The sequence below is a fragment of the Bacillus sp. C-3-6 genome, assembly GCF_054509685.1.
The window spans coordinates 5,160,934-5,218,604 of sequence record NZ_CM137247.1 but is presented as its reverse complement, the minus strand read 5'-3'; the positions used below and the strand labels follow the sequence as shown (position 1 = coordinate 5,218,604).

General features: G+C 34.9%; 50 protein-coding genes and 4 tRNA genes (1 of these 54 running past the window's edge). 44 read left to right on the top strand and 10 right to left on the bottom strand.

Annotated elements, in window-relative coordinates; genetic code table 11:
* The 3 genes from noc to spo0J all read left to right on the top strand — a co-directional run.
* A protein-coding gene (gene noc, locus ACW0JX_RS26805; protein ID WP_000799016.1) for a nucleoid occlusion protein crosses the window boundary here: on the top strand, window positions 1-810 show its 3' portion. It extends 63 nt beyond the left edge of the window; the window shows 810 of its 873 coding nt (coding positions 64-873); the start codon falls outside the window, past its left edge; the stop codon is at window positions 808-810.
* A gap of 190 nt (window positions 811-1,000) precedes the next feature.
* On the top strand, window positions 1,001-1,762 hold the full coding sequence (soj, locus tag ACW0JX_RS26800; RefSeq protein ID WP_000516114.1) for a sporulation initiation inhibitor protein Soj: 762 nt from the start codon (window positions 1,001-1,003) through the stop codon (window positions 1,760-1,762).
* Window positions 1,755-2,606: a stage 0 sporulation protein Spo0J gene (gene spo0J, locus ACW0JX_RS26795; protein WP_001051832.1), complete on the top strand. Its 852-nt coding sequence runs from the start codon at window positions 1,755-1,757 to the stop codon at window positions 2,604-2,606. Before soj ends, spo0J begins: the two co-directional genes overlap by 8 nt.
* Window positions 2,607-2,626: 20 nt before the next feature.
* Here spo0J and yyaC read toward each other — a convergent pair whose 3' ends face one another.
* Window positions 2,627-3,223 (bottom strand): spore protease YyaC, encoded by a 597-nt coding sequence (gene yyaC / locus ACW0JX_RS26790; protein ID WP_053563259.1) that lies wholly within the window; start codon window positions 3,221-3,223, stop codon window positions 2,627-2,629.
* A gap of 259 nt (window positions 3,224-3,482) precedes the next feature.
* Here yyaC and ACW0JX_RS26785 point away from each other — a divergent pair, with 259 nt between their 5' ends.
* From ACW0JX_RS26785 to ACW0JX_RS26665, 25 genes are all read left to right on the top strand, one after another.
* Window positions 3,483-4,364, top strand: a complete 882-nt coding sequence (locus tag ACW0JX_RS26785) for a mechanosensitive ion channel family protein (RefSeq protein WP_000365111.1) — start codon at window positions 3,483-3,485, stop codon at window positions 4,362-4,364.
* 20 nt (window positions 4,365-4,384) lie between these two features.
* Complete coding sequence (locus ACW0JX_RS26780) at window positions 4,385-4,582, top strand: DUF951 domain-containing protein (RefSeq protein ID WP_000435486.1); 198 nt, start codon at window positions 4,385-4,387, stop codon at window positions 4,580-4,582.
* A 115-nt stretch (window positions 4,583-4,697) separates the two neighbouring features.
* The gene (gene ychF, locus ACW0JX_RS26775; RefSeq protein WP_000524670.1) at window positions 4,698-5,798 is read left to right on the top strand and encodes a redox-regulated ATPase YchF; all 1,101 of its coding nucleotides are present in this window, start codon (window positions 4,698-4,700) and stop codon (window positions 5,796-5,798) included.
* A 191-nt stretch (window positions 5,799-5,989) separates the two neighbouring features.
* Window positions 5,990-6,280, top strand: a complete 291-nt coding sequence (gene rpsF / locus ACW0JX_RS26770) for a 30S ribosomal protein S6 (protein WP_001233781.1) — start codon at window positions 5,990-5,992, stop codon at window positions 6,278-6,280.
* A 26-nt stretch (window positions 6,281-6,306) separates the two neighbouring features.
* A complete protein-coding gene (gene ssb, locus ACW0JX_RS26765) occupies window positions 6,307-6,828 on the top strand; it encodes a single-stranded DNA-binding protein (protein WP_002094213.1) in 522 nt (173 codons plus the stop codon).
* A gap of 45 nt (window positions 6,829-6,873) precedes the next feature.
* Complete coding sequence (gene rpsR, locus ACW0JX_RS26760; RefSeq protein ID WP_000918873.1) at window positions 6,874-7,107, top strand: 30S ribosomal protein S18; 234 nt, start codon at window positions 6,874-6,876, stop codon at window positions 7,105-7,107.
* Window positions 7,108-7,187: 80 nt separating this feature from the next.
* Window positions 7,188-8,123 carry a YybS family protein gene (locus ACW0JX_RS26755; RefSeq protein ID WP_459245247.1) on the top strand — a complete coding sequence of 312 codons (936 nt, stop codon included), beginning with the start codon at window positions 7,188-7,190 and terminating at the stop codon, window positions 8,121-8,123.
* 78 nt (window positions 8,124-8,201) lie between these two features.
* Window positions 8,202-10,175, top strand: a complete 1,974-nt coding sequence (locus tag ACW0JX_RS26750; protein WP_001113779.1) for a DHH family phosphoesterase — start codon at window positions 8,202-8,204, stop codon at window positions 10,173-10,175.
* On the top strand, window positions 10,172-10,618 hold the full coding sequence (rplI, locus tag ACW0JX_RS26745; RefSeq protein ID WP_000864223.1) for a 50S ribosomal protein L9: 447 nt from the start codon (window positions 10,172-10,174) through the stop codon (window positions 10,616-10,618). Before ACW0JX_RS26750 ends, rplI begins: the two co-directional genes overlap by 4 nt.
* Before the next feature lie 27 nt (window positions 10,619-10,645).
* A complete protein-coding gene (dnaB, locus tag ACW0JX_RS26740) occupies window positions 10,646-11,995 on the top strand; it encodes a replicative DNA helicase (RefSeq protein ID WP_001286147.1) in 1,350 nt (449 codons plus the stop codon).
* A 216-nt stretch (window positions 11,996-12,211) separates the two neighbouring features.
* Window positions 12,212-13,501: an adenylosuccinate synthase gene (locus ACW0JX_RS26735; RefSeq protein WP_000100230.1), complete on the top strand. Its 1,290-nt coding sequence runs from the start codon at window positions 12,212-12,214 to the stop codon at window positions 13,499-13,501.
* 140 nt (window positions 13,502-13,641) lie between these two features.
* Window positions 13,642-13,717 (top strand) — tRNA-Lys (locus tag ACW0JX_RS26730).
* A 13-nt stretch (window positions 13,718-13,730) separates the two neighbouring features.
* Window positions 13,731-13,802 (top strand) — tRNA-Glu (locus tag ACW0JX_RS26725).
* Between the two features lie 23 nt (window positions 13,803-13,825).
* Window positions 13,826-13,901 (top strand) — tRNA-Asp (locus ACW0JX_RS26720).
* Between the two features lie 41 nt (window positions 13,902-13,942).
* Window positions 13,943-14,015 (top strand) — tRNA-Phe (locus tag ACW0JX_RS26715).
* 281 nt (window positions 14,016-14,296) lie between these two features.
* Window positions 14,297-15,004: a cell wall metabolism DNA-binding response regulator WalR gene (gene walR, locus ACW0JX_RS26710; protein ID WP_000971865.1), complete on the top strand. Its 708-nt coding sequence runs from the start codon at window positions 14,297-14,299 to the stop codon at window positions 15,002-15,004.
* Window positions 15,005-15,007: 3 nt separating this feature from the next.
* On the top strand, window positions 15,008-16,849 hold the full coding sequence (gene walK, locus ACW0JX_RS26705; protein ID WP_000755367.1) for a cell wall metabolism sensor histidine kinase WalK: 1,842 nt from the start codon (window positions 15,008-15,010) through the stop codon (window positions 16,847-16,849).
* Entirely contained in the window at window positions 16,846-18,162 is a 1,317-nt protein-coding gene (locus tag ACW0JX_RS26700) for a YycH family regulatory protein (protein ID WP_000061569.1), read from the top strand. The genes walK and ACW0JX_RS26700 overlap by 4 nt, the downstream gene beginning before the upstream one ends.
* The gene (locus ACW0JX_RS26695) at window positions 18,143-18,985 is read left to right on the top strand and encodes a two-component system regulatory protein YycI (protein ID WP_000383720.1); all 843 of its coding nucleotides are present in this window, start codon (window positions 18,143-18,145) and stop codon (window positions 18,983-18,985) included. The genes ACW0JX_RS26700 and ACW0JX_RS26695 overlap by 20 nt, the downstream gene beginning before the upstream one ends.
* Window positions 18,969-19,763, top strand: coding sequence for an MBL fold metallo-hydrolase (locus ACW0JX_RS26690; protein ID WP_000522837.1), 795 nt, complete (start codon window positions 18,969-18,971; stop codon window positions 19,761-19,763). The genes ACW0JX_RS26695 and ACW0JX_RS26690 overlap by 17 nt, the downstream gene beginning before the upstream one ends.
* Window positions 19,764-19,826: 63 nt before the next feature.
* Window positions 19,827-21,002 carry a S1C family serine protease gene (locus ACW0JX_RS26685; RefSeq protein ID WP_000008031.1) on the top strand — a complete coding sequence of 392 codons (1,176 nt, stop codon included), beginning with the start codon at window positions 19,827-19,829 and terminating at the stop codon, window positions 21,000-21,002.
* A gap of 53 nt (window positions 21,003-21,055) precedes the next feature.
* A complete protein-coding gene (locus tag ACW0JX_RS26680) occupies window positions 21,056-21,241 on the top strand; it encodes a CxxH/CxxC protein (RefSeq protein ID WP_001052833.1) in 186 nt (61 codons plus the stop codon).
* 59 nt (window positions 21,242-21,300) lie between these two features.
* Window positions 21,301-21,780 (top strand): 23S rRNA (pseudouridine(1915)-N(3))-methyltransferase RlmH, encoded by a 480-nt coding sequence (rlmH, locus tag ACW0JX_RS26675; RefSeq protein ID WP_089172074.1) that lies wholly within the window; start codon window positions 21,301-21,303, stop codon window positions 21,778-21,780.
* Window positions 21,781-21,859: 79 nt separating this feature from the next.
* Window positions 21,860-23,878: a GAF domain-containing sensor histidine kinase gene (locus ACW0JX_RS26670; RefSeq protein ID WP_089172073.1), complete on the top strand. Its 2,019-nt coding sequence runs from the start codon at window positions 21,860-21,862 to the stop codon at window positions 23,876-23,878.
* 220 nt (window positions 23,879-24,098) lie between these two features.
* The gene (locus tag ACW0JX_RS26665; protein ID WP_000713633.1) at window positions 24,099-24,977 is read left to right on the top strand and encodes a radical SAM/SPASM domain-containing protein; all 879 of its coding nucleotides are present in this window, start codon (window positions 24,099-24,101) and stop codon (window positions 24,975-24,977) included.
* Window positions 24,978-25,014: 37 nt separating this feature from the next.
* Here the strand turns inward: ACW0JX_RS26665 and pepF are convergent, their stop codons facing one another.
* The gene (gene pepF / locus ACW0JX_RS26660) at window positions 25,015-26,832 is read right to left on the bottom strand and encodes an oligoendopeptidase F (RefSeq protein WP_256424700.1); all 1,818 of its coding nucleotides are present in this window, start codon (window positions 26,830-26,832) and stop codon (window positions 25,015-25,017) included.
* A 137-nt stretch (window positions 26,833-26,969) separates the two neighbouring features.
* Window positions 26,970-27,953 (bottom strand): GMP reductase, encoded by a 984-nt coding sequence (gene guaC, locus ACW0JX_RS26655; RefSeq protein WP_000432447.1) that lies wholly within the window; start codon window positions 27,951-27,953, stop codon window positions 26,970-26,972.
* A gap of 475 nt (window positions 27,954-28,428) precedes the next feature.
* Between guaC and ACW0JX_RS26650 the strand changes: the two genes are divergently transcribed.
* Window positions 28,429-29,874 carry a DEAD/DEAH box helicase gene (locus ACW0JX_RS26650; protein ID WP_089172071.1) on the top strand — a complete coding sequence of 482 codons (1,446 nt, stop codon included), beginning with the start codon at window positions 28,429-28,431 and terminating at the stop codon, window positions 29,872-29,874.
* 40 nt (window positions 29,875-29,914) lie between these two features.
* Here the strand turns inward: ACW0JX_RS26650 and ACW0JX_RS26645 are convergent, their stop codons facing one another.
* Window positions 29,915-30,475 carry a DUF1836 domain-containing protein gene (locus tag ACW0JX_RS26645; protein ID WP_029443708.1) on the bottom strand — a complete coding sequence of 187 codons (561 nt, stop codon included), beginning with the start codon at window positions 30,473-30,475 and terminating at the stop codon, window positions 29,915-29,917.
* Window positions 30,476-30,639: 164 nt separating this feature from the next.
* Here ACW0JX_RS26645 and trhA point away from each other — a divergent pair, with 164 nt between their 5' ends.
* The 4 genes from trhA to ACW0JX_RS26625 all read left to right on the top strand — a co-directional run bounded on the left by trhA (window position 30,640) and on the right by ACW0JX_RS26625 (window position 34,512).
* Complete coding sequence (trhA, locus tag ACW0JX_RS26640; RefSeq protein WP_001099728.1) at window positions 30,640-31,287, top strand: PAQR family membrane homeostasis protein TrhA; 648 nt, start codon at window positions 30,640-30,642, stop codon at window positions 31,285-31,287.
* A 184-nt stretch (window positions 31,288-31,471) separates the two neighbouring features.
* On the top strand, window positions 31,472-32,488 hold the full coding sequence (gene galE, locus ACW0JX_RS26635) for a UDP-glucose 4-epimerase GalE (protein WP_016084366.1): 1,017 nt from the start codon (window positions 31,472-31,474) through the stop codon (window positions 32,486-32,488).
* 443 nt (window positions 32,489-32,931) lie between these two features.
* Window positions 32,932-33,522: an AmiS/UreI family transporter gene (locus ACW0JX_RS26630; protein WP_075719591.1), complete on the top strand. Its 591-nt coding sequence runs from the start codon at window positions 32,932-32,934 to the stop codon at window positions 33,520-33,522.
* A 96-nt stretch (window positions 33,523-33,618) separates the two neighbouring features.
* Window positions 33,619-34,512 (top strand): NAD-dependent epimerase/dehydratase family protein, encoded by an 894-nt coding sequence (locus ACW0JX_RS26625; protein WP_157676176.1) that lies wholly within the window; start codon window positions 33,619-33,621, stop codon window positions 34,510-34,512.
* Window positions 34,513-34,600: 88 nt separating this feature from the next.
* On the opposite strand, the gene sodA is transcribed toward ACW0JX_RS26625, so the two are convergent.
* Entirely contained in the window at window positions 34,601-35,227 is a 627-nt protein-coding gene (sodA, locus tag ACW0JX_RS26620) for a superoxide dismutase [Mn] (RefSeq protein ID WP_000094037.1), read from the bottom strand.
* Window positions 35,228-35,445: 218 nt separating this feature from the next.
* Here sodA and ACW0JX_RS26615 point away from each other — a divergent pair, with 218 nt between their 5' ends.
* Both ACW0JX_RS26615 and ACW0JX_RS26610 read left to right on the top strand, forming a co-directional pair.
* On the top strand, window positions 35,446-36,516 hold the full coding sequence (locus ACW0JX_RS26615) for a nitric oxide synthase oxygenase (protein ID WP_089172069.1): 1,071 nt from the start codon (window positions 35,446-35,448) through the stop codon (window positions 36,514-36,516).
* Window positions 36,517-36,876: 360 nt separating this feature from the next.
* Window positions 36,877-38,442 carry a BCCT family transporter gene (locus tag ACW0JX_RS26610; RefSeq protein WP_459245246.1) on the top strand — a complete coding sequence of 522 codons (1,566 nt, stop codon included), beginning with the start codon at window positions 36,877-36,879 and terminating at the stop codon, window positions 38,440-38,442.
* 52 nt (window positions 38,443-38,494) lie between these two features.
* Here the strand turns inward: ACW0JX_RS26610 and ACW0JX_RS26605 are convergent, their stop codons facing one another.
* On the bottom strand, window positions 38,495-39,793 hold the full coding sequence (locus ACW0JX_RS26605) for an MFS transporter (protein ID WP_459245245.1): 1,299 nt from the start codon (window positions 39,791-39,793) through the stop codon (window positions 38,495-38,497).
* 325 nt (window positions 39,794-40,118) lie between these two features.
* Between ACW0JX_RS26605 and lytS the strand changes: the two genes are divergently transcribed.
* The 6 genes from lytS to msrB all read left to right on the top strand — a co-directional run bounded on the left by lytS (window position 40,119) and on the right by msrB (window position 46,327).
* Window positions 40,119-41,888 carry a two-component system sensor histidine kinase LytS gene (gene lytS / locus ACW0JX_RS26600; RefSeq protein ID WP_459245244.1) on the top strand — a complete coding sequence of 590 codons (1,770 nt, stop codon included), beginning with the start codon at window positions 40,119-40,121 and terminating at the stop codon, window positions 41,886-41,888.
* The gene (locus tag ACW0JX_RS26595) at window positions 41,866-42,606 is read left to right on the top strand and encodes a LytR/AlgR family response regulator transcription factor (RefSeq protein WP_089172066.1); all 741 of its coding nucleotides are present in this window, start codon (window positions 41,866-41,868) and stop codon (window positions 42,604-42,606) included. Before lytS ends, ACW0JX_RS26595 begins: the two co-directional genes overlap by 23 nt.
* A gap of 132 nt (window positions 42,607-42,738) precedes the next feature.
* Complete coding sequence (lrgA, locus tag ACW0JX_RS26590; RefSeq protein WP_213746315.1) at window positions 42,739-43,170, top strand: antiholin-like murein hydrolase modulator LrgA; 432 nt, start codon at window positions 42,739-42,741, stop codon at window positions 43,168-43,170.
* A gap of 35 nt (window positions 43,171-43,205) precedes the next feature.
* Window positions 43,206-43,898 carry an antiholin-like protein LrgB gene (lrgB, locus tag ACW0JX_RS26585; protein WP_000168869.1) on the top strand — a complete coding sequence of 231 codons (693 nt, stop codon included), beginning with the start codon at window positions 43,206-43,208 and terminating at the stop codon, window positions 43,896-43,898.
* 324 nt (window positions 43,899-44,222) lie between these two features.
* On the top strand, window positions 44,223-45,257 hold the full coding sequence (locus tag ACW0JX_RS26580) for an AI-2E family transporter (RefSeq protein WP_001166013.1): 1,035 nt from the start codon (window positions 44,223-44,225) through the stop codon (window positions 45,255-45,257).
* A 104-nt stretch (window positions 45,258-45,361) separates the two neighbouring features.
* Window positions 45,362-46,327, top strand: a complete 966-nt coding sequence (gene msrB, locus ACW0JX_RS26575) for a peptide-methionine (R)-S-oxide reductase MsrB (RefSeq protein ID WP_000290178.1) — start codon at window positions 45,362-45,364, stop codon at window positions 46,325-46,327.
* A gap of 28 nt (window positions 46,328-46,355) precedes the next feature.
* Here the strand turns inward: msrB and ACW0JX_RS26570 are convergent, their stop codons facing one another.
* Window positions 46,356-49,472, bottom strand: a complete 3,117-nt coding sequence (locus tag ACW0JX_RS26570) for an efflux RND transporter permease subunit (RefSeq protein ID WP_001033497.1) — start codon at window positions 49,470-49,472, stop codon at window positions 46,356-46,358.
* A 140-nt stretch (window positions 49,473-49,612) separates the two neighbouring features.
* Here ACW0JX_RS26570 and ACW0JX_RS26565 point away from each other — a divergent pair, with 140 nt between their 5' ends.
* On the top strand, window positions 49,613-50,488 hold the full coding sequence (locus ACW0JX_RS26565; RefSeq protein ID WP_459245243.1) for a TetR/AcrR family transcriptional regulator: 876 nt from the start codon (window positions 49,613-49,615) through the stop codon (window positions 50,486-50,488).
* A gap of 51 nt (window positions 50,489-50,539) precedes the next feature.
* On the opposite strand, the gene ACW0JX_RS26560 is transcribed toward ACW0JX_RS26565, so the two are convergent.
* A complete protein-coding gene (locus ACW0JX_RS26560; RefSeq protein WP_002083531.1) occupies window positions 50,540-52,093 on the bottom strand; it encodes an ABC-F family ATP-binding cassette domain-containing protein in 1,554 nt (517 codons plus the stop codon).
* 169 nt (window positions 52,094-52,262) lie between these two features.
* Here ACW0JX_RS26560 and ACW0JX_RS26555 point away from each other — a divergent pair, with 169 nt between their 5' ends.
* Window positions 52,263-52,835: a TetR/AcrR family transcriptional regulator gene (locus ACW0JX_RS26555; protein WP_000074955.1), complete on the top strand. Its 573-nt coding sequence runs from the start codon at window positions 52,263-52,265 to the stop codon at window positions 52,833-52,835.
* Window positions 52,836-52,894: 59 nt separating this feature from the next.
* Complete coding sequence (locus ACW0JX_RS26550; RefSeq protein ID WP_000709948.1) at window positions 52,895-53,833, top strand: NAD(P)H-binding protein; 939 nt, start codon at window positions 52,895-52,897, stop codon at window positions 53,831-53,833.
* 49 nt (window positions 53,834-53,882) lie between these two features.
* On the opposite strand, the gene ACW0JX_RS26545 is transcribed toward ACW0JX_RS26550, so the two are convergent.
* Window positions 53,883-54,821 carry a glycosyltransferase family 2 protein gene (locus ACW0JX_RS26545; protein WP_043935117.1) on the bottom strand — a complete coding sequence of 313 codons (939 nt, stop codon included), beginning with the start codon at window positions 54,819-54,821 and terminating at the stop codon, window positions 53,883-53,885.
* A gap of 83 nt (window positions 54,822-54,904) precedes the next feature.
* Window positions 54,905-57,583, bottom strand: a complete 2,679-nt coding sequence (locus ACW0JX_RS26540) for a YfhO family protein (RefSeq protein WP_459245242.1) — start codon at window positions 57,581-57,583, stop codon at window positions 54,905-54,907.
* Between the last annotated feature and the right edge of the window lie 88 nt (window positions 57,584-57,671).

Here is a 57,671-nt window from a genome sequence, read left to right as displayed (position 1 = left end):
GACGAAAGCCATGAAGAGATAGATAAAAAGGTATATGAGGAAATACAAGAAATTCCGATAGTAAATATTACCCCTAACCGTTATCAACCAAGAACAGTTTTTGATGATGCGCGTATTGATGAGCTAGCATTAACGATTCGTACACATGGACTTATTCAGCCGATTGTTGTAAGGCAATATGAGGACGATAAGTACGAGATTATTGCTGGAGAAAGACGTTTTCGCGCGGCAACAAAGTTAGGTTGGGAAAAGGTTCCTGCAATTATAAAGAACTTAAATGATACAGAGACAGCTTCTGTAGCTTTAATTGAAAACTTGCAACGTGAGGAACTAACGGCAATCGAGGAAGCTGTGGCATATCAAAAGCTGATTGAGTTACATAATTTAACACAAGAAGCATTGGCACAACGACTTGGAAAAGGACAATCTACAATCGCAAATAAGTTGCGATTGTTAAAGTTGCCTGAAGAAATAAAAAGTGCATTATTAGAAAAAAGCATTACAGAACGTCATGCCCGCGCTCTCATTCCTTTAAAAAATGAGGAATTACAACTGAAGGTTTTACAGGAAATTGTGGAGAAACAACTGAATGTAAAGCAAACAGAAGAACGAATTGCGAAGTTACTAGAGGAAGCAAAACCGAAGCGTAAGGCAAAGCAAAAAGCAGTAAGTCGAGATACGAGGATTGCTATGAATACAATTAGACAATCTTTACAAATGGTTACTGAAAGTGGTTTAAATGTTAATTCTGAGGAAGAAGAATTTGATGAGTACTATCAAATTACAATTAAAATTCCAAAGAAAAAATAATAATGACGTGTTAGAGACCTTATCCTATTGGAGAGGTCTCTTTTACTATATTTTCTTGTTAAATGAAGAAGGAGTTTAGAAATAAATTTTGAAGTTTAATAAAGGACGTAAAAGAAAAAGTTTTATTTCATGTTACAATAAACGTAATTGTTACTAGAATAAGATAGAAAGGTTGAAAGTAGGTGACATCATGGGAAAAATCATTGCTATTGCTAATCAAAAAGGCGGTGTTGGAAAAACCACAACATCTGTTAATTTAGGGGCTGGATTGGCGCAAGTAGGTAAAAAAGTCCTTCTTGTAGATATTGATGCTCAAGGAAATGCAACGACTGGTGTGGGAATTGAAAAATCTGAATTAGATCAATGTATTTACAACGTTCTTGTGGAAGATGCAGATGTTCAAGGGGTTATACAGAAAACCGCAACTGAAAACTTAGATGTTCTACCCGCTACAATTCAATTGGCTGGTGCTGAAATTGAATTGGTACCGACTATTTCCCGGGAAGTACGTTTGCAAAGAGCATTACAGCCAGTTCGTGATGAATATGATTATATTATTATCGACTGTCCCCCGTCTTTAGGGTTATTAACGATTAATGCATTAACAGCAGCAGATTCTGTTATTATTCCTGTACAGTGTGAATATTATGCACTAGAAGGATTAAGTCAGCTATTAAATACAGTTCGACTTGTACAAAAACATTTAAATAAAAATTTAGCAATTCAAGGCGTATTGTTAACAATGTTGGATGCTCGTACAAATTTAGGGATCCAAGTTATAGATGAAGTGAAAAAGTATTTTAGGGATAAAGTATATCGCTCGATTATTCCGCGTAATGTACGCTTGAGCGAGGCTCCAAGTCATGGGAAACCTATTATGCAGTATGACGCTAAATCAAGAGGAGCAGAAGTATATATAGATTTAGCAGAGGAAGTGATTGCAGGTGGCTAAAGGATTAGGAAGAGGAATTAATGTGTTTTTTCCTGATTTAGATGTGAAAGAAGAGGAAACAATTCAGGAGATTCTTGTAACTGAATTAAGGCCAAATCCATATCAACCGCGTAAACACTTTAATAAAGAGGCTATTCAGGAATTAGCAATTTCGATTAAGGAACACGGTATTCTACAACCATTAATTGCTAGAAAGAGTATTAAAGGATATGAAATCGTTGCAGGTGAAAGACGATTTCGTGCTGCAAAAGAGGCTGGTTTAGAAAAGGTACCTGCGGTTGTAAGACAATTAACTGAACAGCAAATGATGGAATTTGCTTTGTTAGAAAACTTACAACGAGAAGATTTAAATCCTATGGAAGAGGCAATGGCATACCAGATGTTAATGAATGAGCTAAATGTAACGCAAGAACAATTAGCGAAACGTCTTGGCAAAAGCAGACCTTACATTGCAAATTATACTCGGTTATTAAGCCTCCCTTCGTTCGTCCAAGATATGATTGCAAATGGTCAACTTTCAATGGCTCATGGGAGAACTTTACTTACGATAAAAGACGAAGAACAATTGAAGTCCTTATTGAAACGCATTGAAAAAGAAGGATTAAATGTTCGTCAATTAGAGAAAATCGTCCAAGAGATTAATCAACACGTTTCACGTGAAACAAAAAAAGTGAAAAAAGAGCGAAATATATTTTTCGTAGAACGTGAAACGTTCTTAAGAGAAAAGTTTGGCACAGATGTGAAAATTAAAGAGACGAAAAAAGAAAAAGGTAAAATCGAAATTGAATTTTTTAATAAAGAAGATTTAAATCGTATTTTAGAACTATTAGCACAGAAAAATTAAAAAGCAAACCATCTTATTATTTATAGATGGTTTGCTTTTTTTAATGCGGATAATTTTTGATCCGTCTCTTTTATACTTTGTGCGATTACATCAGCCATTTTCATGACTAAACTTAATCTTGTATTTTGAAGAACGAAAAACTCCATAAACCCATTTAGATTGACGATACCGTGTATATGCAGATCACCAACTGCAGGTAATTTCTTATTCATAGCAGCACCAGGTTTACTAGGTCCCTTTCCAGTAGTGATTGACCCAATATTTTGGGACTTTCCTAAACATGCATCAACAGCAATTATAAATGCAGTAGGATGTTCTTTCTGTATATTCTGAATTTTTTCTTCTAAATTTAGTGCATGTACTGGCTCATCCAGTGTACCGAATATTTGGAGGTTTTTGATGTCTATTTGTTCAAGTTTTGTACCAACTAACGGGCCGAGTGCGTCACCGGTAGAACGATCTGTTCCGATACAAACGAGAATGAGTGGTATATTAGTTTTAATAGGAATATGGGTAAGTAAGAAATTACTGATTATCTCAGAGGCTTCTAGATCTTGGTGCATAACGTTTTGAGTTTCTTTCTCAAAAAATGGTAAGCGAAAACTTCCAATGTTCATGAAGCACCCATCCTTTTAATAAATTTTCAATATATGTTATATGGTGAGAAAAATGGAAAGCTATAAGTGCGTAATTTTTGCAAAATGTGAATGAAAACGGAAATAATAGTACTAGTATATATATATTCGTTCCATTTTATACCTGAATGGCGGGGATAAAATAGGATTAAAATCATAAATTTTTTTCAGCAATTAGAGGACTTCTGATACAATAATAAGGATAACTAAAAAGAAATTTTAGCTAGAGAGGTAGAGGTACATGGATTTATTAACGAAGTGGTTTAATTCTACGAAACAGTATTTATTAGATGCTGATCGTTGGGCTCATATTGGAGTTGCGACATTAAAAATATGTATTATTTTAATAATTGGTGCAGTTGTTGTGCGAATTGCAAGAGCGGTTGTACGAAATGCGTTTCGTATGGGGAGTCGTTCTCCAATTCAAATTTCAGAACGTCGTACAGTTACAGTGGCGAAATTACTTGAAAATATTGTAGCGTATGTTGTTATGTTCATTATGCTAATTGCGATTTTAGGTGTGTTTGATATTAATGCATCAGGTTTATTAGCGGGTGCTGGGGTAATTGGTTTAGCAGTCGGATTTGGTGCTCAAAGTTTAGTGAAAGACGTTATTACAGGTTTATTTATTTTGCTAGAAGATCAGTTTTCAGTTGGCGATTATGTTAAAATCGGTCAATTTGAAGGAGTCGTTTTAGAAATTGGACTTCGTACAACGAAAGTAAAGAGTTGGACAGGTGAAATTCATACTTTACCAAATGGAAGTATTATTCAAGTTACTAACTATTCAGTTAGTAATAGTGTAGCGTTTGTTGATGTATCTATTTCATATGAGGCTGATATTGCGAAAGCAGAACAGGTTATTGAAGATTTATTAGTAGAGTTACCTTCAAAGTATGAAAAAATGGTAACAACACCTCAATTATTAGGTGTGCAAACGTTAGCTGCATCAGAAGTTATATTACGCGTTATCGCTGAAGTAGAGCCGATGCAACATGCAGTTATTGCAAGGGCACTTCGTAAAGAGATTAAAAATCGTCTTGATTTACATGGAATTGAAATTCCATATCCACGTATGGTTTTATACAATCGTGAAGAATTGGTTAGTGGAAAAGCAATTTAGTATGGAGAGGAGTTTGAAGAGTGGAGCAAAAGGAATATAACTTGTACGATGTTGTGGAAATGAAGAAAGCACATCCATGTGGCGAGAATCGTTGGAAAATTATTCGTATGGGAATGGATATCCGTATTAAGTGCGAGGGATGTGACCATTCAGTAATGATTACTCGAAGAGAGTTTGATCGTAAGGTGAAAAAAATACTTGTGAAGCACGAAGAATAGAGGGAGAGTAACAGTTACAGTAGGTAACTGTTACTTTTTTTCGTTTGGCGGAAACTTGTCATTTTTTTCGTTACTATCTATAATGATGAAAGATTGAGACATAGGAGTGAAAAATATGGGATTAACGGCTGGGATTGTTGGATTACCTAACGTAGGTAAGTCCACTTTATTTAATGCAATTACACAAGCAGGAGCAGAATCTGCAAACTATCCATTCTGTACAATTGATCCAAACGTAGGGATTGTAGAAGTACCAGATGAGCGTTTAAATAAATTAACGGAATTAGTAGAACCGAAAAAGACTGTTCCGACTGTATTTGAGTTTACTGATATTGCAGGTATCGTAAAAGGTGCTAGTAAAGGTGAAGGTTTAGGAAATAAATTCTTATCTCACATTCGTCAAGTAGATGCAATTTGCCAAGTTGTTCGTTGTTTTGAAGACGAAAATATTACGCACGTTTCAGGGAAAGTAGATCCAATTGATGATATCGAAACAATCAACTTAGAGCTAATTTTAGCGGACTTAGAGTCTGTTGATAAGCGTATCGAGCGTGTTGCGAAATTAGCAAGACAAAAAGATAAAGAAGCTGTATATGAGCATGAAATTTTAGTTCGTTTAAAAGAGGCTTTTGAAGAGGGGAAACCAGCTCGTACTGTTGAATTTACAGAAGAGCAGATGAAGATTGTTAAAGGCCTTCATTTACTTACAACAAAAGAAATGTTATACGTAGCGAACGTAAGTGAAGACGATGTTATCGATCCTTCGGAAAATAAATACGTACAAATGGTAAAAGAATTTGCAGAAAATGAAAATTCTCAAGTAATCGTTGTATGTGCAAAAATCGAATCAGAAATCGCTGAATTAGACGAGGAAGAGAAAAAAGTATTCCTTGAAGAACTAGGTATTGAAGAGTCTGGTTTAGATCAATTAATTCGTGCAGCATATGACCTATTAGGACTTGCTACTTACTTTACAGCTGGCGTTCAAGAAGTACGTGCTTGGACATTTAAACAAGGTATGAAGGCGCCACAATGTGCTGGTGTTATTCATACAGACTTTGAGCGTGGATTTATTCGTGCAGAAACAGTTTCTTACGATGACTTAATGACAAACGGTTCTATGACAGCTGCAAAAGAAGCTGGAAAAGTACGTTTAGAAGGAAAAGAGTATATCGTAAAAGACGGAGATGTTATGCACTTCCGTTTTAACGTTTAATCTAATATTTCCTAGGAAAAATAAAGATATGAGCTTGGCGAATATATTATATGTTTGCCAAGTTTTTTATGTATTGGTGAGTTGATTCATATAACTTACTATGATATAATCTAAACTCGTGAGTAATTACTATAAATTAATTGCTCCTTGCCCATTATGGGCCGTTTAGACCAAAAGGAGGTGAAAGTGTAATGAGAAAGTACGAAATTATGTACATCATTCGTCCTGGCGTTGAAGAAGAAGCTCAAAAAGCTTTAGTTGAACGTTTTGCAGGTGTTTTAACAAACAATGGTGCAGAAATCATTAACACGAAAGAGTGGGGTAAGCGTCGTTTAGCTTACGAAATCAACGACTTACGTGAAGGTTTCTACATGATCTTAAACGTGAACTCTAACGCAGAAGCGATTAACGAATTCGACCGTTTAGCTAAGATCAACGAAGACATCCTTCGTCATATCGTTGTTAAAGAAGAAGAAAAATAATTGATATATAAGGGAGAGTGGTTCGATTGATGAATCGTGTTATCCTCGTTGGTCGTTTAACTAAGGACCCTGACTTACGTTACACGCCCAATGGTGTTGCAGTAGCTACTTTTACGTTAGCTGTGAATCGCGCATTTGCGAATCAACAAGGTGAGCGTGAAGCTGACTTTATTAATTGTGTAATATGGCGTAAACAAGCAGAAAACGTAGCGAATTATTTGAAAAAAGGAAGCTTAGCAGGCGTAGATGGACGTCTTCAAACTCGTAATTACGATGGACAAGACGGTAAACGTGTATATGTAACAGAAGTTCTTGCGGAAAGCGTACAATTTTTAGAGCCGCGTAATGGCGGTGGGGAGCAACGTGGTTCATTCAATCAGCAACCATCAGGAGCTGGTTTCGGTAACCAAGGCTCTAACCCATTTGGTCAATCTAGTAATTCAGGTAACCAAGGTAATCAAGGGAACTCTGGATTTACGAAGAATGACGATCCATTTTCAAATGTAGGTCAACCGATCGACATTTCCGACGACGATTTACCGTTCTAATACAGTAAATTTGTTAGTTTTAACAAAGAATGGAGGGAAATAGACATGGCAGGACGCAAAGGTGGACGTGCGAAACGTCGTAAGGTGTGTTTCTTCACAGCTAACGGCATCACTCGCATTGACTATAAAGATGTTGATTTATTAAAACGTTTCGTTTCTGAGCGTGGTAAAATTTTACCTCGTCGTGTAACAGGGACAAGCGCAAAATACCAACGCAAACTTACAGTTGCAATTAAACGTGCTCGTCAAATGGCACTTTTACCATATGTTGGTGAATAATAGCGTATGAAATGCACAGTAGAGTCGGACTCTACTGTGCATTTTGCTATGCTTTTCTTTTTTGAAAGAGAGGTCAAAATGTGAAACAAACAAAGTTTATTACAGAAGGCGCAGCGTTATTAGCTATATATGCAATTTTATTGCTTATATCTATGTATGTTCCAATTTTAGGTACTGTTGTAACTTTTGCGTTGCCGTTACCATTTATACTATTAACGATAAGACATAAACTATCTAATGTGCTTGTGATTTTTGTAGCAGCACTTTTTGTTACTATTATTGTGAGTCAACCTATGAATTTAGTGAAGACAACTATGTTTGGATTGATAGGGATTGTTTTAGGGTATATGTATAAAACAAGAAAAAAGCCAGTGGAAATCTTAATAGCGGGGACGCTTGCATACTTAATTGGTTTTGTACTTATTTATGTTGCGAGTATAAAGTTTTTCAACATAGATATAATGAAGCAAATGCAAAGTGTGTTTAGTGAAAGTATGGTGCAAAGTGAAAAGATAGTAAGTGCTATAGGTATGCCGATTAGTAAGGAACAAAAAGAGTTACTTACACAAATGAATGATATATTACAATCGTTATTTCCAAGTATACTTGTTCTAGTTTCAGTATGTTTTTCTTGGATTACAGTGATAATATCAGGTAGTGTTTTGAAAAAGTTAAAACATGACATTATACCTTGGCCTAAATTTAAAGATATACAATTACCAAAGAGTATTGTTTGGTATTACGTTATATTTATTTTGTTAGCAACTTTTATAAAAGTAGAACCAACATCATATTTATATATGATATTTTCTAACATATATGTAATATTTGCACTATTGCTTGTACTGCAAGGGCTGACATTCATTTCCTTTTTAGCGTATAGAACAGGTTTTACTAAAGGGGTTCCTATTATTAGTTTTATTGTATGCATGTTTATTCCGATGCTGTTTCCTCTTGTGACAATCTTAGGTATAATTGACTTAGGGATTTCGTTGCGTTCTAAAATAGGGGAATAAAATAATATTCCTTATACTATTTTAATCTGTTTAACTAACTGGAAGGTGAGTTAGTTTTACTTTATAGGAGTTGTATACATGCCTGAATTTGATAAGAAACAGTGGTTTTTATATCCTGTTTATGTATTGGCATTTTTTGTATTTGTTCTCATTTCAATTCTCTGTTATTTTCATTTAATTATGGGGATAGCTGCTTTTATCATTTTTTGTATCGTATTCTTTATCGTTATACGATTTGAACTTAATTTTCAAAGGAATTTCGAAAAGCATACGACAGATATGATTACGAGGGTAAAGAAAGTCAGTAATGAAGCATTTAACCAAATGCCGATTGGTATTTTGTTATACAATAAGGATTACGGGATTGATTGGGCAAATCCTTATTTATCTTCATGCCTGGGACAGCATGCGTTAGCTGGATGGCACCTTTACGATGTATCAGAAACATTACTTCTTTTCATTAAAGGAGAAACTTCTGATGATATAGTCTCTTTAAATAATCGAAAGTTTCGTGTTTTTGTAAGGAAAGAAGAAAAGTTAATTTATTTCTTTGATGTAACGGAACAAACGGAAATCGAAAAGATGTATGAGGATCAACGAACTGTTTTAGCTGTCATTTATTTGGATAATTATGATGAAGTTACACAAGGATTAGATGATCAATTACGTACGAATATAACAAGTCTTGTGACATCGCGACTAAATGAATGGGCACTTAAGTATGGTGCGTATTTAAAACGTGCATCTTCAGAAAGATTCTTCGTTGTGCTAAATGAAAGTATTCTGACGCAGATGGAGAAAGGGAAATTTAGTATTTTAGATCAGGTGCGTGAAGAAACGTCTAAAAGGAATATACCACTTACATTAAGTGTAGGTGTCGGATCAGGTGATTTACCTTTGTCAGAGCTTGGGGCAATGGCTCAATCTGGTTTAGACCTTGCGCTTGGGCGCGGGGGAGACCAAGTAGCTATTAAACAAGCGACAGGTAAAGTTAAGTTCTATGGAGGTAAGACAAATCCGGTTGAAAAGCGTACCCGTGTACGTGCTAGGGTCATTTCGCATGCGTTAAAGGATTTAGTATTAGAAAGTAGTAATGTCATTATCATGGGGCATAGGGCTCCTGATATGGACGCGATTGGTGCTGCGATTGGTATTTTAAAAGTGGCTCAATTAAACGAGCGTAAAGGATATATTGTATTAGATGAAAATGATTCTGATAAGGGAATTAAACGCTTGATGGACAAAGTGAAACAAAATGAGGAGTTATGGTCTCATTTTATTACTCCAGAGCAAGCGATGGAATTTGCAAATGATGAGTCGTTACTTGTTGTTGTTGATACGCATAAACCTTCTATGGTGATGGAGCAAAAACTGTTACATAAAATTGAAAATGTAGTAGTTATTGATCATCATCGTCGTGGGGAAGATTTTATTGAAGACCCATTGCTAGTTTATATGGAACCATATGCTTCTTCAACGGCAGAATTGGTTACAGAATTACTTGAGTATCAACCTAAAAATTTAAAGATGACAATGCTAGAAGCGACGGCATTGTTAGCAGGTATTATTGTCGACACGAAAAGTTTCACATTCCGGACAGGGGCTCGTACATTTGATGCTGCTTCTTATTTACGCTCACATGGTGCAGATACTGTACTTGTACAAGAACTTTTAAAGGAAGATATGGATCAGTATTTACGGGTTGCAAAAGCTATAAAAAATGCGTACATTTATAAAAATGGAATTGCGATTGCTAAAGTTGATAGTGATGATTACTACGATCAAGTGCTTATTGCGCAATCGGCAGACACGTTATTAACGATGACAGGGATTATTGCATCATTTGTTGTTGCGAAACGTGGTGAGAATCTCATTGGAATTAGCAGCAGGTCTTTAGGTGAAGTGAATGTGCAGCTAATTATGGAAAACTTAGGCGGTGGCGGGCATTTGACTAATGCAGCCACACAAATGAAAAATGTTACAGTAGATGAAGCTGAGGAGAAGCTTCGATTTGTTATTGATGACTATTTACAGGGAGGCACACAATCATGAAAGTAATTTTTCTAAAAGACGTAAAAGGTAAAGGTAAAAAAGGAGAAATAAAAAACGTACCGGATGGCTATGCAAATAACTTCTTACTAAAACAAGGATTAGCTGCTGAAGCAACAAATAGCAGTATGAAAACTTTAGAAGCTCAAAAGCGTAAAGAAGAAAAAGATGCAGCAGCAGAGCTTGAAAATGCAAAAGAGTTAAAAGAGACTTTAGAGAAATTAACTGTAGAATTAAAGGCGAAATCTGGAGAAGGTGGCCGTTTATTCGGTTCTATTACGAGCAAACAAATCGTAGATGCGATGCAAAAATCACATAAAATTAAACTTGATAAACGTAAATTTGAAATGGATGATGCAATTCGTGCATTAGGCTACACAAATGTAACAGTGAAATTGCATCCGCAAGTAACAGCGACAGTAAAAGTTCATGTTAGTGAACAATAAAAATAAATTAAGCAAGGAGGATTGCGTATGAGTGATGTACTTGCTGATCGTACCCCTCCGCATAATATAGAGGCCGAGCAGGCGGTTTTAGGTGCCATATTAATTGATCAAGATGCGTTAACGTCAGCATCGGAGTTATTGGTACCTGATTCATTCTATCGAACGAAACATCAAAAGATTTTTGAGGTCATGCTTGGATTATCTGATAAAGGAGAACCGATCGACTTAGTAATAATGACATCAGCGATGGCTGATCAAGGATTACTAGAAGAAGTTGGTGGAGTGTCTTATCTAGCAGAGTTAGCAGAAGTTGTTCCAACAGCTGCTAACGTTGAATATTATGCACGTATCATTGCTGAAAAGGCACTTTTACGCCGTTTAATTCGAACAGCGACTCATATAGTGTCGGATGGATACGAGAGAGAAGATGACGTGGACGGCCTTTTAAATGAGGCCGAGAAAAAAATATTAGAAGTATCCCATCAAACGAATGCAAAAGCATTTCAAAATATTAAAGATGTTCTTGTGGATGCTTATGATAAAATTGAACTTTTGCATAATCAAAAAGGTGAAGTTACTGGGATACCAACTGGATTTACTGAATTAGATAAGATGACGGCAGGTTTCCAGCGAAATGATTTAATCATCGTAGCAGCACGTCCGTCAGTAGGGAAAACTGCATTTTCATTAAACATCGCACAAAACGTAGCGACGAAAACGGATGAAAATGTAGCGATTTTTAGTTTGGAGATGGGCTCCGATCAGCTTGTTATGCGTATGCTTTGTGCAGAAGGAAATATCGATGCGCAAAGACTTCGTACCGGGTCACTAACTTCTGATGATTGGGCGAAATTAACAATGGCGATGGGGAGTCTTTCAAATGCCGGTATATATATTGATGATACACCGGGAATTAAGGTAAATGAGATTCGAGCAAAATGTCGTAGACTAAAGCAAGAACAAGGTCTTGGAATGGTTTTAATTGACTACTTACAGCTTATTCAAGGAAGTGGGAAATCAGGTGAGAACCGTCAGCAGGAAGTATCTGAGATTTCTCGTACTTTAAAAGGGATTGCACGTGAATTGCAAGTGCCTGTTATTGCCTTATCACAGTTATCTCGTGGTGTAGAATCTCGTCAGGATAAACGCCCGATGATGTCTGATATTCGTGAATCTGGAAGTATTGAGCAGGATGCTGATATTGTAGCTTTCCTATATCGTGAAGATTACTATGACCGTGAAACGGAAAATAAAAATACGATTGAAATTATCATTGCAAAGCAACGTAACGGTCCAGTAGGTTCAGTGGAACTTGCATTCGTCAAAGAGTTCAATAAGTTCGTTAACTTAGAACGACGCTTTGAGGATGGGGCATAAAGGCAGTATAAAAAAGAAACACATTTCTTATAATAAGATGTGTTTCTTTTTTTTATGGGGTAAAGATAAGGCTTTCATAAGGTGAAAACATAATTCTTACGAACGAAAATGATTTTTAATAAAAAAATGTTCGCTTTTTGGTTGACTTCTTTTTCGGTTTTGGTACAATTATATTGTTTGAATAGATCGTTTGAAAATTGCGGAGGTGCTTTAATAATGTCTTCAGTAGTAGTTGTAGGAACACAATGGGGCGACGAAGGAAAAGGTAAAATCACTGATTTTCTTTCTGAGCATGCGGAAGTAGTTGCAAGATATCAAGGTGGAAATAACGCGGGACATACAATTGTTTTCGGCGGAGTTAAATATAAGTTACACTTAATTCCATCTGGTATTTTCTATAAAGAGAAAATTTGTGTAATCGGAAATGGCTTAGTAGTAGATCCGAAAGCATTACTTGAAGAGTTAAAATACTTACACGACCGTGGTGTAAGTACTGATAATTTACGTGTAAGTAACCGTGCACACGTTATTTTACCTTATCACTTAAAACAAGATGAGTTAGAAGAGGCTAGTAAAGGTGATAACAAAATCGGTACAACGAAAAAAGGTATCGGTCCTGCATATATGGATAAAGCTGCTCGTATTGGTATCCGTATGGCTGATCTTTTAGATCGTGAAGCATTTAAAGAGAAGCTTGAGCGCAATTTAGTAGAGAAAAATCGTTTGTTTGAAAAAATGTACGATACAGAAGGTTTCAGTGTAGAAGAAATCTTTGAAGAGTACTTCGAATATGGACAACAAATCGCACAATATGTATGCGACACATCTGTTGTATTAAATGATGCACTAGATAACAATCACCGTGTATTATTTGAAGGTGCACAAGGTGTTATGCTTGATATTGACCACGGTACGTACCCATTCGTTACATCTTCTAACCCGATTGCGGGTGGTGTAACAGTTGGAACTGGAGTTGGTCCTGCGAAAGTTACTCGCGTTGTAGGTGTATGTAAAGCATATACAAGCCGTGTTGGTGACGGTCCATTCCCTACTGAACTTAATGATGAAATTGGTCATCAAATTCGTGAAGTTGGTCGTGAGTACGGAACAACAACTGGTCGTCCGCGCCGCGTAGGTTGGTTCGATAGCGTTGTTGTAAGACATGCGCGTCGTGTTAGTGGTTTAACGGATCTATCATTAAATTCTATCGACGTTTTAACAGATATTCCAACTCTTAAAATTTGTGTTGCTTACAAATACAATGGCGAAGTTATCGATGAAGTTCCAGCAAACTTAAACATTTTAGCGAAATGTGAGCCTGTATATGAAGAGCTTCCAGGTTGGACAGAAGATATTACTGGTGTAAAATCATTAGACGAGCTTCCTGAAAATGCACGAAAATACGTAGAACGTGTTTCTGAGTTAACAGGAATTCAATTATCTATGTTCTCAGTTGGACCAGATCGTAACCAAACGAATATTGTTCGTAATGTATACGAAGCTTAATTGATATTTTAAGAAAAAACTCATGTCCGCATGAGTTTTTTCTTATCTTTTATAAAAAAATGAAAAAAAGTATTGCGAAGAATACAGAATACATGTTATGATACATCTTGTCGTCACGAAAATATGACGTTGGTGAGTATGAGCCATTAGCTCAGTTGGTAGAGCATCTGACTTTTAATCAGAGGGTCGAAGGTTCGAATCCTTCATGGCTCACCATTTTATTTTTCGTGGCCCGTTGGTCAAGTGGTTAAGACACCGCCCTTTCACGGCGGTAACACGGGTTCGAATCCCGTACGGGTCATGTTTTTTTTTATGCTTATTTTTGGTCCCGTGGTGTAGTGGTTAACATGCCTGCCTGTCACGCAGGAGATCGCCGGTTCGACCCCGGTCGGGACCGCCACTTTTGTTTATACCACCATTAGTGGTTTTATATATAGTTTTGGCTCGGTAGCTCAGTCGGTAGAGCAGAGGACTGAAAATCCTCGTGTCGGCGGTTCGATTCCGTCCCGAGCCACTCTCAGGATATTAAGTGGGCCCACTTAATATCCTTTTTATTTATGTAATTTTACAAAACTGAGTAGTTATTTTAAAATAGAACGAGGAGCCTCTAGCAGTTGAAGCTAGAGGTTTTTCTATAGATCGTATAGGATTCCGTGTAAAAGTGGATCATACATGAGTCTATGAGAATAGAGGAGAAAATACTTAAACAAAGGATGCGGTCATATAGGACATACTATGTAAACATCAATATGTTTAGGGATTATTGACCATATTTTTATAAGGAGGAAATAGACGATGATGGGAAAGAAAATTTTAGTAGTTGATGATGAAAAGCCGATTGCAGATATTTTGAAGTTTAACCTAGAAAAAGAAGGTTTTGAAATAGTAATGGCGCATGATGGTGATGAAGCAATTGAAAAAGCTAATGAAGAACAACCAGATATGGTTTTATTAGATATTATGCTACCAGGTAAAGATGGCTTAGAGGTTTGTCGTGAAATACGTAAAAGTTCAGAAATGCCGATTATTATGCTTACAGCAAAGGACTCTGAGATTGATAAAGTATTAGGGCTTGAGCTTGGGGCAGATGATTATGTAACGAAGCCATTTAGCACGAGAGAATTACTTGCTCGTGTGAAGGCGAATTTACGCCGTCACCAACAAGGTGGTGCTGCAGAAAAAGAAGAAAATACAGAAATGGTTATTGGACCAATTGTTATTAATCCAAATGCATATAGTGTAACGAAGCGCGAGGAAAATATCGAGCTTACACATCGTGAATTTGAGTTGCTACATTATTTAGCGAAACACTTAGGACAAGTTATGACACGCGAACATTTATTACAAACAGTTTGGGGTTATGACTATTTTGGAGATGTGCGCACAGTAGACGTAACAGTACGTCGTTTGCGTGAAAAAATTGAAGATAATCCAAGCCATCCTACTTTAATTGTAACTAGACGTGGAGTAGGGTATTACTTGCGTGACCCAGAGCAGGAATAGTATATGAAGAAAGTTGGTTTTTTTCAATCTATTCATTTAAAATTTGTGCTTATATATATGCTATTAATATTAATAGCGATGCAAGTTATTGGGGTATATTTTGTAAGGGAATTAGAGAAGAGCCTAGTACAAGGTTTTAGGGATTCTTTAACGCAGCAAACAAACTTATTATCATATAACTTGAAACAAGAATTTAAAAAAAGTTATACAAAAGCAGAAACAGAGTCAACAGATGAAACGATTAAAACTTCTATTCGAAAGTTTGCCTCTGATCAAAAAAAAGTTATACAAGAGGTAAGTGTATTTGATTCGCATAGAAAGTTACTGGCTATTTCAGATGAATCAAAGCAGAATAAGGTGAATAGAACATCAACTGATATAGCTGTTCAGCGAGTGTTGGTGCAAAAAAAGCCAGAAGTGAAAATTGAGAAGGATGGTAGTACAGGCCATCGTGTTCAAGTTATGCTTACTCCGATTCTCGATGATAATGGCAAGGATGCGCTTGGTGTTATATACATCGTTGCATCTATGGAAGATGTATATAAACAAATGAAGGATATAAATCAAATTTTTGCTACGGGAACAGTAATTGCCTTATTAGTAACGGCCGTACTTGGGATTTTATTGGCTCAAACAATTACAAGACCAATTTCAGATATGCGGAGACAAGCAATCGAAATGGCAAAAGGAAATTATTCGAGAAAAGTAAAGGTGCATAGCCATGATGAAATTGGACAACTGGCATTATCCTTCAATAATTTATCAAAAAAATTACAACAAGCTCGTTCTTCTACAGAAAGTGAAAGGCGTAAACTATCATCTGTTTTATCTCATATGACAGATGGAGTAATTGCTACTGACCGAAAAGGGGATATTATTTTACTAAATGACCCTGCGGAAAAGATGTTAAATGTTTCTCGTGAAACAGCGCTTGATCAATCTGTTTTAGAGGTATTAGGGATACAGGAAGAATTTACGCTCGATCATTTATATGAAGAGCCAGATTCTGTTTTATTAGATTTTAGTACGAGAAATGAACCATATATTTTACGTGCTAGTTTCTCTGTTATTCAAAAAGAAACAGGGAAGGCAAATGGTTTAATTGCCGTATTATATGATGTAACAGAGCAGGAGCGTATAGAAAGGGAACGCCGTGAGTTTGTAGCGAATGTCTCTCATGAATTAAGGACGCCATTAACGACGATGCGCAGTTATTTAGAGGCACTTACAGATGGAGCATGGCAGGATCCGAATATTGCGCCACAATTTTTAACGGTTACACAAGAAGAAACAGAAAGAATGATTAGACTTGTAAATGCGTTGTTACAGTTATCTAAACTTGATAGTACAGAGCACCGTTTAATGAAAGAATGGGTCGACTTTACTGATTTCTTTAATAATATTATTGATCGCTTTGAAATGTCTAAAGAACAAAATGTAAGTTTCAAACGATCTTTCTCTAAGAAGTCTAGGTTTATTGATATGGATACTGACAAAATTACTCAAGTGCTGTATAACATTATTTCTAACGCATTAAAGTATTCACCAGAAGGTGGAACAGTAACATATCGCTTACGTGATCGCGGTGATTTATTAGAAATTAGCGTAAGTGACCAAGGAATGGGTATTCCAAAAGAAAACGTTGATAAAATCTTTGAACGTTTTTATCGCGTAGATAAAGCTCGTTCAAGACAAATGGGTGGTACGGGACTTGGATTAGCAATTGCAAAAGAAATGATCGAGGCACATGGTGGCTCTATTTGGGCGAAGAGTGAAGAAGGAAAAGGGACAACTATTTATTTCACGTTACCAATGGCAGCAGATGAAGAGGACGATTGGGAATGAGTATGGAAAACTTTAAAACAATAGTTTTAATTAACCTAGTTGTAATTAGCCTGTTTCTTACTTTTAACCTATGGACGTATGTGCCAGATTCTACATCCATGCAAAATGCAAAATTTGTACAGGGCAATGAAGGAACGAATCAAACTAAAATTTCCGATGTTGTCCGTCCTACTTCTATCATCGTGCATAAAGATAAAAATCATTATGGGAGCAGAAGAGAGGCAGATATAGAATCAATCTATAAGCCTTTGGAAGTAGGGGAACTACATGAGTTTAGAGAGATATCAATCACTAAGGGTGATTTCCTATCCTATGTGCATGGTGAAGGGAAAATTGAACTTGTTTTCCCTACTGATATCCCATTTGATGCAGTTAAATCTATGTTTAACATGAAAGAGAAAAGTACAGATAAGCCTAAACATTTTAATCGTATTCTCCTTGATCCTTCTAGGAGTAAGGATCAAGAAATTAAAATTAACTTTGTTTCTGATGGTGATAACTTTAAAATATATGAGGCAAAATTAAGTGGTGTGTATTTAAAAGATATTGTAAATGCTCAAAATCAATTTATAGTATCAGCAAAGCCCTATTTTGATTATCAAATCAATGATATGAAAAAGTTATTTTTACCAGATGGCACGACAGAGTTAAACAATATAACATATATTTCATCTAATTTAGCAGTTGATACGTTTAAGAATGCTCTGTTTAGTGATCCTCGTTATTTAAGTCCGATTACTGAGATATCGAAAGAAACATTTACAGATGGTATTAGATCCATGGAAATTGAAAACGATCGTCACATGCTAAAGTATAAAAACTCTTCTGTCTTAACTGAGAAAACGATAGATAATTTAATGCTGTTACAAAAAAGCTTTGAATTTGTAAGTGGTCACAGTGGAAGTTTGGATTCATATCGTTTGGACTATATGAATAAAGGAGAGACAGTATTTCGCTTACATGAAGATGGATATTCCGTATTCAATACAGATGGATTAGCTGAATTGAGACAAAAATGGGGATCAGAAGAAGTAATGGAATATGAAAGACCGTTGCTGTCTTTAAATACTAAAGGCATAGAACAGAAAGTTACTCTTCCGTCAGGGCATGTTGTAATAGCATCCCTAGAAAATAATCCAGAGATAAAGAAACAAGTAATTAAGGATATTGGTATTGGATACAAGTTATCACTAGATGGGCAAGTAGTTCGACTACAACCAATTTGGTATGTAAAGCTTGTTGAAGGTGAAACGGGTAAACAGCAAATCTATGAGTGGAGTGAGGGAGGACTAAATGGATTGGGATCGAATTAAAACCATATTTATTGTGACCTTTTTTGTTTTGGACCTCTTTCTCATTTTTCAATTCATTCAAAAGCAAGATAGTAATCAATTGGAGCTTATTGCAGAAACAAAGATAGATCAAGAATTAAAAGCAAATAAAATTACTATAGGGAATATCCCTAAGGAACCGAAGAAAGAGTCATTCATTAGAGCGGAAAATAAAGCCTTTAAAGAAGATGATATACAGTCTTTGAAAAATCAAACGGCGCATATACAAAATATGTACACAATAGAAAGTAAGCTAAAAGAGCCTTTTTTAAATACGAAATCATTATCAAAAGATAAGTATAATGAATTTTTGAAGAACTATGTATTGGATGGACAAAAGTATGAATTTGGAGCGGTGAAAGACTCTAAAATTTATTTCTTCCAAAAATATAAAGATAAGCCTATTTTCTATAATAATCAGGCGATGATTGTTGTGGAATTAAATGAAAAAAATGAACTTGTTTCATATACGCAGACAATGCTAACTGATTTAAAAGAAATGGGCGAAGGTGAAAAAACGAAAGAGCAAGAAATTATTACGGCTCAAACAGCTTTAGAAAATTTGTATTTAAAAAATAAAATTCATGGAAATACACATGTTAAAGAAGCGCAAATTGGTTATGCCACTCTTACCGCATCTACTTCTAATAACCAAGTACTTGCTCCAACGTGGAATTTAAAAACGGAGCAAAAGCAGGACTTCTTTGTGAATGCAATTGAAGGACAAGTTATGGAATTAGGGGAAAAGGAAAATCAAGTGGTTGATGAACATACTGGAGTGAGAAATAATGGGGTTGCATTTTAGCGTACTTGCAAGTGGAAGTACAGGAAATATGCTATACGTAGGAACCGATGAAAAAAAATTACTAGTCGATGCAGGTTTAAGTGGTAAAGCGACAGAGGCTTTATTTAAACAAGCAGAACTGAATATAAATGATGTATCAGGTATTCTTGTAACACATGAGCATAGTGATCATATTAAAGGGTTAGGTGTATTGGCGCGAAAATATGATTTACCCGTTTATGCGAATGAGAAAACATGGAATGCAATGGAACATTTAATAGGAAATATCCCAACTGAGCAAAAATTCATTTTCTCAGTTGGGGATGTGAAAACATTTGGTGATATTGAAGTCGAATCATTTGGAGTTTCTCATGATGCGGCTGAACCGATGTTTTATGCTTTCCATAATAATAATAGGAAATTAGCGCTTATTACAGATACGGGATACGTAAGCGACCGTATGAAGGGCGTTATTAAGGGAGCTAATGCTTTCGTATTTGAAAGTAATCATGATGTGGAAATGCTTCGTATGGGACGTTACCCATGGAGCATTAAACGACGCATTTTAAGCGACGTTGGGCATGTTTGTAATGAGGATGCTGCATTAGCGATGGCAGATGTAATTACAGATGAGACAAAGCATATTTATTTAGCCCATTTAAGCTTAGATAATAACATGAAAGAACTAGCTCGTATGTCAGTATCACAAGTACTAGAGGAAAAAGGATTTGGAGTGGGTGAATCCTTTGAAATTCACGATACAGATCCAAAAATGCCTACAAAAATTCAATACGTATAATTCTTCATTTTAGTAAACAATAAAGGTGAATATAGTTGTTTTCAGGAAGATGGGTGAACAAATATGTCCTTTATTGATGAAGAAAATTATCGTATGAAACGTGCAGGAAAAAAGAAGCATAAAGGTATAGTTCTTTCTAGTATAGCGGGAACAATTGTAGGAGCTTCTTTATTTGCGTTTGGAGCTCCTTTATTTTCAAATTCTGCTGATACGCTTCCGCAAGCGGAAGCAAGCGGAAGTAATATGGCCGAAGCTCAAGGAATTAAACAGATTAGCTTTGTAGATGCTGTTGATCGTGCATCTGAAGCTGTTGTGGGTGTTATTAACATTCAACGAGATAACTTTTCAGAGGCAGATTCAGAGGCTGGTACAGGATCAGGAGTAATTTATAAAAAGACAGATGGTCAAGCTTATATTGTAACGAATAATCATGTTGTAGCTGGAGCGAATCGTATTGAAGTAAGTCTAAGTGACGGTAAGAAGGTTCCTGGAAAAGTATTAGGAACCGATGTAGTCACAGATTTAGCTGTATTAGAAATAGATGCAAAGCATGTGAAAAAAATAATTGAAATTGGCGATTCTAATACTGTTCGCAGAGGAGAGCCAGTTATTGCGATTGGAAATCCACTTGGACTGCAATTCTCTGGAACTGTTACGCAAGGTATTATTTCAGCTAATGAACGTATTGTCCCTGTAGATTTAGATCAAGATGGACATTATGATTGGCAAGTAGAAGTGTTACAAACAGATGCGGCGATTAACCCAGGGAATAGTGGCGGTGCGCTTGTAAATGCAGCAGGACAATTAATTGGTATTAATTCAATGAAAATTGCTGCAAAAGAAGTAGAAGGAATCGGACTGGCTATTCCAGTGACTAGGGCTGTTCCGATTATGAATGAACTTGAGAAGTATGGAAAAGTAAGAAGACCGTATGTTGGGATTGAACTTAGGTCATTAAATGAAATTCCAAACTATTATTGGTCAAAAACATTACATTTACCAGGTACTGTAACAGAAGGAGTTTGTATTTTGGATGTGAAAAGTCCTTCGCCAGGCGCGGATGCTGGTTTAAGAGAACATGATGTTATTGTGGCAGTAGATGGAAAACCGATTCGCGATATTATTGGATTCCGCACGGCCTTATATGATAAGGAAATTAATGATAAAATGACTCTTACGTTTTATCGTGGTACAAAAAGAGTAACAACAACAGTGAAATTAGGCATTCAAAAGTATTAAAAACAGGAGGGCCTACCTCCTGTTTTCTATTGTAGAAAAGTGAGGTGAAGAAAATGAATTTACCTTGTTGTTTAGAACATGTTGAATTAGCGTTAGATATTATTGTGGATGAGTGTGAAGTTGCACCGGTTATCAACAGTGTGGATAACTCAGAAAAAGAGAAAAAAACATGTGAATTTTGTCAAAACGAGGCGACATATGTTGTATCGAACACAGATTCTCACACAATATGTGGGTAGTGTTTGTGGATATGTGGATAAGTTTTGTGGATAACATGTTTGTAAGGTGGAGGATACGTGTGAATATCTCGATTATTTCAATTGGGAAATTAAAAGAAAAATATTTGAAACAAGGTATAGCAGAATACTTAAAACGATTATCAGCATACGCAAAAGTAGAATTAATTGAATTGCCAGATGAAAAGGCACCAGAAAATTTAAGTGAAGCAGAAATGTTAATTGTAAAGGAAAAAGAAGGTATACGTATACTGGATAAAATTTCTGATGACACGCATGTGATTGCATTAGCTATAGAAGGAAAGCAAAAGTCATCAGAAGAATTTGCGGTCAGTCTAGATCGCCTTGCTACATACGGAAAGAGTAAAGTCGCATTTGTAATTGGTGGATCACTCGGACTAAGTTCAGAAGTAATGAAGCGTTCAAACGAATCACTTTCTTTTTCAAAGATGACGTTACCACACCAATTAATGCGATTAGTGTTGCTTGAGCAAGTGTATAGAGCGTTTCGGATTAATCGCGGTGAACCGTATCATAAGTAAAATATTCTATGTAAAACAAAGGTAAGACGCTGATATTATCATATTTATTTTATTATGCCTATAACTGGAGGCTATGTGAATGGTAAGTGATCAGACGAGATATTCTAGGCTCGCGAATATAACAAAAATAATAAATACGAAATTAGAACTACGTGAAGTATTGCAGCGTGTGACAATGGCGATATCAGAGGAGATTGTTAGGTGCGATGCTGTTGGAATTTATTTACCCCAGGAAGATGGAACATTTAGAGGGTTTGCAGGAAAACCAGAGACCATAAATGGCGTAACACTCGATACTCAGGTAGTTGATCCTGAAATAGACTTACTGGCAAAAGAAGTTATTGAAACGAAAAAAACCATCTATATTCCTGATACCTCAAAGGATCATCGACCAGATCCGAGACCAGTTGATGCGTTTAAAATTAAGTCCTTATTAGCTCTGCCTATCTCATTTAGGCAAGAGTTATTTGGTCTGGTTTTTTTATTTGATTATGGGATCCCGATGAACTTAACAGATTCAGAAATTCAAAGTGTTGAAGCTTATGTAAATATGGCCGCGGTCGCAATTCAAAACGCAAATAATTTAACACAAAAGGAAAACCTTATTGTTGAGAAGCAGCTGTTACTAAATGTTACCCGTGATTTATCAATGTGTTCCTCGATACAGGAGAGTTTTGATAAATGCTTTTTTTACTTAGAACAGATTTTAGAGAGTAAAAATATGACTGCCCATCTTCTAGATCCGCTAGACAAAACAACGATTAAAACAACGAAATTAAGTAAGGGCTGTGATTGGACAGAAGCTGATTGGACAGAGAAAAGCTATGAAGCCAAGATCCAAGAAGTTATTCAAACAAAAAATATAGATAGTAAGGATTTATTGATGATCCCATTGATTTCAATGGGAGAAGTATTAGGGGTAATCGTCGTTGGGAAAGAAGGAAAAGCTCACAATTACGATAATTCTCAAATTCAACTAGCAAAATCTATCGTTGATGCCACAGCCCCCACGTTTTCAAATTTGTTATATATGGATAAACTAGAAAGTATAGTGGAAGAGCGAACGGGAGAGCTAGCTGCTGCTAATGAAAAAGTTACAAGTGTGATTGAATGTATTACGGATGGATTCTTTACTTTAAATAATAAATGGGAATTTACGTACGTAAATAAGCACCAATATTTTCCGCAAAGAAAAACAGCAAAAGATGTATTAGGAAAGAATATATGGGATGTTTTCCCGAGTGATATCGACACAGTTATGTATAAGGAATTTCATCGTGCGATGTCAGAACGAACTACAGTTCATTTCGAATTTCTTTCTACTGCAGATGAATATTGGCACGAAGTTATTGCATACCCGTATGATGATGGTATTTGTTGTATTTTTAAAAACATAACGGAAAAAAAGAAATATGAACAGGAATTGAAAAGATTATCTAACATTGATTTAATAGGGCAAATGGCAGCAGGTATCAGCCATGAAATTAGAAATCCAATGACAACGGTACTAGGATTTTTGCAGTTATTAAAAGAAGAGAATACCTATGAGAAACATAATAAGTACTTTCATTTAATGATTGAAGAACTTAACCGTGCCAATTCTATTATTACTGAATTTCTCTCAATGGGTAATACAAGGAAATTGGATTTGCAGATGTTAGATTTAAATTCACTTATCCGCGATATTATTCCTTTAATAAAGATTGATACGTATAATCAAAATAAATATATTCAATTCGATACAAATGACATTCCGAAATTACTTTTAAATCGTAATGAGATACGGCAATTATTAATGAATCTATATCGTAATGGCTTAGAAGCGATGAGTACAGGGAAAGTTCTAACCATTAGCACCTACAAGGAAGGTCAAAATTGTGTGGTGCTTGCAGTGGAGGATCAAGGAAAAGGTATCAGGCCTGAAGTATTAGAGAAACTGGGTACGCCATTTTACACGACCAAACATAATGGAACTGGATTGGGGTTAGGTGTATGTTATGCCATTGCTGCCCGCCATAATGCAAAAATAGAAATTCAAACAGGATCGGAAGGCACTACCTTTTTTGTTAAATTTAATTATGAAAATAATAAAAAATAAGCTTATTTAGAATAGTTATGATGAACCGTATCATAAATAAATTTATTCTTTGCATATAAAAAGGATAAAAAGACCATTGGACAAAAATTACCGATGGTCTTTTAAATATTATTAGATGGTATGTAGATTTCCTAAAATAAGTATGTTTCTATTTCCATAAAAATATGCTGTAATATGAAGAGGAAAAAGTATAAGTAGTTAGAGAAGTGAGGAATTAAAGGTGAAGAAGTTTAAGAAGTTTTACTTGGAGATTACGAGTGTATGTAATCTTGCGTGTAGCTTTTGTCCGCCGACGGAAAGGCAGAAGCAATTCATTTCTGTAGAGGATTTTGCTAAAAGATTAGACCAAATTAAACCTCACACAGACTACATTTATTTGCACGTGAAGGGGGAGCCGTTGCTCCATCCGAAAATAGATCAACTATTAGACTTAAGTCATGAAAAAGGGTTTAAAGTTAATATTACAACGAACGGAACGTTAATTAATAAGAGAAGGCATAGGCTGTTAAATAAGCCCGCATTAAGGCAAATGAATTTTTCACTGCATAGTTTTGATGGACACCCAGGTTCGCAAGATAAAGAGGGCTATGTAAGGAGTATACTTTCCTTCATTAGGGAAGCGACAAGTCAATCAGATTTAATTGTATCGTTAAGGTTATGGAATTTAACTCAGGATAATAAAACAAATGCTGAAATTCAGAAAAATAGGGAGTTATTATCCATAATTGAAAATGAATTTGATCTATCTTATCAGATTGAAGAGAAGCTTACACCAGGAAAAGGTATAAAAATTGCAGAACGTGTCTTTATTAATCAAGACTATGAATTCCAGTGGCCAGCATTACATGAAGAAGAGGATGATGGGAAAGGATTCTGTCATGGACTTCGTAATCAAGCAGGGATTTTAGCGAATGGGACGGTTATTCCTTGTTGTTTAGATGGTGAAGGGATTATTAACCTTGGAAATATTAATAATGATTCATTTTCTAACATTATAGAAGGTGAAAGAGCAACAAACATTGTCGATGGATTTTCAAAAAGAGTTGCGGTTGAAGAGCTTTGTAGGAAATGTGGATATCGTAAAAGGTTTGGGAAGTAAATATGAAATAAGCCCTCATAAAGCGAGGGCTTATTTTTTATTCTTGATAAGAATGCTCTAATTCATCAATTAATGAACCAACGTAAGAAACAGCTTGACGGATTGCATCTGGTTTTGACATATCTACTCCGGCATGTTTCATTAGTTCAAGTGGTTTCATTGTACCACCAGCGCGAAGCACATCTAACCAGCGATCAATAGCAGGTTGTCCTTCATCTTTAATCATTTGAGCTACTGCAGTTGATGCAGTGAGGCCTGCGGAATATGTGTAAGAATATAGACCCATATAATAATGAGGCTGACGCATCCAAGTTAAGCCCGCACCTTCATCGATTTCTACAGAATCTCCCCAGAATGTGGAAAGGACATTTGTTTTAATTTCAGTTAAAGTTGTAGCTGTAAGGGCCTGTCCTTCTTCTGCTAGAGCATATACTCTACGTTGGTATTCACCCTCAAGTAAATGAGTAACAAAGTTGTGATAATATGTGCCGAGTAGTTGTAGAATGACCCATCTGCGCATCCTCTTATCGTCAGTAGTCTCTAGTAAATGCTGAGCTAATAGTAATTCATTCATAGTTGATGGTGCTTCAACAAAGTACATAGATGGGCGTACGTTCATGATACGTTGGTTTTTATTTGCTAAATAGAAATGACCAGCATGTCCAAATTCATGTGCTAATGTGAAGCATCCACGCATCGTATTTTGCCATGTAATTAAAATATAGGGATGAGAGCCGTATGGACTTGAGCAAAATGCCCCTGTTGATTTGCCTACGTTATCTGCAAGATCTACCCATCTTTCTTTGAATCCTTTTTGGATTATGGAACTATATTCATCGCCTAATACTTTTAAAGAATCTTGAATGAGCGTGGCTGCTTCTTCATAAGTAATCGTCGGATTAAATTCGGGATCTAAAGGTGCGTGTAAGTCGCAGAAAAGCATTTGATCGAGTCCTAATACTTTCTTTTTTAAATCTGCAAAACGGCGCATATGAGGTGCTAATTCTTTATAAATAATATCAAGTTGGTTGTTATACATTTCAAGTGGAACCTTTTGTGGTTCTAATAGCATATGGGTAACGGATTCATATTTACGTAAACGAGAAAGTGTTACTTGTTTTTTTACTTCGGTAGCATATGTTGTCGCAACTGTATTTTTATATCGTTTCAAGGTGGAAACAAATGATGAGTATGCTTTTCTACGTATGTATGCGCTTGGAGAAAATTCATATTTGCTTTCAAATAATGCGAAAGAAACAGGGAGTTCGTTTCCTTGTTCGTCTTGTATAGAAGTGAAATCCATATCTGCCAATTTAGTCATGCCGTAAATTTTGTATGGAGAACTATGAACTTCGCCAAGTGCAGCAAGTGCTTCTTCTGTTTCAGGAGAGAGTGTGTGCTGCCTTTTTTTGAGTATTTCTAGTAACGACTTACGGAAAGGTTCGAGTTTTGTTTCTTCAGTTAAATATTTTTCAATTGTTCCTTCGTCGAATGAGAGGATTTCATTATGAATAAAGGATAGTGCAGTATGTACTTTCGTCCATAAAGCAGAAATTTTGGAAGAGTTCGCTTGAATAACTGGATTTGTACGATCAGTAGATTCTTTTAAATTTGCATATGAGTACAGTTTTGTTAACTTCATTAAAAGCTCTTCTTCTAAAAGTAGGCAATTTAATAAAGTTGTGGAGTTAGTATGTAAACGTCCTTTAAATGCATCAAGTTTCTGTATATCATTTTCTAATATGTTTAATGCGGTATGCCACTCATCATTGGACTTATACAAATCAGACAAATCCCATTTTAGTTCGTTAGGTACTTCCGCACGAACAAGACGATTCTCAATTATAGTTTTCATGTCTTATATCCTCCTTATTAAAAGCATCTAAAAATATGATACTAGAAAATTCAGTAAAATAAAAATATTTAACATTTTTATATATGAAAAAGAAGGAGAAGCATAGAATTGCTTCTCCTTCTTTTTAATTTTAAGAATTAATATACTTTGTCACCATTAAAAATTGAGTTTTTCACGACAACATAATCTACAGTACGAATAGCATCTAGTTTTGTTCCACCAGCGTAAGAGATAGAAGATTGAAGATCTTGTTCCATTTCGATTAACGTATCTTCTAAAGAACCTTTATGCTCAACGAACATTTTCTTACCTTCAACGTTTTTCTTCTCACCCTTTTGGAATTCAGAAGCAGAACCGAAGTATTCTTTATAAAGTTTGCCATCTCTTTCAATTGTTTCCCCTGGAGACTCTTCGTGACCAGCGAATAGAGAACCGATCATGACCATAGTTGCCCCAAATCGAATAGATTTAGCTACGTCGCCGTGTGTACGAATACCACCATCAGCGATAATTGGCTTACTTGCAGCTTTTGCACACCAACGAAGTGCAGCTAGCTGCCAACCACCAGTTCCGAAGCCTGTTTTAATTTTAGTAATACAAACTTTACCAGGTCCAATACCAACTTTTGTTGCATCGGCACCAGCATTTTCTAATTCTCTTACCGCTTCGGGAGTTCCAACGTTTCCAGCGATAACGAAGCTCTCTGGTAAATGTTTTTTAATATGTTGAATCATGTTAATCACAGCATTAGAATGACCGTGTGCGATATCAATCGTGATATATTCAGGTGTAAGTTGCTCAGCAGCTAATTGTTGTACGAATTCATATTCGTCCTCTTTTACACCAACGCTGATAGAAGCGATTAATCCACGTGATTGCATATCTCTAATGAATGAGATTCGTTTCTCTGGTTGGAACCGATGCATGATATAGAAGTAATTGTTTTCAGCTAAATAAGTTGCGATTCTTTCATCAATAATCGTTTGCATATTTGCAGGCACGACAGGTAATTTAAATTTATGTTTTCCTAAAGTGACAGTTGTATCACATTCAGAGCGGCTATTTACAATGCATTTTGCAGGAATTAATTGAATATCTTCATAGTCGAATACGTTTTCCATCATTTACACCCCTAAAATACGAATATTTTATTTTTATTAATCAAAAATGTTCGTCCATAGGATAATTTACATTATTTTTATTAAGAAGTCAAAGGATTTCTTAACATTTTTTTAAAAAGTAGATTTTATATCTGAAAAAAAACGTTAAAAACGAATTTAAAACGTTTTTTCAATTGTATTGTTCGTTTATGAAAAAAGGTTGAAAAATTGAGATAATTATACAAGGTTGTATGTATTCTTTTTATTTTTTGGTAGGGTGAGGGTACTATGAAAGGGTTAATGCTAACAATACGAGCAAAAGATGTTATCAATTAGTTGAACAATATATGAAATGATAAGGTTTATTTCTATATAAAAAGATGAATCTGGCATGATCCACCTTTTTATGTGAGGTTTCAAGTATAATAAGTAGGGTGATAGTAACGTATACAAAAGATAAAAAAGAAAATAATACAGAATAAAATGAGGTTAATATATGAGTAAAAAAAGTTTTTCTGATTATAAATTAAGTAAGGAAATTGTAAGGGCACTTACTGGGTTAGGATATGATCATCCAACAGAAGTACAAGGTGAGGTTATTCCAGTCGCATTACAAAAGAAGGATCTTGTTGTGAAGTCCCAGACTGGAAGTGGAAAAACAGCTTCATTTGGTATTCCGCTTTGTGAAATGGTGGAGTGGGAAGAGAATAAACCACAAGCATTAGTTTTAACACCAACGAGAGAGCTTGCGGTACAGGTAAAAGAAGATATTACAAATATAGGTCGATTCAAAAGGATTAAGGCTGCGGCAGTTTATGGGAAATCTCCATTTGCACGTCAAAAATTAGAATTAAAGCAAAAGACACATATTGTAGTTGGGACTCCTGGTCGTGTGTTGGATCATATTGAAAAGGGTACCCTTTCTTTAGAGTGTTTGAAGTATTTAGTTATTGATGAAGCAGATGAGATGCTAAATATGGGCTTTATCGATCAAGTAGAGGCAATTATTGATGAATTACCTATAAAAAGAATGACAATGCTATTCTCAGCAACACTTCCAGAAGATGTTGAAAAATTGTCTCGTACATATATGAATTCACCAACTCATATCGAAATTAAAGCAGCTGGGATTACAACGGATAAAATTGAACATACTCTTTTTGAGGTAATAGAAGACGAGAAGCTTTCACTACTTAAAGATGTAACAACGATTGAGAATCCAGATAGTTGTATTATTTTCTGTCGTACACAAGAAAATGTAGATCATGTATATAGACAGTTAAAACGAGCTAACTATCCTTGCGACAAAATACATGGTGGTATGGTACAAGAAGATCGTTTTGAAGTCATGGATGATTTTAGAAAAGGGAAATTCCGTTATTTAGTAGCAACAGACGTGGCTGCGAGAGGAATCGATATTGATAATATTACACATGTTATCAATTATGATATTCCACTTGAAAAAGAAAGCTATGTACATCGTACTGGAAGAACGGGACGAGCTGGAAATAGTGGAAAAGCTATTACATTTATAACACCATATGAAAATAGATTTTTAGAAGAGATTGAGGATTATATTGGTTTTGAAATTCCAAAGGCAATTGGACCTTCAAAAGAAGAAGTTATGAAAGAGAAAGCTGCATTTGAAGAAAAGATACATGCTAAACCAATTATAAAGAAAGATAAAAATGCGGACATAAACAAAGGCATTATGAAGCTGTACTTTAATGGCGGGAAGAAAAAGAAAATTAGAGCGGTAGATTTCGTCGGTACAATTGCTAAAATTAAAGGTGTTACAGCAGAAGATATAGGCATTATTACGATACAAGATAACGTTTCTTACGTTGAAATATTAAATGGAAAAGGACCACTTGTCTTGAAAGTCATGAAGACTACAACGATTAAAGGGAAACAATTAAAAGTTCATGAGGCAATTAAGTAAATAAAAAACTATCCACTTTAATAGGTGGATAGTTTTTTATTTATGATTTTTTCAAATCATCAACTAGTTGCTCTGCTAAACGTCTATACATATTACTCATAGTCACGAAGGATGTTAGTAGTAGAAATTTTTCTAGCTTTGTATCTTCTAAGGAAGAAATCTCATTTACTTCTGTAACACGTTTATTTACGTCTTGTTTAAAGCTTTCGACATTGCTTTCAGTAAGAGTAAGATAATTTTTATATACCGCATTTAATTCAAATGAATCATCGTTTAATAAGGAGTCATTTATATTTTCTAATGAACTTTTTATATCGTTAATGGAGAGTGCGCCCTTTAATTGGTAAATCAGGCTAATTAAAATCATATGCTCTTTTGAATACTTTTTATTTTTGATAGGGATAAATAGTTTCCCTTTTGCGTAATTATTAATCATCGTTTTTGTTAATACTTTTTCATCATCAGTTCTCGTTGTATCTGCATAAGTATTCTCAAATAGTTGGACAACTTGGTCTACATATAAGTCAACATTTGGAATATCCTCAAGTTTAATATTTTTTTCTAAATGTAATGTCTCAAGTAATTCATTTATATTTTCCACGTAGAATCCCTCACTTTTATAACTTAGTGGAACTTAATGTTTAATATATCTTTAAATATGGTATTACGAAACAAATGAATTGTAAATGTTGACCTTAAAAAGAAATGTGTATATAATTACATGTAGTTATCGAAACTACATGTAATTATATGAGGGGTGTTATTATGAATACTTATGTAAGGGAACCAGTTAACGCATTTACTCACTTAGGTGGAGCGATATTATCATTTATTGCCTTATTAGCTATGCTTGTGAAAGTTTCTATTAAGATGCCATCATTTGCTGCAATTACAGCTGTTATTTTGTTTGGTATTGGAATGATGGTCCTTTATACGGCGTCAGCTGTGTATCATAGTGTTGTGGCCAATGAACGTGTTATTTACTTCTTTAGGAAGCTAGATCATTCTATGATTTTTATATTAATTGCAGGTACATATGCACCCTTTTGCTTGATTACATTAAATTCAGCAAGTGGTTTACTATTATTTTGTTTAGTCTATGCAACTGCGATTTGTGGCATTGTATTTAAAATGTTTTGGTTTAATTGTCCAAGATGGTTATCGACAGCAATTTATATTACGATGGGTTGGTTAATTGTTTTATTCTTTGCACCGTTAGCTGAGAATTTAAGTACAGGAGGCATTATTTTCTTAGTACTTGGAGGCATTTTTTATACAATTGGTGGATTTATTTATGGAACAAAGCCAAAATGGTTAGAATTTAAATATATGGGGCATCATGAAATTTTTCATGTTTTTGTATTATTAGGTAGTCTTGCGCATTTTCTAAGTGTATATTGTTACGTAATTTAATAAAAAAACGCTACATAATAAAAATTATGTGGCGTTTTTTTATTACCTGATTAGAATCGTATATGTTATAAAATTATTATGGGATAAAATGTAAGTTTCTGTGCTCGCATGTTAAACATAGGATAAGAAATATGTGATATACTTTGAGAAGTTTATAATGAATGAAATATGGAGGACTATAATTATGGCAATACTTGTAACAGGTGGAGCAGGATATATTGGTAGTCATACATGTGTAGAATTACTAAATAGCGGTTACGAAGTTATAGTAGTGGATAACCTTTCGAATAGCTCGGTAGAATCTATAAATCGAGTGAAAGAAATAACAGGAAAACAATTTAAGTTTTATAAAGAAGATGTTTTAAATCATGAAGCAATTGACGCAATTTTTGAAGAAAATGCAATTGACGCAGTTATTCACTTTGCAGGGTTTAAAGCTGTAGGGGAGTCAGTAGCGATTCCATTAACATATTATCATAACAACATTACAAGCACGTTAGTGCTATGTGAAGTAATGCAGAAACATAATGTTAAGAAGATGATCTTTAGTTCATCTGCAACTGTATATGGTATTCCAGAAACGTCACCGATTACGGAGGAGTTTCCATTAAGTGCAACAAATCCATATGGTCAAACGAAATTAATGATTGAGCAAATTATGCGTGATGTAGCATTTGCAGATGCAGAATGGAGTATTGCATTACTTCGCTATTTCAATCCATTTGGTGCACACGAAAGTGGGCGTATCGGAGAAGATCCAAATGGAATCCCAAATAACTTAATGCCATATGTAACGCAAGTGGCAATAGGTAAGTTAAAAGAATTAAGTGTATTCGGAAATGACTATCCAACGAAAGATGGAACGGGAGTCCGTGATTACATCCATGTTGTGGACTTAGCAAATGGTCACGTAAAGGCGCTTGAGAAAGTACTGAGTACAACAGGAGTAGATGCTTATAACCTGGGCACAGGTATGGGCTATAGTGTACTAGAGATGGTTGAAGCGTTTGAAAAAGTTTCGGGCAAGAAAGTTCCTTATAAAATTACAGAGCGCCGCCCAGGTGATGTGGCAGTATGTTTTGCTGATGCATCGAAAGCAAAGCGTGAATTAGGCTGGGAGGCAACACGTGGATTAGAAGAAATGTGTGCAGATTCTTGGAAATGGCAATCAAATAATAAAAATGGCTATTTAGAAGTTTAATGATGAATAAAAAAATGACCTTTGCATAAAAGCAAGAGGTCATTTTTTATTAAGTTTATTAGCGAACCTAGAAAAGAACGTTCGCTGTTTTAAATGATATGATTTTACAATATCTTATGCTAGAAGATAGTAGAATGAGATAGAGGAATGTATTATTTTGTTAATTTTTTATGGGAATTGAAAGCGTATTATTGAAAAGTATTCCAACACTTGTATCATTGCTAGAGTCCGTTTATAATCAAGGAATCCTATTTCATGTTTTGATAGGATTATTTATTATTGAAAGCGTTTTAAGTTTCCTCTTTTTCGAGGTAGGAGGTCTGACTTATTCAGATGAAAAATTATGTATGTAGTTTTAAATGGAAAGAAAAATAATATCAGTATCACTTTATAGTGTAGGGAGGTTAAAAGTGTGAAAGGTAAAGATTTTCACACGAATATATATGGGTTATATAGGATTATTACTTTCAGGGGCAGCTTTATTTTTAAATAGTCTTGTTATATTAGGGAAAGCAGAGATGAAAAGTGCGGGTGTTTTTAATTTATTTGTGGGTGCACTACAAATTATTATTCCGTTTTATTTGATCATGATTTCTGATCAAAGCAATTGGACAGTGTATTCATATGCGGCTACTTTCTTATTTGGATTAACTTATTTATATGTAGGTGTTACTTTTATAAAAGGAATGGATAGTAGTGGTCTAGGATGGTTTTGTATTTGGGTAGCAATTATTGCTTTATTTTATATGGTTGTTTCATTTGTTAAATTCCATGATGTTGTTAATGCATTAACGTGGTTTATGTGGGCATTACTTTGGTATTTATTCTTTGTATTAAATACACAAAAGAAGAATATCAATCAATATCTTGGAAGGATTGCCTTCGTACAATCATGGGTAACATTGACTTTACCTTCACTATTTTATTTTATGGGAGTATGGGGAGAGGGATTCGTATATGAACTATGGGTTTATGTATCAGTAATTTCTATTTTGTACTTCTGTTATTGTATTTATAAATATCGAGTACGTTAATATATGATCTGCATAAAAGCATGGAATCATTAAACTGATTTCATGCTTTTTTATATATTAGCGTTTTATAATAAAAGGGGTGGTATCTCATAAATCATGAAAATGGGGATGATGAAATTGAAGAAAGTGTTGGTGCTAGGAGGAACAAGGTTTTTTGGTAAACATTTAGTAGAGTACCTTTTGCAAGCTGGACACGATGTAACAATTGCCACGAGGGGAGTTACTGAAGATTCTTTTGGTAGCGCAGTAAAAAGAATAATTGTCGATAGAGAAGATGGAAAGCTACTAGAAGAGCGTCTAGAAGGAAAAAGTTATGATATTGTATACGATAATTTATGCTATAGTTCAAATGCAGCGAAAATGGTATGTGAAGTTTTGAAAGGAAAAACGAAGAAGTATATTATGACATCTTCAATGGCTGTCTATGAACCTGCATTAAGTTTGTTAGAAGAGGACTTTAATCCATACGAATATGCAATTACATATGGAGATAGAAATGATTTTAATTATAGTGAAGGAAAGCGATTAGCCGAAGCGGTTTTATTTCAATATGCAACATTCCCAGTCGTTGCAGTGCGTTTTCCAGTTGTTATTGGAGAAAATGACTATACGAAAAGGTTACAATTTTACGTTGAATGTGTTGTGAACCAAAAACCTATCGTTGTGGATCATGTAGATGGAACTTTGTCATTTATACATGAAAAAGAGGCAGGAGAGTTTCTAGCTTGGTGTGGAATGGAAAATGTGAAAGGACCAATTAACGCCTGTAGTAACGGGGTAGTTTCTACGGAAGAAATTATTCATTTCATAGAAGAGAAGACGGGAATAAAAGCACTCATCCAGGAAGCTGGAGAAAATATAGCTCCTTATAATGAGGTAACTAACTGTACGTTACATAATGGAAAGGCTCGTAAATTTGGATTTTTGTTCCGAGAGCTGAAACTAGAAATGAAAAATGTTTTAAAACATTATATAAATACAATGAAGTAATCACAAATCCCCCGGTGGCAATCCGGGGGATTCTGGAGGATTTCGACAATACTGATTTTACATTACCAAATTTACCTTATACATACGACTAATGTTTTTGTGATTGAATTGCTTGTAAATACTTCTCGTTTACTTGGTCCCAGTTTACTGTATGCCACCAATTGGTAACAAACTCTGGGCGCCGATTTTGATACTTTAAATAATAAGCATGTTCCCATACATCAATTACGAGTAAGGGGATTTTCCCTTCTTGCAAAGGCGTATCTTGATTTGGTGTACTCATAACAGAGAGTTCCTCACCGTCAAGAACAAGCCATCCATAGCCACTTCCAAAACGACTAATAGCTGCTTTGGAAAGTTGATCTTTTAAGTTGTCAAAGGTATTGAAATAATAATCAATTACTTTTGCAACGTCTCCATTAGGCTCACCGCCACCCCGTGGGCTCATTACTTCCCAAAAAAGACTATGACAATAGTGACCACCACCGTTATTTCTTACAGCTGTAACAATTTCCTTCGGTAAAGCATCTAAATTACATAGCAATTCTTCTAAAGATTTATTATGTAATTCAGTATAATTTTCTAAAGTAGCATTTAAATTGTTTACGTATGTCGCATGGTGCTTTCCATGATGAATGGAAAGTGTATTGCTATCGATATGTGGCTCTAGTTCATCATAGTCATATGAAAGCTTTGGCAATTGAAATGAAGACATAACATTACCTCCTTTCTATTTAAAAAAGTTGGTCTAGGTAAAAATACTTTACCTGAGTCAAAAATACACCCATTTTCCATATAAGTCAATAGTAAGTCTGTTAATTTTCTGAAAAATATTACAATAAAAGTAACATTCTCAATTTCATTTGTGACTCCTATCCTTTTTGCTTATACTGTAAAGTAGCAAGGTTTTGTTGAAATAGAAGGAGATTGTTTATGAGTAAAACGAAACAATTAATAGAGGAAGCAAGTAATTTTATTACGATTTGTTATAAGGAGCTTCATAAAGAACAATTGATAGAAGAACGTATAAAAGAAATTCAAATTGAGATAGAGAAGACAGGGACATATGAGCATACATTTGAAGAACTTGTTCATGGTTCACGAATGGCATGGCGTAACAGTAATAGATGTATTGGAAGACTATTTTGGAGTAAGATGCACATATTAGATGCGCGCGAAGTAAATGATGAAGAGGGTGTATATAATGCATTAATTCATCATATTAAATATGCAACGAACGACGGGAAAGTTAAACCAACTATTACGATTTTTAAGCAATATCAAGGTGAGGAAAATAATATACGAATTTATAATCACCAATTGATTCGATATGCAGGATATAAAACAGAAATGGGAGTGATCGGTGACTCGCATTCCGCTACATTTACGGACTTTTGTCAGGAGCTTGGCTGGCAAGGAGAAGGTACGAATTTCGATGTATTGCCACTTGTATTTTCTATAAACGGGAAGGCGCCTACATATAAAGAAATTCCGAGGAAAGAAGTCAAAGAAGTGCCAATTGAACACCCAGAATACCCTATTTCATCACTTGGAGCAAAATGGTATGGGGTTCCAATGATTTCAGATATGCGCTTAGAAATTGGCGGTATTTCTTATACAGCCGCTCCGTTCAATGGATGGTATATGGGAACAGAAATTGGGGCGCGCAACTTAGCGGATCATGATCGTTATAATTTACTTCCGGCTGTTGCGGAGATGATGGATTTAAATACATCGAGAAACGGTACGTTATGGAAGGATAAGGCGCTAATTGAGTTGAATATTGCCGTACTACACTCTTTTAAAAAACAAGGAGTTAGTATTGTTGATCATCATACTGCTGCACAACAATTTCAGCAATTTGAGAAGCAAGAAGCTGCTTGTGGTCGTGTTGTAACAGGTAATTGGGTGTGGCTTATTCCACCATTATCTCCAGCTACCACTCATATTTATCATAAACCGTATCCGAATGAAATTTTGAAGCCAAATTTCTTTCATAAATAATATTTAGTGCAGTTTTTTTCTGCAAAATATATTTTTTTTAATTACTGTTATGTAGCAAATGGAAGCCTTTACTCTCGGTTATTTTTGGAAGAGGATTTTTGAACCAAGGAGTTCCTTATGTTATAATCAAATTTCTGTTTCGAAGACCTTATAGAAATATAAGGTCTTTTGTTTTGCTTTTTTATGTAAGAGAAAGAGATTTTTTCTTTTTAATAAGGGATTTGGCATATTTTTAGGGACAACATAAGTATGTGGGAAGTCCATAAAATGTTATGCATATATAATTATTGTGTTTTGGGTTTAAACAATAAAACATAATAGAGTTGTTTTTTTAGATTGCTGAGGAAGGAGGAAGTGTAAATGAGGATGAAGAGTCGAAAAACTGATTGGCCTGTATTTATAATTAGCGGTGGTTCACTTTTATTATTTGTAATTGCAGTTTTTTTGAACAAGGATTATGTAGAGAGTGCGATTAATAACAGTTTCGCTTTTTCAATTAAATATTTTGGTGCCTTCTGGCAAGTTTTATTATTAGGTACATTTATTGTTGCGATGTGTATGGCGTTCTCCAAATATGGGAGAGTTAAACTTGGGGGATTAGAAAAACCTGAGATTAGTACGGCAAAATGGCTTGCTATTATTATGTCTACATTACTTGCCGGAGGTGGCGTTTTTTGGGCAGCAGCAGAGCCAATGTACCATTTGATGACGGTGCCACCAATACATGATGGTATATCTGCTGGAACGAAAGAAGCAGTTATGCCTGCTTTAGCACAAAGTTATATGCATTGGGGATTTTTAGCATGGACGATTTTAGGTACAATTAGTGCGGTAGTTATGATGTATGGACATTATCATAAAGGTATGCCGCTAAAACCTCGAACGCTTTTATATCCTATTTTTGGGGAAAAATTAAGAAAGAGCCTGCTTGGAACGATAATTGATGCAGCTGCAATTATTGCAGTAGCTGCAGGTACAATTGGCCCAATTGGATTTTTAGGTTTACAAGCAAGTTATGGGTTACAAGAATTATTTGGAATTTCTGATGTATTCACTACTCAATTGGCAATTATTGTTTGTGTAGTGGCCGTGTCTACCATATCGGCAGTAACAGGTATTGATAAAGGGATTCAAATTATAAGTAATTTAAATGTTAGATTAGCAATTTTGTTAATGGCATTCATATTACTATTTGGGCCAGGTGGATTTATTATTGATTCGTTTGTTTCTTCGTTTGGATTTTATGTAAGTGAGTTTATACCGATGAGCACATACCGTGGTGATACAAGTTGGTTAGGATCTTGGACAATCTTTTTCTGGGGATGGTTTATTGGATACGGACCAATGATGGCAATTTTAGTGAGTCGAATTTCAAGAGGGAGAACGATTCGAGAAATCATCGTTGCAATTGGAATTATCGCACCTATTATTACAACGTTTTGGTTTACTATATTAGGTGGATCAGGTGTGTTTTATGAGTTAATGAATCCTGGTTCTATCTCGGACGCATTAAGTGAATCTGGTATGCCGGCAGCTATGATTGCAATTACAGGACAATTGCCACTTTCTAATATTATTGGACCAGCATTTCTTTTATTAACAATTTTATTTGTAGTGACAACAGGAGATTCAATGGCGTATTCCATTTCAATGGCAGTGACTGGAGACGGAGATCCTAGAATTAGTTTGCGAATTTTTTGGTCGCTTATTATGGGAGCAGTTGCAGCAATTCTTTTATATATGGGTGAAGGAAGTATTAATGCGCTACAATCGTTTATCGTAGTGACGGCAGTTCCGGTATCAATTTTGTTATTCCCGATGCTATGGTTAGCGCCTAAAGTTGCGGGAGAATTAGCATTAAAACAAGGTATTGTAAAAGAAGATAAAACTGCATTCTTATTTCAGAAGGCTAGTAAATCAAAATAAATAAAAACGTAAAAGAGGAAGCATCTTAAATGAGATGCTTCCTCTTTTACGTTTAATCTAATACTTTTCCCTTTGTTTCTGGTACACATAGTAGCATTGTAATTAACCCGATTGGGTAGATGATAAAAATCAGGGACAATGCTCCAAGTAGGTTGCCACCTGTAGCGAGTAAGCCGATAATAACAGGCCCAAATCCAGCTAATCCACGCCCTGTACCGAAAATAAAGTTTTCTGCGGTAGAGCGAGCTTCAGCAGGATAGTTTTCAGCTAAAATTGCCCCAAATCCTCCCATCATTCCATTTGCAAAGAATCCAAGCAATGCACTTCCCCATAATAATAATGTTGAATCTGTGAATAAGAAGAAGTAAATGAGACAGTATACTGTACCGCCAATATAATAAATTGCAAAAGTTTTACGACGACCAATTTTATCAGCTAAAATACCAAAGGTTGCAATTCCAATTAGCATACCGATGGTAGAAATGAACATCCAGCCACTTGCTTTTGCTAATGTATAGTTATATTTATTTGCTAAAATAGTTGGCATCCATGTGAAGATTCCATAATATCCGAAGTTCTGGATAAATGACATAATAATAAGACCGATTGTTGCGATTGTTACTTTTTTACTGGCAAATAACTTTCGAAGTGGGAATTTTTTTATATGTTTTAGTTGTTCTGCTTCAGTAGGTGTTAATTTACCTGCAGCTTCTTTTTGCAATAGTTCCTTTTTGTAGCGTTGTTTTTGCTCCCATATTTTCGGTTCACTTAAACTTTTACGGACATAGACAGCTAGTAAAGCTGGAATTAATCCAAATAAGAAAACGGCTCTCCATCCAAAGTGCGGGACAATAAATGCTGGAAGGAGTGAAGCAATTAGTACACCAAATTGCCATCCAAGTGCAACAACAGATGTCGCTTTAGCGCGCATTTCTTTAGACCATGTTTCTGTTACAATGGCCATTCCGATTCCGAATTCACCACCAACTCCCATTCCAACTAAAAAGCGAAGAATTAATAATTGCCAGTAGTCTGTTGCGAAATAAATGAGTGCGGTTGCTAGTGAAAACAGTAAGATTGTGAAGGCCATTGTACGAATACGTCCAAATAAATCAGCAATAAATCCAAATAAATAAGAACCAATTAACATCCCTATTGTGGTAGCTAATGTTAAGTTTCCACCTTCAACAGGACTTAAGTGAAACTCTTTTAAAATATAGACAAGTACGAAAGATAATAGCAACATATCTAAACCTTCTGCTGCATATCCTAGCGCAGAACCAAATAATGTTTTATACCTTTTCGCTTTCGTCTCCTCTGTTATTTGTTGTACATCAGTAGTGACGTTCATTATTACTCCTCCTTATTTTCTACAGTCGCTATGGAAGAATAACAAAAGGCCTTCTCACCTGATATGATGAGAAGGCCAAAAAAGCATACGTATCCCCAAGAAAAGAACATACGTATATTGTATTCCGACTTCCTTCTCAACCTCACGGGGTTGGGTTAAAGGACTGTATTATATTACTTTATTTTTAGCACTCTTCTATTGTATTGTCAAATAAAGAGGAAGTTATTATGTGTAAAATATTTCAAAAAACATTTCGTTCTTCTTGACGCCGACTTCATTATTTTCCCATAATAAAACTAACTAAATAAAAAGGAATGAATCAAAGATGCTAAATTTAGTACTCATGATGATTGAACGAGTCGGACTTATAGTTATTTTAGGGTTTTTACTCTCTCATATTAAAACTTTCAGGCGCCTCCTTCATAAACAGGACGGCTATGTAGATAAGCTTAAGCTTATTTGTATTTTTTCGGTATTTACAATTGTAAGCAATTACACTGGGATTGAAATAGCAGGAAATACAATTATGAATGAAAATTGGTTACAAGGTGTTTCTTCGTCAAGTACAATTGCGAATACACGTATTATGGGTGTTGGTATTAGTGGCTTACTTGGTGGCCCTATCGTAGGGATAGGGGTAGGGGTTATTGCTGGTATTCATCGTTATATGCTTGGTGGTACGACAGCGCTAAGCTGCGCAATCTCTTCTATTTTAGCGGGGATTATAACGGGTTATATCGGATATATTTTCAAAAAATATAATCGTACAATTACTCCTAAGTTTTCAGCAGTTTTAAGTGTTTTTATCGTATCTTTAGAAATGGTTATGATTTTATTAATTATAGAGGATGGAATTAGCGTTGTGAAAACAATAGCGATACCGATGATTCTTGTAAATAGTTTTGGAAGTTTTATTTTACTTTCTATGATACAAGCTATTTTGCGTCAGGAGGAGAATGCAAAAGCACTTCAGACTCATAAAGTATTGCGTATTGCTGATAAAACGTTACCGTATTTTCGTCAAGGTTTAACAGAAGAATCGTGTAAGCATGTGGCACAAATTATTCACCGCTTTACAGGAACGGATGCGGTATCTTTAACAGATACAGAGAAAATATTAGCGCACGTTGGATTAGCATCAGATCACCATATTCCTTCACATAGTTTAATAACTGGTTTATCAAGAGAAGTTTTACATACAGGGCAAATAATGAAGGCGAAATCACGTGAGGTTATTAATTGCCAACATGAAAGCTGTCCCTTACAAGCCGCTATTGTTATTCCACTAACTTCACATGGAAATACGATAGGTACATTAAAACTGTATTTCAAAAATTCTAACCAGTTAAGTCGCGTTGAAGAAGAATTAGCAGAAGGATTAGCAAAGATATTCTCCACGCAGTTAGAGTTAGGAGAAGCTGAGTTGCAAAGTAAATTACTTCAAGATGCGGAGATAAAAGCATTACAAGCGCAAATTAACCCGCACTTTTTATTTAATGCGATTAATACAGTATCAGCTTTATGCCGAACAGATGTAGAAAAAGCAAGGAAGTTATTATTACAGCTTAGCGTGTATTTTCGTTGTAATTTGCAAGGGGCACGTCAGTTATTGATTTCACTAGAGCAAGAATTAAACCACGTACAGGCATACTTATCACTAGAACAAGCAAGGTTCCCAAATAAGTATGAAGTAAAGATGTATATTGAGGATGAGCTAAAGACAACTTTAGTACCACCATTTGTTCTTCAACTATTGGTTGAAAATGCATTGCGACATGCTTTTCCGAAGAAGCAACCAATATGCGAAGTAGAAGTGCATGTTTTTGAAAAAGAGGGTATGGTTCACTTTGAAGTAAAAGATAATGGACAGGGAATTGAGGAAGAACGTTTAGAACAATTAGGAAAGATGGTAGTTTCATCAAAGAAAGGGACTGGAACAGCTTTATATAATATTAATGAACGTCTTATTGGGTTATTTGGGAAAGAAACGATGCTTCATATCGAAAGTGAATTAAATAAAGGGACGGAGATTACCTTTATTATTCCAAAAAAAGTAGGGGAGGAAGAGCCGGGTGTTAAAAGTATTAGTAGTTGACGATGAAATGTTAGCACGTGATGAACTAAAGTATTTATTAGAGAGAACGAAAGAAGTTAAGATAGTTGGTGAGGCTGATTGTGTGGAAGACGCATTAGAAGAACTAATGCAAAGTAGACCAGATATTGTGTTTTTAGATATTCAATTATCCGATGATAACGGATTTGAAATCGCGAATATATTAAAGAAGATGAAAAATCCACCTGCAATTGTATTTGCTACTGCCTATGATCAATATGCGCTGCAAGCATTTGAAGTAGATGCATTAGACTACATTTTAAAACCATTTGATGAAGAACGTATTGTGCAAACATTAAAGAAGTATAAAAAACAAAAACAAGCGCAAATAGAAACGAAGCACGAAATAAAGGGGACAGATGTAGCAGCAGAGATGCATAAATTAGCATTACCAATTGAAGAATCAATCGTACTTGTGAATATTGAAGACATTATATATGTAGGGCTTGTAGATGGGAAAGTAACAGTAAAAACAATGAGGGAAACGTATGTAACACATGATACACTTGTAATTTTAGAGAAGAAGTTACCACAAGCAAACTTCATGCGCATCCATCGTAGCTTTATTGCGAATATTAATCATATTACTGAAATTCAGCCATGGTTCAATTCTACTTATAATTTAATCATGAAAGAAGGATCGAAAGTACCTGTTAGCCGTACATATGCAAAAGAACTCAAGAAGCTGCTTCGTATTTAAGAAGCAGCTTTTGTATTTCATCCTTTTATATTTGTAACTGATTCTGTATATTTGACGTTCCGTTATGCAAACGCTTACTTTGGTGTTTATATCTTATACAATAAAGGTACCAAATCGAAAGAGGTGGCCAAAATGAGTACGAAAAAAGTATATAGTTTCTTATCACAAGCATTTATATTCTCAGCTATTATGTTAATTTCAAATATTATTGCAACGCATTTACCAATTCCAATGCCTTCATCGGTAATCGGGTTAGTTATTTTATTTAGTCTATTATGTTTAAAAGTAATTAAATTGGAGCAAGTTGAATCACTTGGAACAGCTTTAACCGGTATTATCGGATTCCTTTTCGTCCCATCAGGTATTTCAGTTATTAATTCTCTTGGTGTAATGGGGCAATACTTTGTACAAATTTTAACTGTAATTGTTGTAGCAACAGTTATTTTACTCGCTGTAACAGGATTATTTGCACAATTCATTTTAGGAAAAGATGAAAAAGAAACAGAAGATACAAAAGAATTGGAAGTAGTAAATAAAGGACGCAAGCACGGAAAGGTTGCGTAACCATTGAATTTATATATTGTTAGGAGGTAATGAACATGGCAAGCACAATGACTCCATATTTCGGAATCGTCGTTTCATTAATCGCATACGGAATCGGAACATTATTATTCAAACATTCAAAAGGGTTCTTCCTATTTACACCATTATTCGTAGCGATGGTATTAGGGATTGTCTTTCTAAAAGTAGGTAACTTTACTTTTGAAGAATATAATACTGGTGGAAAAATGATTAGTTTCTTCTTAGAGCCAGCAACAATTGCATTCGCTATCCCACTATATAAACAAGTTGATAAGTTGAAAAAATATTGGTGGCAAATTTTATCAGCTATCGTGGTTGGATCTATTTGTTCAGTAATTGTCGTGTTCATTGTTGCAAAAGCAATCGGTTTAGATACAGCAGTAATGAATTCAATGCTACCACAAGCAGCAACAACAGCAATTGCGTTACCAATTTCAGAAAGTATTGGTGGTATTCCTGCAATTACATCGTTTGCGGTTATTTTCAACGCAGTTATCGTATACGCATTAGGAGCATTATTCTTAAAAACATTTAGAGTGAAACATCCGATTGCAAAAGGTTTAGCACTTGGAACAGCGGGCCATGCATTAGGAGTTGCAGTAGGAATTGAAATGGGTGAGGTAGAGGCAGCGATGGCAAGTATTGCTGTAACGGTAGTTGGGGTTGTAACAGTAGTTGTCATCCCGATGTTCATGCCATTCATTGGATAGTAAAACTTACTTAAAAAATAAGAAAAGCAAGCTATTTGTAGGACAGATTTCTACTGATAGCTTGCTTTTTATGTTACAGTAGTGGTAAGACCTATTTAAAAAAATGTAAGTTTCCTTAAATCTTCATTAATACTATGTAGAATACGTTTTGAATTAGGTCATTGTATTGTAAAATAAGAAGTAAGCTACTATATACCTGTTAAGGTAGGCATATAATGAGTTTATAAAAATCTTAATATGAATGAATAATTAAAAGTAGAAAAGAGAGAGAAATCTACTTATTAACGTTTTAGTTTATAGGACAGGAGAGAGTATTCGTCGATTATGCAAATAAAAAACCTGTTTCAAAGCAAAGGATTTCAGAGGTTACTCGTATTAGTAATACTTGCTCTCGTGTTATACGGGCTGCAAAGTATGTTGAATTTAATATTAATTACGTTTATTCTCACGTATTTAATGGATCGATTCCAAAAGTTTATTTCCCGCAAATTAGATCATTTCATGCCTATTAATCGAAAAATTATTATAGCATTTCTATATGTAATGTTAATTGGTGGAATTGCTATTACGCTATTTAAATATTTACCAGTATTAACGATACAAATTTCACAATTGATTTACCAATTCAATGTATTTTTAAGAAACCCACCAGATAGTGAACTAATTAGGTATGCAGTTAATGCTGTCAATCATATGGAGCTTTCTAAATATGTAGGACAAGGCGTAGACATTTTGTATAAATCGATTACGAATGTTGGTAAATTTGGCCTTCAAGTTTTACTTTCTTTAATTTTGAGTTTGTTTTTCTTACTAGAAAAATCTCGTATTGTTGGTTTTACTGCAAAGTTTAAAGAAAGCAGGCTTGCAATTTTCTATACTGAAATTGAGTACTTTGGAAAGAAATTTGCACGCTCATTTGGAAAGGTAATCGAAGCGCAATTTTTAATTGCTGTTGTTAACTGTGTTCTTTCAGTTATCGCATTATGGATATTAGGATTCCCGCAATTATTAGGTTTAGCGTTAATGATTTTCTTGCTTGGCTTAATTCCAGTAGCGGGGGTTATCATTTCGTTATTCCCACTTTGTATGATTGCTTACAATATTGGCGGTATTATGTACGTTGTTTATATTTTAATTATCGTAACAGTGATTCATGCGCTTGAAAGTTACGTATTAAATCCGAAGTTTATGTCGCAAAAAACAAACTTACCGATTTTCTATACTTTTATGGTATTAATTTTCTCAGAGCACTTCTTAGGTGTATGGGGACTGATTATTGGTATTCCAATTTTCATTTTCTTATTAGATGTCTTAGATGTGACAAGTGATGAAATGGAGAAGGATGTTGGAACAAAATAAAGTGAAGTAGAGAAAAAGCATCGATGTTCGATGCTTTTTCTTTTATAACATTATGTTTCTTATGCCATACTGTAAGGAGAATATAGAATAGGGGTGAAGTAATAATGGCTGTAAATGAAAAGGTAGAATTGGCTACATTTGCTGGAGGGTGTTTCTGGTGTATGGTTTCTCCATTTGAAGAGATGGAAGGAATTATACAAGTTGTTTCAGGTTATACAGGCGGTCATAAAGAGGACCCAACGTATAAAGAAGTGTGCTCAGAAACAACAGGACATTATGAAGCGGTACAAATTACATTTGATGCAAATAAAATGCCGTATGAGGAATTGTTACATATATATTGGAGACAAATTGATCCGACCGATATTGGAGGACAATTCCACGACCGCGGACAGTCTTATGAAACAGTGATTTTTTATCATAATGAAGAACAACATAAAAAAGCAGAAGCCTCAAAAGAAGAACTTGAGCAGAGTGGGCGCTTTTCAAAACCAATTGCGACAAAAATATTGCCAGCAGCTACATTTTATCCAGCTGAAGAATATCATCAAGGATATCATAAGAAAAATACATTCCGTTATGAGTTATATCGTAAAGGCTCAGGACGAGATGCTTTTATTAAGCAACATTGGCCAAAGGATAATGCTCATTTAAAAGAAAAACTCAATGAGATGCAGTTTTATGTAACGCAGGAAAATGGTACAGAACCACCATTTCGAAATGAGTATTGGAACCATAAAGAGGAAGGTCTTTATGTAGACATCGTTTCAGGTGAGCCGTTGTTTACTTCTCTAGATAAATTTGATAGTGGATGTGGATGGCCTAGTTTTACAAAACCAGTTATGTCAGCAAGTGTGAAAGAAAAGATGGATGTGAGTCATAATATGACACGTACAGAAGTGAGAAGTAAAGAAGGAGATTCACATCTTGGACATGTATTTCCAGATGGTCCAGGACCGAATGGACTTCGTTACTGTATTAATTCCGCAGCTCTTCGATTTATCCCGAAAGGGGAGTTAGAAAAAGAAGGGTACGGTGATTTCTTAATCTTGTTTGGGAATAAAAAATAACCTCGCAGTTAGCGAGGTTATTTTTTTGCTATTTTGTTTTTTTCTTTTTAAATTTGCTTAATACTTCATAAACGATTGGAACAATAAGAAGTGTTAATAATGTTGAACTTGTTAATCCACCAATTACCGTTACACCAAGTCCTTTAGAAATTAAGCCGCTACCTTCAAATCCTAATGCAAGCGGGATAAGAGCCCCGATTGTTGCAATTGCAGTCATTAAAATCGGACGAAGGCGTGTTGCACCAGCTTCTAATAAAGCTTCACGTGTTGATAAACCTTCATTTTCTTTATGAATAACGCGGTCGATAAGCACGATTGCGTTTGTTACAACGATACCGATTAACATAAGCGCCCCAATCATTGCAGATACACTTAATGTTTCACCAGAGATTAATAAGGCAACAAGAGCCCCAATAATTGTGAATGGTAGCGAGAATAAAATTGCGAATGGTGCAAGGGCACCGCCAAATGTAACGACAAGAACGAAGTATACAATGGCAATCGCAGCTAACATCGCTAGGCCAAGTTGCTTGAATGATTCTTGAATATCTTTAGTAACACCGCCCATAGAAACATCTACACCAGAAGGAAGATCCATTTTATCTACTTCTTTTTGGACTGCAGCAGATGCTTTTGAAACGTCATCAGATGTTAATTTTGCACTAACCTCTGCATAAACACGGCCATCTCGGTGTGTTACTGTATTCGATGTTTCACCTTCTTTTACAGTCATAACATCTTTCACAGCTACTTCATTACCAAGTGGTGTTGTAATTTTGCGATTTGTTAAGTCATCGATTGTTTCATAATTTTGTTTTTCAGCTTCTACATATACATTGATATCTTTACCGTCTTTTTTAATAGTTGTCAGAACAGGGCGGTCATGTTGATTAGAAAGTCCCATTCCAATTTGAGCAGCCGTTAAGCCCATTTTACTTAGCTTTTCTTGATCTGCGACTAAAGTGTACTCTGCATATGTTTTTGCAATACTAGAATCTATATCTTTTAAGTCTTTATTTTTCTTCATGATATTTTGAATATCTTTTACGACAGGCTTAATGTCTTCTGAGCTATCTCCGTAAACGTATAGTTTAATTTCATTACTACCGCCACTTGCTCCGAAGTCTTGGTTTTTCCATTCACCTTTGCCAGACATCTTCTGTAAATCTTTAACGACTTGTTCTTTTTCTTTTTCGAAGTTTTTCGTGTCGTTATCATATTGAACGAAGAACATAGCTTGATTTGTTTGACCAGGGCTCATTGGGTTCTCTCCACCTAATGAGAACTGAATTGTTTTCACGTCTTTATTATCTTGGAAGTGCTTTTCAGCTTTCGTTGCAATTTTTTCAACGTCTTCTAATGTTTGACCTGGTTCAGGTTTGTATGTTGCGATAATCATTTTTTCTTCTTCAGAAGGTAAGAAACTTACACCGATAACGGGCACAAGTGCGAGACTACCAACTAATAGAAGGACAGCAATACTAGATGTAATAATTTTGTGATTTAAAGCCCATTCAAGTATACGTTTATACCCATTTGCTAATTTGCTCGGTTTCTCTTCATGATGTACCTCTTTTTCTCTCATGCTTTCTTTCTTAAATAAGGAATGAGCAAGCATTGGTACGATTGTAACAGCCACTAGTAACGACGCTAATAAAGCGAAGACGATAGTTAAGGCAAATGGTAAGAACATTTCACCAATCATACCTTTTACAAGTCCTAGAGGTAAGAATACAGCGATTGTCACAATGGTAGAAGACATAATCGGGATAAACATTTCTTTCGTAGCTTCACGAATTAAATCTTTTCCGCGCAATTTCTCTTCTGATAACGACATACGTCGGTAAATATTTTCAATAACAACAATTGAGTCATCAACAACACGGCCTATAGCCACTGTCATTGCTCCAAGCGTCATAATGTTAAGCGTAATATCCATTTGCTTTATGACTAAAACAGCAATTAATAAAGAAAGTGGTATTGAAACGACAGAGATTAACGTTGTTCGAATATTTCGTAGGAACAGCATAATAATAACAATCGCAAAGATAGCGCCGAAAATTGCTTTGCTCAGCATTGTTTCAACTGATTTTTCAATAGGTGCACCTTGGTCGAATGTTGAAATGATCTCTAAATCTTTATATTTTTTCTCAAGATCTTTTACTTTATCTTTTACTGCATTTACAACATCAACTGTATTTGCATCAGAGGCCTTCACAATTTGAATTCCAATTGCTTCTTTTCCATTTGTTCGAGAAATGGATTCTGCTTTCCCAACTTCTTTAATGTCAGCAATTTCGTCTAATGTAACTGTTGGAATTCCGTTCATAGCAGCTGGATTCATTTGCGGCGTTTGTGCACCAGCGCCAGCATTTTGACTACCTTGACCGTTAGGTGATGAAGGTATAGCTGGGATTTTAAGTTCTTTTAACGCTTTAATCGTTGTAATATTGCCATCTACAACAACTGATTTTTCCGTGTCTTTAAACGTGTATAAGCCAAGTGGTAAAGATACGTCCGATCCCTTAATCACATTTTTTACAGTATCTTCACTTAGTCCTAATTCTTTCATTTTATCTTTCTTGAAGACGAGCTGTACTTCATCTACTTGTTGACCTGCAATTTGAACAGATGCAACACCATCAAGTCCTTTTAATCCTGGTACAACATTTTTCTCTACATTTTCAGTTAAGGTAGCTAAAGATTCATTCTTGCTTGCTACGCTTAACGAAATAACAGGAAAAGCATTGAAGTTTACTCGTGAAACTTTAGGATCTTTAACACCTTCTGGGAGTTTTACATTCGTGAGAGCTTCTTTAATTTCTGTTTCTGCTTTTTCCATATTTTTATCAAAATCGTATTCTACTTGAATAGAAGATGCGTTTTGAAAAGATGATGAGCTCACAACGTTAACACCGCTTAAATTTTGTAGTTGTTCTTCCATCGGCTTTGAAACTTTATCAGCTACTTCTTCTGGTGTAGCACCAGGATAGACCGTAGTTACTGTCACAATCGGTGTTGTAATATCAGGAATTGTTTCCAGCTTCATATTGAGTCCAGAGTAGATCCCCGCAATAGTAACAATAATGGTTAGTAGCCAAACTGCGAACTTATTTTTTAACGAGAAATTGATGATTTTGTTCATGTTTGCGCTCCCTTTTTATTATATTGACCAACTGGTCAGTCTAATACATAATATAACTGACCGTTCGGTCAAACGTCAATAAAAAGAGATGGTATAATACATTTATAATAAGATGCGAGATTAAATTTAGGAGAGAAGATATGAAAGAAAAAGAGCGTTTAATTATAGAAGCGGCTATGAAGTTATTTGCTACTAAGGGTGTAAATGCGACATCAGTGCAGGAAATTGTGATAGCTAGTGGTATATCTAAGGGAGCTTTTTACTTATATTTTAAATCGAAAGATGAGCTTTTATTAGCGACGCTTCGATATTATTATGACAAAATCCAAAAGAAGATGCTGGATATTGAACAAGAGTCTTTATTACCACGTGAAAAATTTGCAAAACAATTACATTGTCAGTTTAATGATATACAAAAGCATAAAGAATTTATTATTATGCATGCGAGAGAAAATGCGATTCCGTTTAATAAAGAAGTTGAAGAATTTATGATGCGGATGAAGTTAGAGTCTCATGCATTTTATCGGAATAGTTTATTATCCATTTATGGTGAAAAGGTTATGCCATATTTATTGGATTTAGTAATTATAGTGGAAGGCATATGCCGTGGGTATTTAGAATTAATTATTTTACAAGCAGCAAAAATTGACTTATCTTATGTCTCTGCTTTTATTTTAAAAAGAGTAGATAATTTAGTAGATGGATTGGTAGAATCTTCGGAAGAACCTATTTTACATGAAGAAAAGCTTGGAGAATTCCTTTGTAAATCAGAGCTCATTAAGGAACAAGTTAAAGAGCATTTTTTAAAAGAAATTATTGTATTTAAGCGTAATTTAGCTGATCAATTAGAGGATGATGAATTGCTAGTAACATTAGATGTTTTAGAGGCGGAAATGCGATTGCTTAATCCAAGAATTCCGGTAATTAGAGGTATGTTATCAAATTTAGAGGCGTATCCGGAATTAAAAGAATTTCGATTACGCCTTATAGGATACTACAATATAAAAAATTCTTAATAAAAACAAGTAAAAAACTCCTTGTCTACACAAGGAGTTTTTTCTTAAAGACTACTTACTATTTTGAGACCATTTTTCAACATCCCAAACCTTTGTGATCCAATCTTCATAGAATTCCGGTTCGTGACATACAAGGAGAATTGTTCCTTTATATGCTTTCATAGCCTTCTTAAGTTCTTCTTTTGCTGTAACATCAAGATGGTTTGTCGGCTCATCAAATAGTAGCCAGTTACTTTCTTCACCCATTAACTTACATAAACGAACTTTTGCTTGTTCTCCACCACTTAATTGACTTAATGGGCGAGAAATATGTTCATTTTTTAATCCGCATTTTGCTAACATCGCACGAATTTGATGCTGGTCTAGGCCAGGGAATGTATTCCATACATCATCAATTGGTGTTATATTATCAGCTTTAACTTCTTGCTCAAAGTATGCAGGCTCTAAGAAGTCACCAAGACTTGTTTTACCGTTTAAAGGTTTAATTTTACCTAAGATTGTTTTTAGTAACGTTGATTTACCAACACCATTACATCCAACAATAGCAATTTTTTCACCACGCTCAATTGTCATTGATAGCTTTGGTAGTAGCGGATGTGTATATCCGATTTCTACATTTTCACCTTCAAAGACGAAGCGACTACTTGCACGACTTTCTTTAAATGAGAATTCAGGTTTAATTGCTGTTTCCGGACGATCAATAAGTTCCATGCGATCAAGTTGTTTTTGACGACTCTTTGCACGACCTGTCGTTGAATAACGAGCCTTGTTCTTTGCAATGAAGTCTTCTTGCTTTTTGATAAACTCACGCTGCTTTTCATAAGCGTTTATATGTTGATTTTTATTGATTTCTGCTAGTTCTAGGAATTTTTCATATGTCGCTGTATAGCGCGTCATTTTTGTGAATTCTAGATGGAAAATAACATCAACACATTTGTTCATAAATTCTGTATCATGAGAAATTAATAAGAATGCATGTGGATATTCTTTTAAATAAGTTGTTAACCAATGAATATGTTCAACGTCTAAATAGTTAGTAGGTTCATCAAGCAATAACACTTCTGGTTGTTCAAGTAATAGCTTTGCAAGCAATACTTTTGTACGTTGTCCACCACTTAGTGCTGAAACATCACGATCTAAACCAATAGCATCAATTCCAAGACCACGTGCAGCCTCTTCGATTTTCATATCTAGTAAATAGAAACCACCTGCTTCAAGTGCATCTTGTATTTCTGCCATTTGTTCAAGAAGTTCTTCTAGTTCTTCTGGTGTAGCAGTTCCCATTTTTTCTGTAACTTCATTTAAAGCCGTTTCCTTTTCGAATAACGGTAAAAATGCATCCGCTAGTACGTCACGAATTGTACGTCCAGGCGTTAAAACCGTATGCTGATCTAAGTAACCGTAATGTGTGCCTGGTGTCCATTCTACACGACCTTCGTCATGAATGAGCTGACCAGTAATGATATTCATGAATGTTGATTTACCAACACCGTTTGCACCAACTAATCCAACGTGCTCACCTGCTAATAATCGCATAGATACATCTTTAAATAATGTACGATCGCCAAATGTATGTCCTAATTTTTCAACTGTTAATAAGCTCATAGTATCCTCCGTCCAACTTGAAATAGTACCTTGAATCATGATACTAAATTCTTTCATATAATGCCATCATTTCAAAATGTATATTTTTTCAAAAAAAGGGTTGCATTAATTTTCTGAAAATATATAATATAATTGAACAGTGGTTAATTAAATGTGTGAGGTATGAAATATGTCGCCAAGGAAAGCAGTTAAACAAGAACTAACAAGAGAAATGATTATGAATGTAGCTAGGGGGCTATTTATAGCACAAGGATATCAACATACTTCAATGCGCAAAATTGCAACAGAACTTGGATATAGCCATGGTTCGATTTATTATCATTTTAAAAACAAAGCAGAGCTATTTTACGCAATGGTGGAACAGGATTTTCAATTATTAAATAAAAAGTTAGATGAAATTTGTAATCAAAAATTATCGAGAGAAGAGCAACTAAGAGCAGTTTTATTCGGTTTTATTGAATTTGGTCTAAGAAATCAGAGTCATTATGAAATTATGTTTTTAATTAAAGATGCCGAATTAAAAGAGTGTTTGGCAAATAGTCCTAATGTTAGCTATGAAAAATTTGCGAAGGTTATTTCTTCTTTATGTGATGGGAAATTAAATGCGATGATAATATGGTCTGTTTTTTTATCATTACATGGATTTGTAGCACATTATTGCAGAAGTGGTCAAACGTTTGAAGAACTACAAGGTTTGGCTAAAGTACATGTAGAGTTTATTTCAAAATCGCTTCTTATGTAAGTGATTTTCTTTTTAACATTAATTGAACGGTGGTTAATTAATTTAGGAGGGGATTTATAATGAAAAAGGCTTTAGTATTAGGTGCTTCTGGTTCAATGGGTTATGCAATTGTAAACGAATTATGTGGCCGAGGGATTCATGTAGTTGCTTTTGCAAGAAATAAGGAGAGATTAGGTGCATTATTTTCTGGGAACAAACATGTAGAAGTTGTAGCAGGCGACGTATTTATACAAGAGGATATAATGAATGCTGCTAAAGATGTTGATATTATATTTCATGCTGTAAATATTCCGTATTCAGATTGGGAGAAACAACAAGAGAAATTATTAATAAACATATTAGAGGTATCGAAACATTACGGTATCAAACTAGGAATAGTTGATAATATTTATGCGTATGGAAGGCAAGGGGAAGGGCTTGTAAAAGAAGATGCTAAAAAGAGACCACAAACAAAGAAAGGGAAGATTCGTTTACAACTTGAAGAGATGGCAAAACAAGCTAATGTACGAATGTTTATTGCTCATTTCCCAGATTTTTATGGTCCAAATGCAGAAAATACACTTGTCCATCATACATTAAAGGGAATACTTGCAAATAAAATGTCTAGCTTTGTTGGAGATAAAAAGATTGCCCGTGAATATATTTTTACACCAGATGGTGCAAAAGCGATGGTTGAATTAGCTTCACATGATGAGGCCTATGGACAAAATTGGAACATACCAGGTTATGGTGTCATTACAGGTGAGGAAATGATTCAACACATACGGGAATTAACGGGATATACCAAACGAATAATAGCTGTAAAAAGAGGAATGATCCAGTTCATTGGTCTGTTTGATAAGCAGATGAAAGAATTTGTGGAAATGCTATATTTGACGGAAAAACCAGTTGTATTAAGCGGGGAGAAATATGAGAGGTGTATCGGGGAGATACCAAAAACTTCGTATTATAATGGGCTAAAAGAAATGATTATATCTATGCAAAAAAAGGGTGTGTAAATGTTAGGATATAAAAAAGTTACTTCTATCTATAGAAGTAACTTTTTTGTTAAGCCTTTTGTTTAACTTCACTAACTTTCTTTTCAGCTACAATAAAATGTGGTCTACGTTTTGTTTCATAATAAATACGACCGATATATTCACCAATAACCCCTAGGAATATGAGTTGAATGCCGCCAATAAATAGTATAGCGGAAATGAGAGTAAAGTAACCAGGAACTTCCACACCACCAAGGATGATTTGAACGAACGTAGTGATTACATATAAAAGTCCAAAAATGGTTGTTAGTAATCCGAGATATATAGATAGACGTAACGGTTTATTATTGAATGAAATTACACCATCAATTCCGTAATTTAATAATTTAGAGAAGGTCCATTTACTTTCTCCATCAGAACGTAATACATTTTCATATTCAATGATTAATTCGTTATAACCGATCCAAGAGAATAAGCCTTTCGAAAATCGGTTGTATTCACTTAAAGATACTAAAGAATCCACTGCTCTTCGGCTTAAAAGTCTAAAGTCACCAATACCATCTACTAATTCAATATCTACAAATTTATTCATTACTTTATAGTAAAGACGAGAGACGAAAGAGCGAACGGGTGAATCACCAGTTCTTGTCCTTTTTGCAATGACTTGGTCGTAGCCGTCGTTATATCCTTCTAACAGTTCTTTTATTAATGTAGGAGGGTGTTGTAAGTCAGCATCCATAATAACGATTGCATCGCCTGTAGCATATTTTAAACCTGCTAACATTGCAGCTTCTTTTCCGAAGTTTCGACTAAACGATATATAGTGTACCGATGAATCTGCACTAGCTAAATCACGTAAAATATTTAAGGTATCATCTTTACTACCATCATTAACAAAAACAAATTCATAATCGGTAGTTAATTTATGAATTTCAAGAGAAGTCTCTGAATAAAAGGCACGAAGCACCTTTTCCTCATTGTAGCATGGTACTACTATTGAAAGGGTCATGTTAGGACCTCCTTAGGTGTAATTTTAAACTGGGCATGAAGTAAAAGTGAAGCAATCATCTTCAACTTTTACTTCACTTCATTTTAATAACTTTTTTTAAAACGATTTTTTAATTTTGAATATCTTTTCGTATCTCCAAGAACTAGAAGCGAGATGCAAATGATAAATGAAATGATAGAAATAACGAGACCCATTTTGAAATAAGGTGTGACGTATTTCATTTCAACTACATGTTGCCCTTTAGAAATAGGAACGCCAATAAAGGCGGAATTAGCCTTCGTAAATTCCGTTTCTTTACCGTCAACTTTTATTGACCATCCTTTACTATACGGTACCGATAAATATAGTAATCCATCCTTAGTGGAATTAATCTCACCTTTTAAGGAGTTACCTTCATAGTAAATGTTTTGTAGACTATTTTCTTTTAAAGTATTTACTTTTTTAGGGACAGTCTGATAGTTAGTACTGTTGATTTGTAAGTCTTTCAACTCATATTGACCAGGAGTAGGAATAGAAATGATTAGCTCGGTTGGCTTCGCATCTTTTCCTAAGTTGTAAACAAATCTTTCTAACGGATAAGCATAAGCTCCATCCTCATTACCTTTTATCATAGATTTGTCATTCACGGTAACTCCAAATGATTCCTTGTTTATATTTCTAATTTTAATTTCAACAAGAAGATCACCTAACATATCGTTATTATCAATAGGTACTATTATACGCCCATTTTCATGAACAGTGAGTATATCTTTCTCTTTCTCTATATTTTCCCACTTCATTTTATTTGGATTAATCTTAATTTGTTTTGAATCTAGCTGTTTTGTATTAAATTGTTTTAATGGAAGACTTCCAACATCATTTACAACTACAGCATCTAATAAAAGTTGATCTTTCTCGGCAAAATTAAGTTTTGAAAATTCTTCATCACTTATTCCAGCTTCGTATACATAGCCTAATGGTAGTGCAAATTCATTTTTATAAATGTTGTAAGGACCTACTTGTTGTAAATGCTTATAGCCATAAGGAATTTCGGTTTTATTAGCACCTTCACTTAGTACATAATATTTTACCCCTAGCATGTTCTCAAGGAATAATCGTTTATCTAACTGGAAGAACATAGATGGGCTATCATATCCTTGGAAAACATTGTACTTATTCTTCATAAAGTCATGAACATGATAATTGACTAAGCTTTGATAAGTACTTGTACCATGATAACCTTGCAACATCGGCGTATTTTTATAATTATTGTTTGGATTGATAATTCGATAAAAATCTTTATCTTGATTTTGTATATAACGAATTGCGTCAATTTCATCCTTATTATCAAGACCTGGCCCATGTAATGATTCTTTTGTCACGCCTGCTTGATTAAAGTGTTTACTAAGAGCAAAATCTGAATAGAAGTAATTAATAAATATTACATTGACGAGTACATTTAATACAATGAAACATTGTAAGGCTACTTTTGATAAATAGCGCCATAGTAATATTGTAATAATAGATAATACAGTAGTGCAAATTAAAATTTTATCAATCGTTTGTAGCGGCTGTGCGTTTATATTTACTTTTCTATAGAATGCGTAAATAAATAATGCTGTTGCTAGCAAAGGACCTATTAAAGAATTGACATTCTTTTTGTGGAGCAGCATCCAATCTAAAATGTAGGCGGCAGTTTGCGCAACCACAAATGCAAATAAGTAAAACCATCTGTATTGCATAGCAGAAAAGCCATTAAATACGGAATACGTATATGGAAGCATATATAGCACTAACATAAACCCAGTAAAGAGCAATTTATTTGTGACAAGTTTATTGCGTATTAGAAGCGCGCTAGTAATAAGGAAGAGGATGAAAACAGGGAATGCAAGCTGATAATCCTCTGTATTATTAATGAAAAAGATACTTTCCATTAAGTTTTTATAAAACGTATCTTCAAAAAATAACGGTATAGTAAATTTTGTAGCAAGTCGATCGGAACTGAATACACCATTTACAGATGGTATAAAGCAAACAGCAGATAAACCTAGTGATAAAGCATATAGAAAAGCAATTCTAATATAATAAATTATAAATGTTTTAATTGTTTTGTCCTGCTGTGTAGCGAAATATTGGAAAAAGGCATAAATATAGATAAAAATACTAGTAATGAAAGCGAAATAGAAATTTGATGCAAGCATAAGTGCTGTTGCAAACAGGAATAGTCCCTTTTTTCGCTCTAAAATATATTTATCTAATCCCCATATTACTAAAGGTAAAAATACTATAGCATCTGCCATGAAATCCCATAATAAAGAATGGCGAATGAAAGTTACACATCCTCCATATATAATGGCAGAAATGAAAGAAGAAAAAATAGTTTTATTGTGATAACGTAAAGAACCATACATGAATAACATCGCTAATGTACTTTTTAAAATACTCATATATAGCTTCATCTCAAAGATTTGGTCAAAATTTAGTTTAGGAAGTAGAAGTGTAAGCCAGAAAAATGGTGCTGTACTATAGTAATAACTAAATTCTCCGAATAAATCTCCACCTAATCCATAATCCCAAGACCAAAATAAATTCCCATCTTTAAATGCGTGTTGTAAAAGGAATGTAAAGAAACTGAATTGTGATAATGCATCTCCCGTACTAGAAAATACACTGTCTGATTTTAGGAAAAAGTAATGAAAAGCAAATGCACATATTATTAATAATGGAATAATAATAAGTGTGCTTTTAGTGAAAAATGTTCTTTTATTTACTTCTGAAGTCATTAAATAAATAAGCCTCCTTAAATGCAATTGCCACATTCTTCATCTCTGGATATCGTTTTAGGATGAAGAAAAACTATGTATGAATCGG

Excerpts from the sequence above, each read along its gene's own strand:
- soj (WP_000516114.1), top strand. The coding sequence starts at position 1,001 with ATGGGAAAAATCATTGCTATTGCTAATCAAAAAGGCGGTGTTGGAAAA.
- yyaC (WP_053563259.1), bottom strand. The coding sequence starts at position 3,223 with ATGAACATTGGAAGTTTTCGCTTACCATTTTTTGAGAAAGAAACTCAA.
- ACW0JX_RS26785 (WP_000365111.1), top strand. The coding sequence starts at position 3,483 with ATGGATTTATTAACGAAGTGGTTTAATTCTACGAAACAGTATTTATTA.
- ychF (WP_000524670.1), top strand. The coding sequence starts at position 4,698 with ATGGGATTAACGGCTGGGATTGTTGGATTACCTAACGTAGGTAAGTCC.
- rpsF (WP_001233781.1), top strand. The coding sequence starts at position 5,990 with ATGAGAAAGTACGAAATTATGTACATCATTCGTCCTGGCGTTGAAGAA.
- rpsR (WP_000918873.1), top strand. The coding sequence starts at position 6,874 with ATGGCAGGACGCAAAGGTGGACGTGCGAAACGTCGTAAGGTGTGTTTC.
- ACW0JX_RS26750 (WP_001113779.1), top strand. The coding sequence starts at position 8,202 with ATGCCTGAATTTGATAAGAAACAGTGGTTTTTATATCCTGTTTATGTA.
- rplI (WP_000864223.1), top strand. The coding sequence starts at position 10,172 with ATGAAAGTAATTTTTCTAAAAGACGTAAAAGGTAAAGGTAAAAAAGGA.
- dnaB (WP_001286147.1), top strand. The coding sequence starts at position 10,646 with ATGAGTGATGTACTTGCTGATCGTACCCCTCCGCATAATATAGAGGCC.
- ACW0JX_RS26735 (WP_000100230.1), top strand. The coding sequence starts at position 12,212 with ATGTCTTCAGTAGTAGTTGTAGGAACACAATGGGGCGACGAAGGAAAA.
- walR (WP_000971865.1), top strand. The coding sequence starts at position 14,297 with ATGATGGGAAAGAAAATTTTAGTAGTTGATGATGAAAAGCCGATTGCA.
- walK (WP_000755367.1), top strand. The coding sequence starts at position 15,008 with ATGAAGAAAGTTGGTTTTTTTCAATCTATTCATTTAAAATTTGTGCTT.
- ACW0JX_RS26700 (WP_000061569.1), top strand. The coding sequence starts at position 16,846 with ATGAGTATGGAAAACTTTAAAACAATAGTTTTAATTAACCTAGTTGTA.
- ACW0JX_RS26695 (WP_000383720.1), top strand. The coding sequence starts at position 18,143 with ATGGATTGGGATCGAATTAAAACCATATTTATTGTGACCTTTTTTGTT.
- ACW0JX_RS26690 (WP_000522837.1), top strand. The coding sequence starts at position 18,969 with ATGGGGTTGCATTTTAGCGTACTTGCAAGTGGAAGTACAGGAAATATG.
- ACW0JX_RS26685 (WP_000008031.1), top strand. The coding sequence starts at position 19,827 with ATGTCCTTTATTGATGAAGAAAATTATCGTATGAAACGTGCAGGAAAA.
- ACW0JX_RS26680 (WP_001052833.1), top strand. The coding sequence starts at position 21,056 with ATGAATTTACCTTGTTGTTTAGAACATGTTGAATTAGCGTTAGATATT.
- ACW0JX_RS26670 (WP_089172073.1), top strand. The coding sequence starts at position 21,860 with ATGGTAAGTGATCAGACGAGATATTCTAGGCTCGCGAATATAACAAAA.
- pepF (WP_256424700.1), bottom strand. The coding sequence starts at position 26,832 with ATGAAAACTATAATTGAGAATCGTCTTGTTCGTGCGGAAGTACCTAAC.
- guaC (WP_000432447.1), bottom strand. The coding sequence starts at position 27,953 with ATGGAAAACGTATTCGACTATGAAGATATTCAATTAATTCCTGCAAAA.
- ACW0JX_RS26650 (WP_089172071.1), top strand. The coding sequence starts at position 28,429 with ATGAGTAAAAAAAGTTTTTCTGATTATAAATTAAGTAAGGAAATTGTA.
- trhA (WP_001099728.1), top strand. The coding sequence starts at position 30,640 with ATGAATACTTATGTAAGGGAACCAGTTAACGCATTTACTCACTTAGGT.
- galE (WP_016084366.1), top strand. The coding sequence starts at position 31,472 with ATGGCAATACTTGTAACAGGTGGAGCAGGATATATTGGTAGTCATACA.
- ACW0JX_RS26630 (WP_075719591.1), top strand. The coding sequence starts at position 32,932 with ATGGGTTATATAGGATTATTACTTTCAGGGGCAGCTTTATTTTTAAAT.
- ACW0JX_RS26625 (WP_157676176.1), top strand. The coding sequence starts at position 33,619 with ATGAAAATGGGGATGATGAAATTGAAGAAAGTGTTGGTGCTAGGAGGA.
- sodA (WP_000094037.1), bottom strand. The coding sequence starts at position 35,227 with ATGTCTTCATTTCAATTGCCAAAGCTTTCATATGACTATGATGAACTA.
- ACW0JX_RS26615 (WP_089172069.1), top strand. The coding sequence starts at position 35,446 with ATGAGTAAAACGAAACAATTAATAGAGGAAGCAAGTAATTTTATTACG.
- ACW0JX_RS26610 (WP_459245246.1), top strand. The coding sequence starts at position 36,877 with ATGAGGATGAAGAGTCGAAAAACTGATTGGCCTGTATTTATAATTAGC.
- ACW0JX_RS26605 (WP_459245245.1), bottom strand. The coding sequence starts at position 39,793 with ATGAACGTCACTACTGATGTACAACAAATAACAGAGGAGACGAAAGCG.
- lytS (WP_459245244.1), top strand. The coding sequence starts at position 40,119 with ATGCTAAATTTAGTACTCATGATGATTGAACGAGTCGGACTTATAGTT.
- lrgA (WP_213746315.1), top strand. The coding sequence starts at position 42,739 with ATGAGTACGAAAAAAGTATATAGTTTCTTATCACAAGCATTTATATTC.
- lrgB (WP_000168869.1), top strand. The coding sequence starts at position 43,206 with ATGGCAAGCACAATGACTCCATATTTCGGAATCGTCGTTTCATTAATC.
- ACW0JX_RS26580 (WP_001166013.1), top strand. The coding sequence starts at position 44,223 with ATGCAAATAAAAAACCTGTTTCAAAGCAAAGGATTTCAGAGGTTACTC.
- msrB (WP_000290178.1), top strand. The coding sequence starts at position 45,362 with ATGGCTGTAAATGAAAAGGTAGAATTGGCTACATTTGCTGGAGGGTGT.
- ACW0JX_RS26570 (WP_001033497.1), bottom strand. The coding sequence starts at position 49,472 with ATGAACAAAATCATCAATTTCTCGTTAAAAAATAAGTTCGCAGTTTGG.
- ACW0JX_RS26565 (WP_459245243.1), top strand. The coding sequence starts at position 49,613 with ATGAAAGAAAAAGAGCGTTTAATTATAGAAGCGGCTATGAAGTTATTT.
- ACW0JX_RS26560 (WP_002083531.1), bottom strand. The coding sequence starts at position 52,093 with ATGAGCTTATTAACAGTTGAAAAATTAGGACATACATTTGGCGATCGT.
- ACW0JX_RS26555 (WP_000074955.1), top strand. The coding sequence starts at position 52,263 with ATGTCGCCAAGGAAAGCAGTTAAACAAGAACTAACAAGAGAAATGATT.
- ACW0JX_RS26550 (WP_000709948.1), top strand. The coding sequence starts at position 52,895 with ATGAAAAAGGCTTTAGTATTAGGTGCTTCTGGTTCAATGGGTTATGCA.
- ACW0JX_RS26545 (WP_043935117.1), bottom strand. The coding sequence starts at position 54,821 with ATGACCCTTTCAATAGTAGTACCATGCTACAATGAGGAAAAGGTGCTT.
- ACW0JX_RS26540 (WP_459245242.1), bottom strand. The coding sequence starts at position 57,583 with ATGACTTCAGAAGTAAATAAAAGAACATTTTTCACTAAAAGCACACTT.